This is a genomic window from Streptomyces sp. NBC_00212, from assembly GCF_045206365.1.
Classification (GTDB): Bacteria; Actinomycetota; Actinomycetes; order Streptomycetales; family Streptomycetaceae; genus Streptomyces.
On record NZ_CP108115.1, the window covers coordinates 2,961,544 to 3,015,090 of the forward strand.

Below are 53,547 nucleotides of genomic sequence, written 5' to 3' on the forward strand. Positions count from 1 at the left end.
CAGCTGGCGCGGCAGCAGGTGGTCCCGGGCGATGACGACCTTCTCGTCCTCGGTGTAGCCGTCGAGGCGGACCAGCTCCATGCGGTCGAGCAGCGCCTCGGGGATGGCTTCGAGGACGTTGGCGGTGGCGAGGAACACCACGTCGCTCAGGTCGAGCTCGACCTCCAGGTAGTGGTCGCGGAAGGTGTGGTTCTGCGCCGGGTCGAGGACTTCGAGCAGGGCGGCGGCCGGGTCGCCCCGGAAGTCGGAGCCCACCTTGTCGATCTCGTCGAGCAGCACGACCGGGTTCATGGACCCGGCCTCCTTGATGGCCCGTACGATCCGGCCGGGCAGGGCGCCGACGTAGGTGCGCCGGTGGCCGCGGATCTCGGCCTCGTCGCGTACGCCGCCGAGTGCGACGCGTACGAACTTGCGCCCCATGGCGTGGGCCACGGACTCGCCGAGCGAGGTCTTGCCGACGCCGGGCGGGCCGACGAGCGCCAGAACCGCGCCCCCGCGCCGCCCGCCGACCACGCCCAGGCCCCGGTCGGCGCGCCGCTTGCGCACGGCCAGGTATTCGGTGATGCGCTCCTTCACGTCCTTCAGGCCGGCGTGCTCGGCGTCGAGGATCGCGCGGGCGCCGCGGATGTCGTAGACGTCCTCGGTGGTCTCGTTCCAGGGCAGTTCGAGGACGGTGTCGAGCCAGGTGCGGATCCAGGAGCCCTCGGGCGACTGGTCGCTGGAACGCTCCAGCTTGTCGACTTCCTTGAGGGCGGCCTCGCGGACCTTCTCGGGCAGGTCGGCGGCCTCGACGCGGGCGCGGTAGTCGTCGCTCTCGTCCTCCTCGCCGCTCTCACCGTTGAGCTCGCGCAGCTCCTTGCGCACGGCATCGAGCTGGCGGCGCAGCAGGAACTCGCGCTGCTGCTTGTCCACGCCTTCCTGTACGTCCTTGGCGATGGACTCGGCGACGTCCTGCTCGGCGAGGTGCTCGCGGAGCTGCTCGGTGGCGAGCTTGAGGCGGGCGACCGGGTCGCTCGTCTCCAGGAGCTCGACCTTCTGGGCGGTGGTGAGGAACGGCGAGTAGCCGGAGTTGTCGGCGAGCGTGGAGACGCCCTCGATCTGCTGGACCCGGTCGACGACCTGCCAGGCCCCGCGCTTCTTCAGCCAGTCGGTGGCGAGCGCCTTGTACTCCTTGACCAGCTCGGTCACCTGGCCCGGCAGCGGTTCGGGCAGCGTCTCCTCGATCCGCGTGCCCTCCACCCACAGCGCGGCCCCGGGCCCGGTGGTGCCGGACCCGATCCGCACGCGGTGGCGGCCCCGGATGAGGGCGCCCGGGTCGCCGTCGGAAAGCCGGCCGACCTGCTCGACGGTCCCGAGCACACCGGTCCCGGCGTACGTTCCGTCGATCCGCGGCACGAGCAGCACCTGCGGCTTCCCCTGCTCGGGCCGCGCGGCGGCCTGCGCGGCCTCGACGGCGGCCCGCACCTCGGCATCGGACAGGTCCAGCGGAACCACCATGCCGGGCAGCACGACCTCGTCGTCGAGCGGCAGCACGGGCAGGTCGGTCGGTGTGTACGCCGTGGACTCGGTAGCCATGATCTCCCCTTCGGCAGTCAAGTTGAGCTATGCCGACTCAATGCAGCTGAGTCGAGGAATGTTCCCCGAGCGGTGTTCGCTCTGAGCGATCACCCGGTACAGGCCCTGCGACCAGGCCCGGAACGCTTCAGCCGCCCAGGGCGACGGCCGCCGCGATCGCCGGGCCGAAGGCGCCGCCGAGCTGGTAGCAGAGGTTGAACAGGCCGATCGCGGTGGAGCGCTGGGCGGCCGGCGCGGCCGTGGTCGCGTACACCGAGAGGGTCGCCTGGCCGGTACTGGTGGCGAGCAGCGCCAGCGTCGCGACCAGCAGGAGCAGCGGGGCCCAGGGGGTCAGCACGGCGGTGAGCGGGGCGAGCGCGCCGACGGCGAGCAGGATCGTCAGGACGCGCCGACGGCTCATGCGGGCCGAGGCCGCGGCGAGCGCCATGGAGAGCGCGGACCCGGCGAGCAGGGCGACCAGCTGGCCGGTCCCGATGGTGGCGGCCGACCAGTCGGTGCGGTCGCGCAGCAGCTGCGGGACGGTGAAGAGCAGCGCGAAGTACGAGGTCGCAAGCGTGCAGGCGAGCACGGCGGAGAGGACGAACGCGCGGGTGCGGAGCAGGGCCGCGGGCACGAAGCCGGTGGGGTGGGACCGGATGTGCAGGGCGAGCAGCACGGCCGTCGCCAGCGAGGCGGCCACCGCCGGGAGCGGGTAGCGCGGCACGAGCACGAGGGCCGTCACCGCCAGGACGAGGAGGGCGGCGCCCCGGCCGTCGAAGGGGGTGCTCCGCGGCGGCGCGGACAGGTCGGCGCGGCGCACGACCGCGGGCAGGGCGAGGAGGGCGACCGCGCCGACGGCCAGCGAAAGGCGCCAGGAGGCGGCGTCCGCGATCACGGACCCGAGCAGCGGGCCGACCGCGCCCAGCGCGCCGAAGCCCGCCGCGATCACGCCCATCCGCCGGACCGAGCCCGCCAGGCTCATGGCCGCGGCGATGAGGCCCGCGGCGCCCGCGGCCTGGGCGGCCCGGCCGGCCATGGCCAGGGGCAGCCAGGGCGCCGCCGCGAGGACCGCGGTGCCGGCCGCGATCAGGGCGGCGCTCACCTTGAGCATGGCGCCGAGGCCGCGGCGCCGCAGCAGGCCCGCCATCAGCGGGGTGCCCACCGCCATGGCCCAGGCGAAGACGGTCACGAGCCAGGTCGCACCGGCCGGCGAGACGCCCAGCGAGCGGGCCATGCCGGGCAGGATCAGGACGGGGCCGTTGGCGCTGGCGGCGGCCGGGGTGGCCATCAACGCCAGCCACAGGGCCGGGACTTGGCGCGGTACGGGCGCCGCGGAAGGAGCGGCGGAGGGTGTCGCCGGCGTGGCGCGGTGGGGGCGGGTCGGGGTGGGCACAGACATGGTGGACGGCTCCAGGACGTGGCGCGGCGGGGCGGGTTGGACCCCTGAGGGGCGGCCCGAGCGGTTCGGGCGGGGCGGTTCGAATGGCTCGGGCCGGGTCGGGGCCGTTCAAGCCGTGGTGACGACCTGGTCGTAGGCGAGCCGGGGTGAGCGCGGGTACCAGGCGTCCGGTCCCGGGCGGCCTATGTTCACGACCATCAGCGGGGTGTGGTCGTCGTCGAGGAACTCCTTCTGCACGCCGGGGAAGTCGAACCCGGCCATCGGCCCGGCGGCAAGCCCCGCGGCCCGCACGCCGAGGATGAAGTACGCCGCCTGGAGGGTCGCGTTGAGCGGCGCGGACTCCTCCCGGACCGTGCGGTCGGCGAAGAAGAGGTCCTTGGCCTGCGGGAAGTGCGGGAGCAGCGCCGGGAGTTCCTCGTGGAACTCGTTGTCGGCGGCGAGGATCGCGACCAGCGGGGCGGCCTCGGTCTTCGGCCGGTTGCCCTCGGCCATGAGGTCCACGAGCCGCCCGCGGGCTTCGGCGAACCGGACCAGGACCACCCGCAGCGGCGACTGGTTGTACGCGGTGGGGGCGTACTTGACCAGGTCGTACACCGCTTGGACCTGCTCTTCGCTCACCGGCTCGGGGGTGAACGTGTTGGCGGTGCGCGCCTCGCGGAAGAGGAGGTCCTGAGCGGCGGGGTGGAGGGTCAGCTCATTGGTCGGCCCGGACATCGGGTACTCCTGTCGTTCAGACTCGGCAATCTCGGTAGTGAGATAAAAGCATCTGACACTCCCAGAATCAAGTATCTCGAAACTAAGAGAACCAGAACTGATATGGTTTTGACCGAAAGAGTCGGAACCGAGAGGAGTGGTGGCCATGAGCGACGTCGTGGACAAGATCGTCGACCAGTGGAGCAAGGAGCGCCCCGAGGTCGTGGACGACCTCTGGTCGGTGCAGTTCGTCGGGCGCGTACAGCGGCTGGCCCTGGCGATCGACAAGTCGATCAAGGCGACGGCGGCCGAACACGGCCTGGACGTGGGCGAGTTCGACGTCCTCACCACGCTGAAGCGTTCCGGGCCGCCCTACGCCCTCACCGCCGGAACCTTCCTCAAGGCGTCGATGGTGTCCTCCGGCACGATCACCAACCGGGTCGACAAGATGGAGGCCAAGGGCCTGGTGGAGCGGGTGCGCGACGGGGAGGACCGGCGCACCGTCAAGATCCGCCTCACCGAGCGCGGGCACGAGGTCACCCGGGCCGCCTTCGACGACCACCTGTCGAGCCACGCGCGCCTGCTCGCCGACGTGGACCGCGAGCTGGTCGAGAAGGCCGCCGACAGCCTGCGTCAGGTACTGGAAGCCCTCGGCGACACCAGCATCAAGTAACGGAGTCCCGCCGAGGCGGGACAGGGACGATCAGAAACGGTAAGGTTCAGAAGGCAACTTCACCTATTACCAAACCCAGGGGGCGGCAATGACGTCGACGGCGGCGGCAGCACCGGATCGAGCCACCATCGGCACGCTGGTACGGGCCTGGATCGACGGCTGGATCGTTTCGCGCGGAACCTCCGACCCGATCGACCGCCCCTGGGGCTGGACGATCGACGCCGGACAGGCCAACCACGTGTCGCGCCATGTGCTGCCCGCGCCCGCCGAGGCGGACGTCCGCGCGCTGGCCGCCACGAGCGTGCCCGGAACGTGGCTGAAGCTGTTCGCCGATGACGACACCGTGCGGCCGTGGCTGACCGAGGGCTGGCAGTTCGACCAGCCCGGCTACCTGATGACGATCCCGCTGACCGTCGAACGCCCCGAAGTCCCGGCCGGCTACACCGTGACGACCTGGACCCGGGGCGGCGTGACCCGAGTCCTGGTCCGTACTACGGAGGGCCACTTCGCGGCCCGCGGCCAGATAGCCCCGACGGGCCGGACAGCGGTGGCCGACCAGATAGAAACCGCCCCCACGCACCAACGCCGAGGCCTGGCCAGCCTGGTGATGCGCACCCTGCAGAACACGGCGTACGAGGCAGGCGCGAGCACGGGAATCCTGGTCGGCACCCCGGCGGGCCGGTCCCTGTACTCGGCCTTGGGCTGGGAGACGCACTCGGCGATGGCGAGCCTGTATTTCAGGGCGACGGAGGGATAGACGGAGGGGTGAGGGCGCGACCGCCCCTCAGCCAGCCGTCGCGTTCCGCACCCGTCGTACCGCCGGCCAGCACGCCACCCCCACCAGGAGGGCCACCGGGTGGCCCCAGGCTGCCAGGGGTTCTGTCATGTCCAGCAGGTCTTCCACCAGGAGGGCGCCCACCACGGTCAGGGTCGTCCAGCGGAGCAGGGGGGTCAGCAGGCCCGTCAGGGCGCCCACCGTTGCCATCAGGCCGAAGCTGATGCCGTAGTCCAGGCGGTGCAGCGAGCTTTCGGGGAGGTGGCCGGCCAGCACCGAGAGGGCCACCGGGACCTCGGTGACCAGGGTCGCCACCACGTGGCCGAGGAGGAACACGCCCGCCGTGCGCCAGCCGCCGATCCGGCGTTCCAGCGCGGCCAGCACGAAGATGAAGACCACGGCATACGGCGAGGCGATGCCTCCCGCTATCCACAGCGCGCTCGCGAAGATCGCCAGGACCGGTGTCGTCGACAGGTGGGCCACATCCGTGCTGGACGCCTGGAGCAGGGTGTCCACCGTGTCCGGATCGCCGTAGTCGGTGTACAGCGAGGTCACCAGGAGCAGCACCGCGTAGCCGAAGGCGAACGGTGTCGTGGTCGGCGAGGGGAGCAGCCGGCCGGCCCGGGCGAGCCGGCCCCGTACGCCCGGGGCGCCGGGGGCCGGGGCGAGCGCGGGCTCCGGGTTCGGGCGCTGGGCCGGTATCGCGTCGAGCCGGGCGGGCATCGAGTCGAGCGGGGCCGTCGGCAAGGGGCCTTCCGCCGTGGCGGGACGGCGGGTTTCGAGCGGGTGCACCGGGTGAGGCCCCTCCCCCGGGACGCGGTGCTTGCGCGTCCCGAATCAAGCCACGCCCGTGATCTTCGGCCGTGTTCCGTGGTTCGTGTGCTGAGTACTGAGCGCCGAGTGCTGCGTCTTGTAACTCTGCGATCCGCGTTCCGTACTCGCTACGTCTTCCAACGGCTCACCTTCGGTGAACGACTCCTGCCCCGTCTATGGCGTGCGCCACACCGGACAACCTTTGACGCTTCCTGAGCGTCGGGGGCAACTCGCGTGCGCCGCGCCGCCGGACCCGGCATCCTCTGCGGCATGGACGACGGCATGGACGACATCACCACCCTCGACCGGCGCCAAGGGCCCCACGGGGAAGTCGTGCTGCGGCAGCGCGGGTCCCATTTCGAGATCATCGCCAACGGGTGCTTCCTCATGGACACGTCGGACGGCCGCTCGGAACGCCTTCTCATCGATGCGGCGTACGACACACTTCTGCCAGCCTCCAGCCGCCCCTCCGTTCTCATCGGCGGACTCGGCGTCGGCTTCTCGCTCGCACATGCGGCGCAGGACCCCCGCTGGGGCCAAATCGCCGTGGTGGAGAGGGAACAGGCCATCATCGACTGGCACCGGGCAGGTCCACTTGGCGCCATTTCCGGCCCGGCTCTGTCCGATTCGCGTACCCGGATCATCCCCGCCGATCTGGTCGATTACGTACGTACCGCACAGGACACCTTCGACGCGCTCTGCCTCGACATCGACAACGGGCCCGAGTGGACCGTCACCGAGGGCAACGGCGGACTGTACTCACCGGACGGACTCGCCCACTGCGCACGGCGGTTGAGCCCCGGCGGGGTGCTCGCCGTGTGGTCCGCGCGGCCGTCCGACACCTTTGAACAGGCTCTCCGTAATGCCGGATTCACTGGGGTAAATACCAAAGAGATCCGAGTTGCCCGGGGCGTCCCTGACGTGGTCCATCTCGGCGTTCGCCCTGCGTAGCCGAGACACGGAAAGTGCCTCTAGTCTCTGACCGACACAGGGGATCACCCCACGGATCCCCGGGCGAGCACAGTCAGGGCGGGGCAACCGATGGAGCAGACACACACCGGCCACAACGGCGTCGCGGCGACCCCCGGCGCCCAGCGCAGGGTGCTGGTCGTCGAGGACGACACGACGATCGTCGACGCCATCGCGGCCCGTCTGCGGGCCGAGGGCTTCCAGGTGCAAACGGCTGTCGACGGCCCCGCCGCCGTCGACACGGCCGAGGCCTGGCAGCCGGACCTGATGGTCCTCGACATCATGCTGCCGGGCTTCGACGGCCTGGAGGTCTGCCGCCGGGTCCAGGCCCGGCGGCCCGTGCCGGTCCTCATGCTGACGGCGCGCGACGACGAGACGGACATGCTCGTCGGGCTCGGCGTCGGCGCGGACGACTACATGACCAAGCCGTTCTCGATGCGCGAGCTCGCGGCCCGCGTACACGTCCTGCTGCGCCGGGTGGAGCGGGCCGCGCTGGCCGCCACCACGCCGCGCACGGGCATACTGCGCCTCGGCGAGCTGGAGATCGACCACGCGCAGCGCCGGGTACGGGTGCGCGGCGAGGACGTCCACCTGACGCCGACCGAGTTCGACCTGCTGAGCTGCCTGGCGAACACGCCGCGCGCCGTGCTGTCCCGCGAGCAGCTGCTCGCCGAGGTGTGGGACTGGGCCGACGCGTCCGGCACCCGCACCGTCGACAGCCACATCAAGGCGCTGCGCCGGAAGATCGGGGCCGAGCGCATCCGTACGGTCCACGGCGTCGGCTACGCGCTGGAGACCCCCGCGCCATGAGCCGGGCCGGAGACCGGGCCCGGCAGCTGCGCGGCAGCGGCGAGCGGCCCGGCTGGGACGAGCCGGCCAGGCGCGGCGGCTGGGCCAGGACCAGGCGCGTACTGCGCGGCCAGGTCGTGGCGGGGCTGCGGTCGGTCTCCATATCGATCAAGACCAAGCTCGGCACGCTGGTCGTGGTCTCCGTCTTCATCACGACCGGGCTGCTCATGGTGGCCCTGCAGACCCGCACCGAGCTCCGCTTCATCACGGTCTTCTCGGTGATAGCGACCCTGCTGATCACCCAGTTCGTCGCCCACGGGCTCACCGCCCCGCTGGACGAGATGAACACCGTCGCCCGCGCCATCTCGCACGGGGACTACACGCGCCGGGTGCGCGGCGCCGACCGCCGCGACGAGCTCGGCGACCTCGCGGGCACCATCAACCGCATGGCCGACGACCTGGAGGCCGTGGACCGGCACCGCAAGGAACTCGTGGCGAATGTCTCGCACGAGCTGCGCACGCCGATCGCGGCGCTGCGCGCGGTCCTGGAGAACGTCGTGGACGGCGTCTCCGCGGCCGACCCGGAGACGATGCGCACGGCCCTCAAGCAGACCGAGCGCCTGGGCCGCCTGGTCGAGACCCTGCTCGACCTGTCCCGCCTGGACAACGGCGTGGTGACGCTGCGGGCCCACCGCTTCGAGGTGTGGCCCTACCTGTCGGGCGTCCTCAAGGAAGCCAACCTGGCGGCCGCCCAGCGCAGGCTGTCCTCGGGCTCCGGCAACCACCAGCGCGCCGACGTCCACCTCCACCTGGACGTCTCGCCGCCCGAGCTGACCGCGCACGCGGACGCCGAGCGGCTGCACCAGGTCGTGGCGAATCTCATCGACAACGCGGTCAAGCACTCCCCGCCGCACGGCCGCGTGACCGTACGGGCCCGGCGCGGCCCGCAGCCCGAGTCGCTCGATCTTGAGGTCCTGGACGAGGGACCGGGCATCCCGCAGTCCGAGTGGCACCGGGTCTTCGAGCGGTTCAACCGCGGCACCGCGCCCTCCCCGCACGGCCCGGGAAGCGACGGCGGCACGGGACTCGGCCTCGCGATCGCGCGCTGGGCGGTGGATCTTCACGGTGGCCGGATCGGCGTGGCCGAATCCGCACGCGGCTGCCGGATCCAGGTCACCCTCCCGGGCGCCCCGCGCCAGCAAAGTTGACGTAAAGTTCGAACCGGAAGCAGCCGTTCTGCGTGGTCTTCGGCAGAAGCGGTCGATCAGGGGTGCGGGCCACGGGGCCGTAGCCGCACTGTCGCGTACCCGAAGCGGCTCGCGCAGCAGCGGAACCACGCTTGTTTCCCGCCATTTCAGAGCCCGAAACCCGGGTTCCGGTGTGACTTACACGACTGTGGCATGCCTGGCCTGCACGTCCAGGCCAGGGAGGCGTAGCCTTTATTTCCGCTGTCCATCACCTTGTGAAGCGGAAGAGGGCGGTTACCGCCGTGTCGTCTCAGTCCCCCAGTAATTCGAGCGTCTCGACCGACCAAGACGGGCAGGGCAAGAACCCTGCGGCCGGCTTTGGTGCCAATGAGTGGCTTGTCGACGAGATCTATCAGCAGTACCTCCAGGACCCCAATTCGGTCGACCGCGCCTGGTGGGACTTCTTCGCCGACTACAAGCCGGGTGCAACCGGCACGGCGGACAAGCCTGTTCAGGGTGCTCCCACCGCAGCCGCGCCCACCGCTGCCGCAGCCGCGCCTGCCGCAGCTGCTCCGGCCGCACCCGCGGCTCCGGCCCAGGCCGCCCCAGCCCCCGCGGCGCCGGCCACCCCGGCCGCCGCTCCGGCACCGGCACCGGCCAAGGCCGTCCCCGCGGCCGCTGCTCCGGCTCCGGCGAAGCCCGCGGCCGCCGCCGCGCCCGCCAAGCCTGCGGCCAAGGCGGCCGAGGCCACCGAGGCCCCGGCCGGTCCCGAGTACGTGACGCTGCGCGGCCCCGCCGCCGCGGTCGCCAAGAACATGAACGCCTCCATCGAGGTCCCCACGGCCACGTCCGTGCGCGCGGTCCCGGTGAAGCTGCTGTTCGACAACCGCATCGTCATCAACAACCACCTCAAGCGCGCCCGGGGCGGGAAGATCTCCTTCACGCACCTCATCGGGTACGCCATGGTGCAGGCCATCAAGGCCATGCCGTCGATGAACCACTCCTTCGTCGAGAAGGACGGCAAGCCGACCCTGGTCAAGCCGGAGCACATCAACTTCGGCCTGGCCATCGACCTGGTGAAGCCCAACGGCGACCGCCAGCTCGTCGTCGCCGGCATCAAGAAGGCCGAGACGCTCGACTTCTTCGAGTTCTGGCAGGCGTACGAGGACATCGTCCGCCGGGCCCGGAACAACAAGCTGACGATGGACGACTTCACGGGCGTCACCGTCTCGCTGACCAACCCCGGCGGCCTCGGCACCGTGCACTCCGTGCCGCGTCTGATGCCCGGTCAGTCGGTCATCATGGGCGTCGGCTCGATGGACTACCCGGCCGAGTTCCAGGGCACCTCCCAGGACACCCTGAACAAGCTGGGCATCTCGAAGGTGATGACCCTCACCTCGACGTACGACCACCGGGTCATCCAGGGCGCCGCGTCCGGCGAGTTCCTGCGCATCGTCGCCAACCTGCTGCTCGGCGACAACGGCTTCTTCGACGACATCTTCGAGGCGCTGCGCATCCCCTACGAGCCGGTCCGCTGGCTCAAGGACATCGACGCCTCGCACGACGACGACGTCACGAAGGCCGCCCGCGTCTTCGAGCTGATCCACTCCTACCGGGTCCGCGGCCACGTCATGGCCGACACCGACCCGCTGGAGTACCGCCAGCGCAAGCACCCCGACCTGGACATCACCGAGCACGGCCTCACCCTGTGGGACCTGGAGCGGGAGTTCGCGGTCGGCGGCTTCGCCGGCAAGTCCCTGATGAAGCTGCGCGACGTCCTCGGCGTCCTGCGCGACTCGTACTGCCGCACCACCGGCATCGAGTTCATGCACATCCAGGACCCCAAGCAGCGCAAGTGGATCCAGGACCGCGTCGAGCGCTCGCACTCCAAGCCGGAGCGCGAGGAGCAGCTGCGCATCCTGCGCCGCCTGAACGCGGCCGAGGCGTTCGAGACGTTCCTGCAGACCAAGTACGTCGGCCAGAAGCGCTTCTCGCTCGAAGGCGGCGAGTCGGTCATCCCGCTGCTCGACGCCGTCATCGACAGCGCCGCCGAGTCGCGCCTGGACGAGGTCGTCATCGGCATGGCCCACCGCGGCCGCCTGAACGTGCTCGCCAACATCGTCGGCAAGTCGTACGCGCAGATCTTCCGCGAGTTCGAGGGCAACCTCGACCCGAAGTCGATGCACGGCTCCGGCGACGTGAAGTACCACCTGGGCGCCTCGGGCACCTTCACCGGTCTGGACGGCGAGCAGATCAAGGTCTCGCTCGTCGCGAACCCCTCGCACCTGGAGGCGGTCGACCCGGTCCTGGAGGGTGTCGCCCGCGCCAAGCAGGACGTCATCAACAAGGGCGGCACGGACTTCACGGTCCTGCCGGTCGCCCTGCACGGTGACGCGGCCTTCGCCGGCCAGGGTGTCGTCGCCGAGACCCTGAACATGTCGCAGCTGCGCGGCTACCGCACCGGCGGCACGGTCCACATCGTCATCAACAACCAGGTCGGCTTCACCGCCGCCCCGGAGTCGTCGCGCTCGTCCATGTACGCCACCGACGTGGCCCGCATGATCGAGGCGCCGATCATCCACGTGAACGGTGACGACCCGGAGGCCGTGGTCCGCGTCGCGCGGCTCGCCTTCGAGTTCCGCCAGACGTTCAACAAGGACGTCGTGATCGACCTCATCTGCTACCGCCGCCGCGGTCACAACGAGGGCGACAACCCGCAGTTCACCAACCCGCAGATGTACAACCTGATCGACAAGAAGCGCTCGGTGCGCAAGCTCTACACCGAGTCGCTCATCGGTCGCGGCGACATCACCCTGGAAGAGGCCGAGCAGGCCCTGCAGGACTTCCAGGGCCAGCTGGAGAAGGTGTTCGCGGAGGTCCGCGAGGCCACCACCTCGGCGTCGGGCGAGGTCCACTCGACCGACCCGCAGGCCCAGTTCCCGGTCGCGGTCACCACGGCGGTCTCCCAGGAGATCGTCAAGCGCATCGCCGAGTCGCAGGTGAACATCCCGGAGCGGATCACCGTCCACCCGCGTCTGATGCCGCAGATGCAGCGCCGCGCCGCCTCGGTCGAGGACGGCACGATCGACTGGGGCACGGGCGAGACCCTGGCCATCGGCTCGCTCCTCATGGAGGGCGTCCCGGTCCGTCTTTCCGGCCAGGACACCCGCCGCGGCACCTTCGGCCAGCGCCACGCGGTCCTGGTCGACCAGGTCACGGGCGAGGACTACACGCCGCTGATGTACCTCTCCGAGGACCAGGCGCGCTACAACGTCTACGACTCGCTGCTCTCCGAGTACGCGGCGATGGGCTTCGAGTACGGCTACTCGCTGGCCCGTCCCGAGTCCCTGGTGATGTGGGAGGCGCAGTTCGGCGACTTCGTCAACGGCGCCCAGACGGTCGTGGACGAGTTCATCTCCTCGGCCGAGCAGAAGTGGGGCCAGACCTCCGGCGTCACGCTGCTGCTGCCGCACGGCTACGAGGGCCAGGGCCCGGACCACTCGTCCGCCCGCCCGGAGCGCTTCCTCCAGATGTGCGCGCAGAACAACATGACGGTCGCGATGCCGACGCTGCCGTCGAACTACTTCCACCTGCTGCGCTGGCAGGTCCACAACCCGCACCACAAGCCGCTGATCGTCTTCACCCCGAAGTCGATGCTGCGTCTGAAGGCTGCGGCGTCGAAGGCCGAGGAGTTCACCAACGGCGGCTTCCGCCCGGTGATCGGCGACGAGCACGTGGACGCGAGCGCGGTCCGCAAGGTCGTCTTCTGCGCGGGCAAGGTCTACTACGACCTGGCCGCCGAGCGCGAGAAGCGCGGCGCCACGGACGCTGCGGCTGCCAACACGGCGATTATCCGCATCGAGCGCCTGTACCCGCTGCCGGGTGCCGAGCTCCAGGCGGAGATCGCCAAGTTCCCGAACGCCGAGAAGTACCTGTGGGCCCAGGAGGAGCCGGCGAACCAGGGTGCCTGGCCGTTCATCGCGCTCAACCTGATCGACCACCTGGACCTGGCCGTCGGCGCGGACGTGCCGCACGGCGAGCGCCTGCGCCGCATCTCGCGGCCGCACGGCTCGTCCCCGGCGGTGGGCTCGAAGAAGCGCCACGAGCAGGAGCAGGAGCAGCTGGTGAACGAGGTCTTCGAGGCCTAGGCCTTCGAGGGGGCCGGGTCTTTCGAGGCCCGGCCCGCACCTCCTGTCGTACGCATGCGAAGGGCCCGGCATCCCGCGTTGGCGGGGCTGCCGGGCCCTTCGGCGTAACTGCCGTCAGCTCTCGTCGTCGTCCTCGTGGTCGGCACCCCCGGGCGGGGGCACGCGTATGACCACGCTGCCGCTGGCCAGGTCTATCGGACCGCGCCCGGGGTCGGAGTCGCCGACCTCGTCGAGCGTGATCTCCAGCCGCCGGCGCTCCTCTTCCGTGTGCCGTCGCCCGGGCGCGAACAGCTCGTCGAGCCCACCGAACATCCGAAGCCACCTCCGTCAGCCGTCCCGTACTCACATAACGCTGTGCGGCGCCTGTCAGATCCCGATCATGGCTGCCGGATCCGCCGGCGCGCCCCGCGGGACGCTCGGGAGCGGTGGCATCGCGGTACCCCGCCCCCGTCCAGCGAAGCACGGCACGGGGGCGCCGACACCTCCGGAGCGGCGCCGGCCTTCGGCGGTGGGGCGGCTCACATGGTCGGTACGGCGAGTCCGGACGCCAACTCGGGGTGCCGGCGGCGCAGTTCGCCGACGAGCCGCTGAAGCGGGGAATCGGCGCTCACGTTGGCGACGGTGGCCCGGATCGGCAGCATGACGTCGTCCCCGGACCGCAGGGTCAGCCGCACGCCCCGCATTTCCATCTCCTTCCGCGTTCCGAAGGTCCGCACGGTCGTCCGTTCCCTGACCACGGCCGCCGCGACCACGTCCCCCACAGCCACCGTTCCGGACGGCGGCAGCCCGTTCTTCACGCCGGCCCGCGGCGTCTTCCACGAGATGGCCCGGGCGTCGATCCGCACCCACACCTGGGAGGGCAGCGCGAGGAGCCGGACGATCATGATCAGCGCGGCGGCCCCGATCACCGTCTGGAGGACGACGGACGAAAGACTTATGGCGATGGCGAACAGGCCGCCACCCAGGAAAAGGGACGCTCCGACCGCTTGGCGCGTCGTGAATATCTGGACCTTCAAGACCAACCCCGGAACATCAGAAGAAAGCCGCCCGCGAGAATACGGACGGCGCAGCGGCTGGACCGCTGCTAGACGGCGGTGCTCAGTCCCTGCGCGAACTCCGGCCGCCGGCGGCGCAGTTCATCGAGGAGCTGCGAGAACGGCGACCCGGCGACGAGATGTGCGGCCAGTCCCCGGATCGGCAGCACGACGTGCGCGCCGCTCGTCAACTCCAGCCGGACCGCCCGCATTTCCACCTGGCGCCGGTTCCACAGCACCCGCGAGGTGGGGTGCTGCACGATCACGGCCGCGGATACGACATCGGTCAGGTCCACCGCCCCGGACGGCGAAACCTCCTGCGCGAGCAGCGACTTGTGGGCCCGCCATGACAGCGAGCCACCGTCGAAGCGCACCCACGCCTTCGAGGGCAGCAACAGACAGCGCTGCACCACGAAGACCGCGGCGACCCCGAGGATCGCGTACATCACGTAGGAGGCGACCAGTCCGGCCTCCTCGGCTTTCGCGGACTCGTGAGCGGCGGCCCAGCCGAGAAGTGCGACGGCACCGGTGCTGATCAGCACCATGTGCCGCATTTTGACAAGCTGGATCTTCACTGAATCCCCCGCCCTGGAACACAAAACGATCGGAAGCCACCACCAGCGTCCCGATGATCGGCTCATGGGGATTCAAAGCGGCCGCAAAGGGCGGGAGCAGGAGTGGCCCCCGACGGCTGCCGGATACGCTGAAGGGCGAACATCCGGTACGTCCCAGGAGCATGTTGTGTACTTCACCGACCGCGGCATCGAGGAGCTGGAGAAGCGGCGCGGCGAGGAGGAGGTCACCTTCGAGTGGCTCGCCGAGCAGTTGCGTACCTTCGTCGACCTGAACCCGGACTTCGAGGTTCCGGTCGAGCGGCTCGCCACGTGGCTGGCGCGGCTGGACGACGAGGACGAGGAAGAGTGAGCCGTCGAGGCCGAGTGGGCGGCCGAGGCCGGGTGAACTGAGGTCATCGGCGGCCGGAGTGCGGCGCGGGACGCGTAATACGCGTCAGTCGCCGGGCCGGGCGCGCATCCGGTCGTACGCGAGGCTCAGCACCCCGTGGGCGATCAGGATCGCGCCCGCCGTCGTCCAGCCGCCGCTGCGGCGCCGCAGGCCCCAGGCCGCGAGCGGGAGGCCCGCGGCGAGTTGGGCGGCGCCCAGGAGGCGGGCCCTGGGGCCGCGGACCCAGGGGCCGAGCGGGCTGTCCTCGACCGCGTCGAGTTCGGCGCGTACCGCGTCCCGCCAGCCGGACCACTCGATCGTCTCGGCGCCCTGCGCGGCGGCCACCGAACGCAGCCGGTCGGTCGGCTCGCCCGGGGTGAGTCCGGCGGGCAGGGCGACGCCCGTGCGGGCCAGGACCGCGATCAGGCCGAGGAGCCGGGCCCGGGCGTCGGCGGCCGAATCGGGCCGGGTCAGACCGTCGAGCGCCTCAACGTCGAATACGGGGTCGAGGCTCAGCCGGGCCGCGAACGTCCGCATCGCCTCGCCCTCGCCGACCGGGGTGCCGTCGGCGAGCCAGACGTAGCCGACCGTACGACGGAAGCCCGAGGCCAGGGTGTAGCCCGCCCTGGAGTCGTCCCACCACAGCGCGATCGCGGGCCAGCCCGCACCGACCGTGAGCGCCCCCGCCCAGCCCGCGAGCACCTGGTCGACGGGATCGGCGCCGGTCAGCCAGGGTTTGGCCGCGGGGACCAGCACGCTCCAGCCGTCACCCGCGGGAGCAAGGAGCATGCGCTCGCGCAACAGATGGGCGACCGGGCGGACCGCCGGGGGGTCGGCGCGGCAGAGGAGCAGCGCTCCGGGGGCGACGGGAGGGGCGACGGGCATGATCCATACGCTAGGGCATGCATCACCCGATTTCGCCCTATTGATATGCGCATGAGCCCGTATCGGATCGCCCGGACCGCCCCTTGACTTTCCCCAACCGCGATATATCGTGTCTAGCGAGAGACGCGATATGTTGCGTCTTGTAGTACGTACCGCTCGCGGTACGCACTCCTCGCAGCACCCACGCGCCGCATCACGCGCACCACGCACTCGCGGTACCCACCCGCGGAACGCACTCGCATCGCCCAGGAGGTCAGCACATGTCCGAGTCCACGTGGACCGTCCCAGACTCGCGGAAGCTCACCTTCGACGAGGTCGACGAGCCGGTCACGAAGCTGCATGTGCGCATCGTCAACGGAACGGTGAACGTCGTGGGCACCGAGGAAAGTTCCGCCCGCCTTGAGATCTCGTCGGTCGAAGGGCCACCCCTGATCGTGACGCGGAGCGGGTCCACGCTCACCGTCGCCTACGAGGACCTGCCCTGGCGCGGCTTCCTCAAGTGGCTCGACCCCAAGGGCTGGAACCGCAGCGCGGTGGTCTCGCTCGTGGTGCCGGCCGACGCGGACGTCGAGGTCGGCACGATCGGCGCCGGCGCCGTGGTCTCCGGGATACGGGGGCGCACGGAGGTGCGCGGCGTCAGCGGTGACACCACCCTGGTCAAGCTCGCGGGCCCGGTCCGGGCCGAGAGCGTCACCGGCAATCTGGAGGCCCAGGCGGTCACCGGCGAGCTGCGCTTCAAGTCGGTCTCCGGCGATCTGACGGTCGTCGAAGGCGCCGGGGGCCGGGTGGCGGCGGAGTCGGTGAGCGGCGACATGGTGCTCGACCTCGACCCGGGTGCGAAGGCCACCGACATCCGGCTGACCACGGTGTCCGGCGAGGTCGCCATCCGGCTGCCGCACCCGGCCGACGCCCACGTCGAGGCCAACACCGCGAGCGGGGTCGTCTCCAGCGCGTTCGAGGACCTGCGGGTCAGCGGGCAGTGGGGCACGAAGAAGCTCACCGGCACGCTGGGGGCGGGCAACGGCACGCTCAAGGCGACGACGGTCTCCGGCTCGATCGCGCTCCTGCGCAGGCCGGCGGACGAGGAACCGCCGTTCGAGGACGCGGGGCCCAGGGCCGCGGAACCTGCCGCCCCGGGGCCCGAGGACGCGTCCTCCCCTGTCGACGACCAGTCCGGCTCGGCCGGCTCGACCAAGAAGGTGCTCTGACATGCCCCCCGTCTTCGCCCACGGCCGCCTCCGCCTCTACCTCCTCAAGCTGCTCGACGAGGCGCCGCGCCACGGGTACGAGGTGATCCGGCTGCTTGAGGAGCGTTTCCAGGGGCTGTACGCGCCCAGCGCCGGCACCGTCTACCCGCGGCTCGCCAAGCTGGAGGCCGAGGGGCTCGTCACGCACACCACCGAGGGTGGCCGCAAGGTCTACTCGATCACCGACGCGGGCCGCGCGGAGTTGGCGGGCCGGGGCGGTGAACTGGCCGATCTGGAGCTGGAGATCCGCGAGTCCGTCTCCGAACTCGCCGCCGAGATCCGCGACGACGTACGCGGTGCGGCGGGCAGCCTCCGCGACGACATGCGCCGCGCGGCCCGCGAAGCACGTACGGGGCAGGCGCCGGCGGGCGGCGGCCGGGGCGCCCGGAAGGGGTTTCCCGAGGCCTCCGACTTCTTCGACAGCCCGTGGGGCGACAGCGAGGCCTGGCAGCAGGCGAAGGCGGAGTTCAAGCGCGCGAAGCAGGAGTGGAAGGAGCAGGCGCGCCGGGCGAAGGACGAGTCCCGGCGGGCCCGCGACGAGGCGCAGCAGGCCCGCCGCCAGGCCAAGGAGGCCCAGGACAACGCGCGCGAGGAGATGCAGCGGGTCGCCCGGGACGTCCAGCGCCAGGTGCAGGAGCACTTCGCGCGGGGCGACTGGCCGACGGGTGTGCGCGAGGGGCTCGCGGAGATCACCAAGGAGCTGGGCCGGTTCGGGCTCGGCCAGCCGCCGGCGTCGTCGCCGGAGGCGGACGTCACGGTCGAGCGGGTGGACCTCGGCAAGCCGGGCGCCGAGACCCGGCCCGGGCCGGATGCCGCGGATGAGCCGGAGTGGGCGCGGGAGGAGCCGTCCGACAACCCGGCGCGTGACCTCGACCGGCTCCTCGACCGCTTCCGGGACGACATCAGGGACGCGGCCCGGGACCACGGGGTGACACAGTCCCAACTGGCCGAGGCCCGCCGCCACTTGGCCTCGGCGGCGGCCCACATCGGAGCGGCCCTGCGCCCGCGCCAGCGCTAGCGGGGTGGGGCGCCCTCAGGCCGCCTGGGGCTCCGCCCCAGACCCCGTTCGCGCCTGAAGGGCGCTCGTCCTCAAACGCCGGACGGGCTGAAGATGCCCGACGCGGCCAGCATCGCCCCTGCCAGGGGCGCGGGGAACTGCGCGACCAGCCCCCACCGGCCCGCAGCGAAGTAACGGCCCGGGGGGCTGAGGCGCAGCCCCAGAAAACGGACCTCCCCCTCCCTCCTCACCCCCCGGCGGGTTTAGGGAAGGGGCGGGGAGGGGCCATCGGGGTCTGGGGCGGAGCCCCAGGAGGCCCGGGCCGTCCAACCCCGAGCAACGGGCGGGCGGGTGGGCAAACCCCGCCCCCCTAACCCCCCGCCCCGAACAACACCCTCTCCACACCCCCGTACGTCCCCCCAAACTCCGCGAGGACCTCCCCCGCCAACCCCGGCATCGCGGTGAGCGCCAGGAGCAGATGCTCGTCGCCGATGTATTTCTGCTTGCGGGCCAGCGCCATCCTGAGGGACTTCTCCAGCACCTTCTTGGAGCCCTTCGTGAAGGACGGCCGTCCCGAGGGCCATGCCCGGCCCGGCTCCGCGCCGGACAGCGCGCCCGGCCCGTGGGTCTCTTCCACCCGAGCCACGATCTCCTCGACGGAGATGCCCAGCCCAGCCAGCGCGTCCTCGTCCGCCTTGGACATGCCGCCCCGGCGCCGCGCGGCGGCCAGCGCCTCGGCGACTTCGGCGCGCCGGTCGGTGACGCCGAGGGAGGTGAGCGCGAAGGCCGCCTTGGTGCCCTCGCGGTCGAGGAGGGCGAGCAGCAGGTGTTCCTCGGTCACCACCGGGGACCCGGCACGCGAGGCGTGCTCGACCGCACCCGCCACCACCCCACGGGCGTTCGTCGTGAATCGCTCGAACATCAATTCCTCCCGTGCTTCTTGTGGACGGCCTGCCGGCTGACCCCCAGCTCGGCGGCGATCTCCTGCCATGACCAGCCCTGGTTGCGGGCGCTTCGTACCTGTACGGATTCGAGCTGTTCCAGGAGCCGGCGCAGCGCGGCGACGGCTCGCAGTCCGACCCTCGGGTCGCGGTCGCCGGCTCGTGCGGCGAGATCGGTGGCCTCGGTCATGCATGTCAACTTACATTGACACCCAGGACTCGTCAACCCTGGTTGACATCACGCCCATGCAGAAGCACGCCCACGCGAAAGGCCGCGGCCCCCGCGCACTCGTACGCGCGGAACCGCGGCCATCAGCCCCCACCGACACCCTCACCCACGCCTCACCCCACGGTGAGGACCACCTTCCCGAACAGGTCCCCCGACGCCACCTTCTCGAAGCCCTCGCGTGCCCGGTCCAGCGGGAGCACCTCGTCGATGACGGGGCGTACGCCCGTCGCCGAGCAGAACGCGAGCAGGTCCTCCAGCTCGTCCTTCGTGCCCATCGTGGAGCCGACGACCTTGAGCTCCAGGAAGAAGATGCGGGTCAGTTCGGCGTGTGCGGGGCGGTCGCCGCTGGTGGCGCCCGAGATGACCAGAGTTCCGCCGGGACGCAGGGACTTGACCGAGTGCGACCAGGTCGCGGCCCCCACCGTCTCGATCACCGCGTCGACCCGCTGCGGCAGCCGCGCACCGGGCTCGTACGCCTCGACCGCGCCCAGTTCCACGGCCCGCCTGCGCTTGGCCTCGTCGCGGCTGGTGGCGAAGACCCGCAGGCCGGCCGCCTTGCCGAGCACGATCGCGGCGGTGGCGACGCCGCCCCCCGCACCCTGCACCAGGACCGAATCCCCGGGCCGCACCCCGGCGTTGGTGAAGAGCATCCGGTACGCCGTCAGCCAGGCGGTCGGCATGCAGGCCGCCTCCGCGAAGCTCAGCTCCTTCGGCTTCGGCAGGACGTTCCAGGTGGGGACAACGACCTGCTCGGCGAAGGTGCCCTGGTACTTCTCGGTGAGGATCGAGCGGCCCTCGGCGGGGCCGACGCCGTGTCCTGTCTGGCCGATCACCGAGTGCAGGACGACCTCGTTGCCGTCCTGGTCGACCCCGGCCGCGTCGCAGCCGAGGATCATCGGCAGCTTGTCCTCGGTGAGTCCGACCCCGCGCAGCGACCAGATGTCGTGGTGGTTGAGGGAGGCGGCCCGTACGTCGACGAGCGTCCAGCCGGGGCGTAGCTCGGGGGCCGGCCGCTCCCCCAACTCAAGGCCGCTGAGCGGCTGGTCACGGTCGATGCGGGCGGCGTAGGCGGCGAACATGGCCCTGACCCTAGAGCGCGCGGCCCGGCCGCCGGAACCTCCCACGGCTGTGACACCCCGCACGCCGCGACCAGCCACGAAAAAGCTGTGCCGGGCTCCCCGAAGGAAAGCCCGGCACGGCTTGGTACGAACAGCTCCCGGAACGTACTACCGGCGCGCCACGCCCTCGGCGCGTGCGGCCGCCGCGACCGCCGCCGTGACGGCGGGGGCGACCCGCTCGTCGAACGGGGACGGGATGACGTAGTCCGCGGCGAGCTGGTCGCCCACGACGTCGGCCAGCGCGTTCGCCGCGGCGATCTTCATGCCCTCGGTGATCCGGGAGGCCCGGACCTGGAGGGCGCCCGCGAAGATGCCGGGGAAGGCGAGCACGTTGTTGATCTGGTTCGGGTAGTCCGAGCGGCCGGTGGCCACGACAGCGGCGTACTTGTGCGCGATGTCGGGGTGCACCTCGGGGTTCGGGTTGGCCATCGCGAAGACGAAGGCACCCGGCGCCATGGAGGCGACCGCGGGCTCGGGGACCGTACCGCCGGAGACGCCGATGAAGACGTCGGCGCCCGCGAGCGCGGTCTCCAGGGAGCCGGTCAGGCCCGCCTTGTTGGTGAGCTCGGCGAGCTCGCGCTTGACGTCCGTCAGGTCCGTCCGGTCCGTGCTGACGATGCCCTTGCGGTCCGCGACCGCCACATCGCCGAGGCCCGCTTCGAGCAGGAACTTGGCGATGGCGACACCGGCCGCACCGGCCCCGGAGATCACCGCGCGCAGGTCGCCGAGGGTGCGTCCGGTGAGCTTCGCGGCGTTGCGCAGGGCGGCCAGGGTGACCACGGCCGTGCCGTGCTGGTCGTCGTGGAAGACCGGGATGTCCAGGGCCTCCTGGAGCCGGCGCTCGATCTCGAAGCAGCGGGGGGCGGAGATGTCCTCCAGGTTCACCCCACCGAAGGACGGGGCGAGCCGGACCACGGTCTCGATGATCTCGTCCGTGTCGGTGGTCGCGAGCGCGATCGGAACCGCGTCGACGCCGCCGAACTGCTTGAAGAGGATCGCCTTGCCCTCCATCACGGGAAGGGACGCCTCCGGACCGATGTCACCGAGCCCGAGCACTGCCGTACCGTCCGTCACGACGGCGACCACCTGAGACTTCCAGGTGTAGTCGTGGACCAGCTCCGGGTTCTCCGCGATCGCGCTGCACACCTTGGCGACGCCCGGCGTGTACGCGAGGGACAGGTCGTCCTTGTCGCGGATCGGCACGGTGGACTGGACGGCCATCTTGCCGCCCCGGTGGAGCGCGAAGGCCGGGTCGAAGGGCTCGTCAGAACCCTCCGTGCTGCTGTCGCTGCGAGGATTGACGATCTCCGCTGCCATTGTGTTTTACCCCTTAAGTCTTCATCAGTTGAGGGTGGCCACTCCTTGTTGAGGAGGGGTGGGCGGACCCGCGTACGTTCCCCGCTGAGGGCGGTTGGCCCGCCCCGCGGGGTGGAGGTACGTACGCGCGGGCGCGCCGCACACGCGCCCTGAGCCCCGGATGAGGGGTGTAAGGATCCTTCTTACCGGACATTGACGTCCGCCGACGAGTCCATATTGGCCCAGCGCCGACGCCCGGTCACAAGCGGTCTCCGTACCGTGACACGACTCTTGGTGTGATGTCACGACAAGTCTCATACGCGGCATGGAACATGTCCACAACGCGAGATGAACCGGAGATTCTCCGGTCCCCGCGGACACTTCCCGCACATGGTCCGGCCCGGTGGGACTTGGTGTACCGGCTTGTTGGGGTTCGGGGGGTGACCCGTTATCCGATTTTGACATCTCTGCGACCCTGATTTCCGGGGTCCGAATGGCAAGATGCGACTTCACACGCGGTTCACACCGCGGTCGCGACACCCGAGGATGCGTGCACGACCACCGCCCAGGACCTGTGCGTCGTCGTTTCGTACGCACTCCATGGCCACTCCACTCAACATCTGCCGGAGGAACCCGACCATGACCGCAAGCACCACCCGCCGTACGACCGCCGCCAAGTCCCGGATTGCCGCGGTCGGCGCGATCGCGGTCGCGGGCGCCCTGCTGGTCACCGGCTGCGGTGACCAGACGAAGAAGGGCTCGGCCCCCGACTCCTCGGGCTCCAGCTCCGCCCCGCTCTTCTCCAAGCTGCCCGCGAACATCCAGAAGGCCGGCGTCATCAAGGTCGGTACGGACGCCACGTACGCGCCCATGGAGTTCAAGCAGGGCGAGACCATCGTCGGCATCGACCCCGACATCGCCGCCGCCCTCGGCAAGCAGCTCGGCGTGAAGTTCGAGTTCACCAGCGGCACCTTCGACACCCTCCTCGGAGCGCTGCCGACCGGCCGCTACGACGCGGTCATGTCCTCGGTGAGCGACACCAAGGCCCGCCAGCAGGGCCTCGACAAGGACGGCAAGAAGACCGGTACGGGCGTCGACTTCGTCGACTACTACACCGCGAGCACCGGCATCCTGGTCAAGAAGGGCAACCCGGAGGGCATCAAGTCCACCGAGGACCTCTGCGGCAAGAAGATCGCCGTGCAGCGCGGCACCACCTACGAGCAGGCCGCCAAGGACCTCGCCGCCAAGTGCAAGACGGACGGCAAGGGCGAGCTGGCCTTCGAGCCCTACGCCACCGACGCCGAGGCGCAGACCCGCGTCAAGGCCGGCGGCGCGGTGGCCGACCTGAACGACTCCCCCGTCGCCGCGTACATCGCGAAGACCGCGGGCGGCGGCGCCGACTTCGAGGCGGTCGCCAACAAGTCGGACGCGGGCCCCTTCGGCATCGCGGTGGACAAGAAGAACACCCAGCTGCGCGACGCCCTCTCGGCCGCGCTGGACGCGATCATCGCGGACGGCACGTACAAGACGGCGATCGACAAGTGGGGCGGCGCGCAGGGCGCCGTCACCAAAGCAGCCATCAACGGCGGCTCCTGACCCGCGCACCACTGAAGGGCAGTCGCTGTGACTGACAAGCTCGACAAGACCCCCTCCGGTCCGGCGGACGCCGCCCCGGAGCAGGTCCCGCCGGACATCATCCGTGCCATCCCGGTGCGCCACTACGGCCGCTGGATCAGCGCCGTACTCGTCGTCGCCGTGCTCGGCGCGCTCGGGTACGCGTTCGCCCAGGGCAATGTGCGCTGGGCCACCGTCACGGACAAGCTGTTCGACTCCAGCATCCTGACCGGCCTGTGGCACACCGTGCTCATCAGCGTCGTCTCCATGGCCGTGGGCCTCGCGCTCGGTGTGCTGTTCGCCGTGATGCGGCTCTCGAAGAACCCGGTGACCAGTTCGGTCGCCTGGCTGTACATCTGGTTCTTCCGCGGCACCCCGGTCTACGTACAGCTCCTGATCTGGTTCAACCTGGCGCTGATCTTCCCGATCCTGAACCTCGGGTTCTACAAGGACTACATGACCGCGGTCATGACTCCGTTCCTCGCCGCCCTGCTCGGCCTCGGCCTGAACGAGGGCGCGTACATGGCGGAGATCGTCCGGGCCGGCATCCAGTCGGTGGACGAGGGCCAGACCGAGGCCTCGCACGCGCTCGGCATGACCCAGATGCAGACCATGCGCCGCGTCGTGCTCCCCCAGTCGATGCGGGTGATCATCCCGCCGACGGGCAACGAGTTCATCAACATGCTCAAGACCTCGTCCCTGGTCGTCGCCGTCCAGTACCAGGACCTGCTGCGCAGTGCCCAGGACGTCGCCGCGACCTCGTTCGCGGTGATGGAGATGCTCTTCGTCGCCTCGATCTGGTACCTGGCTCTGACCAGTGTGTTCAGCGTCGGCCAGTACTACCTGGAGCGCCGTTTCGCACGCGGTTCGCTGCGCGCCCTGCCGCCCACGCCGCTGGAGCGCATCAAGTCGAACCTGCTCTCCCTCTCCAACTGGCGGCGGTGATCCCATGACTGCACAACCGATGGTCAAGGCGGAGGGCGTCCACAAGTCGTTCGGCCCCGCCCACATCCTCAAGGGCATCGACCTGGAGGTGGCCGAGGGCGAGGTGTTCTGCCTGATCGGCCCGTCCGGCTCCGGCAAGTCGACGTTCCTGCGGTGCATCAACCACCTGGAGCAGATCAACGCCGGGCGCCTGTACGTCGACGGCGACCTGGTCGGCTACCGGCAGAAGGGCGACAAGCTCTACGAGCTGAAGGACAGCGAAGTCGCCCTGAAGCGCCGGGACATCGGCATGGTCTTCCAGCGCTTCAACCTGTTCCCGCACATGACGGCCGTGGAGAACGTCATGGAGGCGCCGGTCCAGGTCAAGCGGGAGTCGAAGGCGGTGGCCCGCGAGCGGGCCCTGAAGCTGCTCGACCGGGTCGGCCTCGCCGACAAGGCGGGCAACTACCCCTCGCAGCTCTCCGGTGGCCAGCAGCAGCGCGTGGCGATCGCCCGGGCGCTCGCGATGCAGCCGAAGCTGATGCTCTTCGACGAGCCGACCTCGGCGCTCGACCCCGAGCTGGTGGGCGACGTCCTGGACGTCATGCGCGGCCTCGCCGAGGACGGCATGACCATGATCGTGGTCACCCACGAGATGGGCTTCGCCCGTGAGGTCGGCGACTCGCTGGTCTTCATGGACGACGGCGTGGTGGTCGAAGCGGGCAACCCGCGCGACGTCCTGACGAACCCTCAGCACGACCGGACGAAGTCGTTCCTGTCGAAGGTGCTGTAAGCAGCCACAAGGGAAGGGGGGTTACCGGCCGCGGCCGGTAACCCCCCTTCTTCATGCGCCACTTGGCTACTTGAGGGCGAGCAGCAGCGTGTCCGAGGGCGAGGCCCATACCGGGCGGGCCTCGGCGAAGCCGGCCGCGCGCAGGGTTTCGGCGTGCCAGGCGGCCGAGGGCATGTCGCCGTCGGCGTGCTCGCCGTAGATCTCGTACCGCTTCGCGGTCGGCTCCGCGAGTACGGGGTCTTCGGCGGCCAGCGCCCACCAGTCGGCCCAGTCGACGGCGCCGGCGGCCTTGGCGCGGTCCATCTGGGTGTGCCGGTGCGCGCGTTCGGCGGCGTTGATGCGCGGGGTGGCGGGGTCGATCATGTGGTCGGCGTTCATGAACACACCGCCGTGCCGGACGAGCCCGGCGACCTGCCCGTAGAGCGCGGCGAGCGGCTCACTGTGCAGCCAGTGCAGGGCGGTGGCCGTGAGGACAGCGTCGTAGGAGTCGTACGGAAGCGACCGAACCCACTCCGGGTCCTTGAGGTCGGCGGCCACGAAGGTGACGCGCGGGTCCCCGGCGAAGGTGCCCTCGGCGATGGCGAGGAGCGCGGGGTCGAGATCCACCCCCGTACTGACCGCGTCCGGGAACCTCTTGAGGAGCCGGTCCGTAATACTCCCCGTACCGCACGCGAGGTCGAGCACGCGCGGCGCGGGACCGACACAGGCCTCGACCATGTCGAGCATGACCCGGAAGCGCTCCTCGCGGTCCGGCATGTACCACTCCTGCTGCCTGTCCCAGCTGTCCTGCCAGCCTCGCCAGTCGGTGCCCGTACCGGCCCCAGTGAATGTCTCCGACACCGCGATCCCTCCTACGAAGTCACTCTGTAATACCCTCGAAGGGTACCCAGCCGTTACCTGTGAACACTCCAGACCATAGACCGCCGCCGTAAGGACTACAAGTGGAACTGGCCTATTACTCGGACTACGCCGTGCGCCTGGTCAACACCGAGGAGCCGGCCCGCAACAAGGACTCGCTGACCTCGGTCGACGCGGTGCGCGAACTGTTCGGCGGGAACAAGTCGGCGGCCCGCCGGGCGACGGACGCGGACGTGACGCGCTTCCGTTCGGTACGGGCCCGGCTGCGGGCGGTCTTCGAGGCGGCGGACGGGGGCGAGGAGGTCCAGGCGGTGGACCTGCTCAACTCGCTGCTCCTGGAGTTCCCCGTCAGCCCGCAGGTGTCGGGCCACGAGCACCGGGACGAGGACGACCGTCCCCTGTGGCACATGCACCTCGCCGACCACCCGTCGAACGCGACGGCGGGCTACGCGGCGATCGCCTCCATGGGCCTGGCCTTCCACCTCACGGAGTACGGGGTCGACCGGCTCGGCCTGTGCCAGGCGGCGCCGTGCCGCAACGCCTACCTGGACACCTCGACCAACCGCTCGCGCCGCTACTGCTCGGACCGCTGTGCGACCCGGGCGAACGTGGCCGCCTACCGGGCCCGCAAGCGCCTGGAGACCGAGCGGTCGGAGAGCACCGGCCTGACCGACGAGACGACCCAGGACGCCAAGTAGCCGACGGTGCGGCGGCGGCCGGCCGTCATGGGCCGGAACCGCCCGCGCACCCGGCCGAGCACGAGCTCCATGGGCACGGCGCCGAACGCCCGGCTGTCCACGACCTCGTCGTCCGCGTTGTCCCCGAGCACCCACCAGCCGCTCTCGCACAGCTCCATGAGCCGCTTGACGATGAGCAGATCCTGCTGCAGAGGGTGCCGCAGCACGGCCACGTCGCCGGCCCGCAACTCGGCCCCGTAGTGCACGAGCAGCTGATCCCCGTGCAGCAGCGTGGGAACCATCGAGGTCCCCAGGACCTCGGCGATCCCCAACGGCACCCTCGGCTCCCGCCCCTCATCCGTCATACGTCACCCACCTCCCGGCCACCGGCACCCCGCCACCACTCCCACGGTACGTTCCGCCACGAGTCCCATGGTGACCCTGGACTTTTGACCTAAGCCCACGGGGGCACCCGCGAAATCGCGTCTCTCACCGAGTAATGTCCCACCTGAGAAGACGATCACGAGGAAGGACAGCTCAATGCTTTCCCGCCTGTTTGCCCCCAAGGTGAAGGTCAGCGCGCACTGCGACCTGCCCTGCGGTGTGTACGACCCGGCCCAGGCCCGCATCGAGGCGGAGTCGGTCAAGGCCGTACAGGAGAAGTTCCAGGCCAACGAGGACGCGCACTTCCGTGCCCGTGCCGTGGTCATCAAGGAACAGCGCGCGGAGCTCGCCAAGCACCACGTTTCGGTGCTGTGGAGCGACTACTTCAAGCCGCCGCACTTCGAGAAGTACCCGGAGCTGCACCAGCTGGTCAACGACACCCTGAAGGCCCTCTCGGCCGCCAAGGCGTCGACCGACCCGGCGACCGGCCAGAAGGCGCTCGACCTCATCGCCGAGATCGACCGCATTTTCTGGGAGACGAAGAAGGCCTGACTCAGGCCGAGTTCGCGGCCCCGCGCGCGTTCGACGAACGCGCGGGAGGCAGTGAATTCAGAAGGGGCCCGACCGGTTCACCGGCCGGGCCTTTTCGCTGCCGTCGCACGGCCCACACGGTTCCCACACTCCTTCGGCGAACCTCCGGCCCAGGCTCACGAACCCGGCAGCGTTCGCAGCCAACCAGCGGCTGCGCGCGGGGCGGTGAAGCGCAGGGTGCGCAGTGGCGCGAACCGCGTGTCCCCGGCCCTCGCTCCGATTTCCGCCCTGCGGGGGCCGTGCTGGGTCCAGGAGGTGCGAGCCGGGTGGTCCCGGGTGAACCAGTCCGTCAGGGTTTCCCTGTTGCCGTTGAAGAGTCGTTCTCGCAGCACCGTTCTGCGCAGTGAGCGGCGCAGCACTCGGGGCATCACTACGCGCCTCGGGTAGTCCAGCCACACCACCGTGTCGGCCCGCTCCCACAGCAGGTCGCGGACCTTTGGATAGCCGAATGAGTCGAAGATCCAGGTTGGGGAGTCGGCTATTTCCCTTATCCGGGTGGTGAATTGGGGGTTCTCTCTCCAGTTCGGGCCCGCGAAGTACAGCTCGTCCATTTCGTGGTACGGGATCTCCAGGCGCGTACTCACCGCGCGCGCCAGGGTGGACTTGCCGGAGCCCGTCGCCCCGGCCACCAGGATTCGCTGCATCCGCGCAGGTTAGGCGGAATTCGGTTGGCCGGGGAAGGGGCGGCCGCTTACCTTGACGCCCGTGATGGATCAGACAGGCATGCCCCCGTGTCAGGTGATCGTGCTCAACGGCGGGTCCAGTTCCGGCAAGTCCGGGATCGCCCGGTGTCTGCAGGCCGTGCTGCCCGGGGCCTGGCTGACGTTCGGGGTCGACTCCGTGGACGCGGCCATGCCCGCCTCGCTCCGCGACGGCGAGGGCGGGCTCGGCGTCGGGGCCGATGGCACGGTGACGGTGGGGCCCGAGTACCGGCGGCTCTCGGACGCCTGGCGGCACGGGGTCGCCGCCATGGTGCGGGCCGGCGCCCGCATCATTCTCGACGAGGTGTTCCTCGACGGCGCCGACGGGCAGAAGCGCTGGCTCCACGCCCTCGACGGGCTCGACGTGCTCTGGGTCGCGGTGCGCTGCGACCCCGACACCGCGGCCGGGCGTGAGACGGCCCGCGGCGACCGCGCCCCCGGCATGGCCCGCGGCCAGGCCGACTCCGTACACCGAGGGGTGCGGTACGACGTCGAGGTCGACTCGGCGAGGGCCGAGTCCATGACGTGCGCTCTGCGGATCGCCGAGCAGCACGCCCTCCGGGGCTGAGCCGCTGACATCGCCTCGGGGATACTCGGCACCATGGGCAGCCTCGATCTCGCCGCCGCCGCGCGGCGATTCGTCACCACGTGGGAAGCCGGCTGGGCCGGGCACGACGTCGACGCCATCCTGGAGCTGTACGCCGACGACGTCGTCCACACCTCCATGCCGTTCCGGCCGCCGCACCGGGGACGCGACGAGCTCGCCGACTATCTGCGCTGGTCGTTCGAGGGGGAACGGGTCCAGGAGGTGCGGTTCGGTGAACCCGTGGTCGGCCAGGACGGGCTCGCGGTCGCCGAGTTCCGGGTCCTCGCCTACGAGGGCGAGGCGCCGGTCACCCTCGCGGGCTGCGTGTTCGTGCGCTTCGGGGCGGACGGGCTCGCGGTCGAGACGCGTGACTACTGGCACACCGCGGAAGGTCATCTTCCGGGTTAGGTTCGAGGGCATGGAACCCCTGGACCCTCCGTACCCCCGGCTTCTCGTCGAGCGTTACGAGCCCTCGTTCCGCTTCTACGATGCCGTGCTGCCCGGGCTCACCGGCTGCACCCTCGCCCGGGGCAACTCCGCGTCCGGCTATGCCAGTTGGGACGCCGCCGACGGCCGGACCGCGCTCGCCCTGTTCACCCGGTCCGCGATGGTCTCCGCGCTCGGCGAGGACCGGGTCCCGCGCGGGGGCGGGTCGCTGGCCATCCACCTGGCCTCGTCGGACGCCCTCGACTCCGCGGTCTCGCTCTGCGCGGAGGCGGGCGGCGTCATCGCGGCCCCGGCGCGCGACATGCCCGAGTGGGGGCCGGGGCTCAGGGCCGCGCACGTCCTTGATCCGGACGGGAACCTGGTGGAGCTCCAGACGTACTGAGGAGCCCCCGGCGCGCTCTCACGCCAACCCTCGCCTGACCAACCCCACGACCTCCTCCTCCGTAAGTCCCAACTCCCTTGCCTGGTCGACCAGTTCGCGCACCCTCAGCATCAGCGAGGCCCGGCCCCGCGCGGACGTGTCGTCCACGACCACCGCGCCCCGGCCCCGCCGGAGTTCGATCAGGCCCTCCTCCCGCAGGCGCTGGTAACCCCTCAGCACCGTATGGAGGTTGACGCCCAGGGAGTCCGCCAGGGAGCGGGCCGCCGGGAGGCGTTCGCCCGGGGTCACCTTGCCCTCGGCGATGGCCCGGCGCACCGATGCCGCGATCTGGTCGCCCAGCGGCTGCGGCGACGCGGGGTCCACCCGGAACAGCATCAGCGCCTCCCGGTCTCACGGTCGGCCGGATCGAACAGCATCAGCGCTTCGCCCCCTCGCGGTGGGCCAGCGTGTTGAGCAGGGCCGCGGCCGTCGCCGAGTCGTCCACCGTCACCGCGAACTCGCGGCCGCCCGCCCGCCGTACGACGAGCGCCTCGCCCGAGCGCAGCATCAGGCCCGTCTTGCCCGGCCGCATCCGGTAGCCCCAACCCCCGTACTCCGCCAGGATCTTGACCTCGCGGCTGATCGCCCGGTCGACGTCGGACAGCGGCACCCGGATCCGCGGCCAGGGCAGTACGGTCGGCCGCGCGGTCAGGCCGTGCCGGTCGACCGTGACGTACGGGCAGGAGAAGGCGAGGCAGAGCAGGGCGCCGCCAAGGGCGATGATCGCGTAGCGCGTTCCGCCCGCGTACAGCAGGGCGGTCGCCGTGACGATCAGCGCGACCCCCATCGCGAGCAGCACCCGCGAGGGCGCCCGGCGCATCCAGCCCGCCACTTCGCCCTCGGCGAGGTCGAGTCGCTCCGGCTCGCCGGGACCGGGGGACGGCATGGGGGCGGGCATCGGCACGGTCAGCAGGAGCAGCCAGCCGATCCCCGCCGCGAGCGCGCCGCAGCCCGCCCCGACGGCGAGCTGCCACGGCGGCATCCGTACCCGCGCCGGGTCGACCGCGTCGGCGTTGGCGACCAGGACGGCGACCATCAGATAGCCGACAAGCCCGGCGACCGCGTACCCGGCCCCGACCGTCCACCGCAGCCCGCGCACGGCCGCGTCCCCGGTCCGCGCGACGACGGTCCACAGGGCGGCGAACCCGATGTGCGTCACGAGGACGAAGACCAGGTACGAGGTGTGGCTCTGGGTGTCGTCGGAGCCGCCGCCCGCGGTGAAGTGGCTGGCCAGCTGGTCGGGCAGCCTGGCGCGAAGGAGCGCGAACGCCGCCAGGTCGACGGCAATGGCGAGCAGGAACGGCAGTACGGCCAGGGCCACCAAGCGGTACCGGACACGATTCATCGAAGCCTCCTTGTTCGCATAGTAGTAGAACAATGCGACCCAAGGAAGGGGGCAAGGAACCGGAGAGGCCCGGGGGAGGCCCGGGGGAAGCCCCTTCCGGAAGCCGCCCCGACGCAGAGCGGCCGCCCCGCACCACGGAGTCCCGAGGACTCCCCGATGCGCAGCGGCCGCGGGAGGAACAGCAGAGGAAGAGGATCAGATGGCGTCCAGGGCGGACGGTTGGAGGCTTGAGCCGGACGGGAGTTGGCGCCGGATGTCGTCGAGGACCGAGCCGAAGTCGAGCTCGGCCCGCCCGCTGGCGTACACCGCTCCCCCGAAGTGCAGGGCGACCCCGAGGTCGGGCTCCGGCGGTTTCAGGGAGAGCAGGCAGCTGAGGGTGGCCTGCTGGACCGCGCCGTCGTCCGACGCGACGGGCACGGGCATGTCCCATTCGAGTACGAAGTCACGGAGGTTCCCGTCGTCGAGCGCGAAAGTGCCGCTCTCCGCCGGTATCCCCGGTACCGGGCCGAGCGAGTCAAAGCTCGCTCCGGCGAAATCGACCCCCCTGATCCGGGTCCGCAGTTGCGTCCCGTCAGTGGTGATCGTCAGCGCTTCGGATCCTAGGCGGTCCCGGTACCAACCCGCCCATGACTGTGGTGTCATGGGCGGAGATTAGCGGCGTACCCTGCTGTTCGTCACAGGGGGTGACCGAAATGCGCGTTACCGCTTCCTTGCGTACTTCGAGACGACCGCACCATTGTCGAACGACCGGGACCCGGTCAACTCGAACTGGCGGGGGCCGAATTCACCCGACACGACCCGGATTCCGTCGCCCGCGAGCACCGGGTAGGTCTTGATGACCAACTCGTCGATCTCCTCGGCCAGCTGACCGGCGAGGTTGCCGCCGCCGCACAGCCAGATGCCGAGACCGTCGTACTTCTTGAGCTCGCGCACCTTGACCACCGGGTCGCCCGCCACCAACTCGACCGCGGGGTGCGGGGATTCGGCGAGGCCGCGCGAGAAGACGTACGTCTTGAGGTGGGCGTACGGATCGACCACGCCGTCCTTCAGGCCCAGGGCATACGAGGCCCGGCCCATCAGGACGGTGTCGTAGTGGGTGTTCTCGGCGTCGTCGCAGCCGAAGCGCCGCCGGCCGGCGGTCGCCAGCGTCTCCGGCCACTCGGTCTTCAGGTAGTCGAAGTACGCCGGGGACATCTGGTCCATCAGGAACTGGACCTCGCCATCGGGACCCGCGATGAAGCCGTCGAGGGACATGCCGATGAAATACGAGAGCTTGCGCAAACTGACCCCTTGGGGCTCGGGTTCGTGGCCCTTCCGCGTCGACCACGACAGCTATAGTGCTTCAGATGTAGTGGTTGAGCAACCCCCATTTCCTGGGACCCGCAAGATCGATGGAGGAGTTCCGGCATGGCCAGAAACCCCGAACGCAGAACCGCCCTCGTCGACGCGGCGATCGAAGTGCTCGCGCGCGAAGGAGCGCGCGGGCTGACCTTCCGCGCCGTGGACACGGAGGCGGGCGTGCCCGCGGGCACCGCGTCCAACTACTTCACCAGCAGGGACGACCTGTTCACCCAGGCCGGCCGGCACATCCACGTACGCATGGCGCCGGACCCGGACGAGGTCGCCGAGGCGATGCGGCCCGGGCCCTCCCGCGCACTGGTCGCCTCCCTGGCGCACTGGGTGGTGCGGCGGATGACCGCCGAGCGCACCGGGTACCTGGCCATGCTGGAGCTGCGCCTCGAAGCGACCCGGAGGCCCGCGCTGCGGACGGAGCTGACGCGGGCGCTCCGCGCGGATTTGGAGGCGAACGTCCGGTTCCACGTGGACTCCGGGCTGCCCGGGGACCCCGACACCGTCCGGCTGCTCCACCTCGCGATCAACGGACTGCTCGTCGAGGTCTTCACCCTGCCGGGAATGTTCGCCGACGAGGGCGAGGAATGGGATGAACAGGGCGGCCACGAGCGGGAGTTGGCCGACAAGGAGACCTCCCGGCTCGTCGACCTCATCGTCTCCCGCATCGTCCCGGGCTGAGCCCCGCCAGGAGTGCAAACGAGACTCTCAGCCCTTCGGCTCGCGCCACATCGGGTGGACCAGCGGGCCGTCCGGCAGCCGCACCGGCTCGCCGAGCGGGGCGAAGCCGAGGCGCCGGTACAGGTGGGGGCTGCGTTCGCTGCTCGCCTCCAGATAGGCGGGCAGCCCCTCCCGGTCGCACCGCTCCAGTACGGAAGTGATCAGCTCGGCGCCCAGGCCCTCGCCCTGCCGGTCCGGGGTCACCCCGATCATCCAGAGGTAGGCGTGGGCGCGGCCGTGCGGATGGATGCCTGCCATCAGGTGCGCGATCTGCTCGACCCGCTCGTTGTCGGGGTCGACGAAGGCTCGCAGCTGCGCCGGCCCTTCGTCGCCGTCCTCCGTCTCCCGCGGCTCGGCCGGGACGTCGATCCACAGCGCGACCGCCGAGCCGTCCTCGGTGATGTCCACATGGCCCTCGGCGAAGGAGAGCTGGAAGAACGCCTCCATCAGCCGGTGGTGCACCTCGCGCCGCCGCGCCTCGTCGGGCAGCACCCAGCTGCTCACCGGGTCGTACATGAACGCCGCGTCGAGGACGCGTACCACTGCCGCCGCGTCGCTCTGCCCGGCCCGCCTGATCCGTACGCCCATGTCCACCGCTCCCACCCCGTCCGACCGCCTCAACCAACCATCGCCATCCTAGAGTTGGACCGCTCCGCCCACCGGACCGCGGGCCCGAGCGCGAGGCCGGCGCCGAGAAACAGGGCGCCGAGCAGCAGCCAGCCGGGCACGCCCCCATCGACGACGAGCGCGGTGAGCAGCAACGGGCCGAGCATCCTGGCCAGCGGCACGCCCATGCCGAAGAAGCCCTGGTACTGGCCCTGCTGGTCGGCCGGTGCGAGATCGAAGCCGATCTGCCAGGCGCCCGCGGACTGCATCATCTCGCCCGCCACCTGGAGCCCGCCCGCGACAAGCAGCACGACCGCGGCCATCCAGGCGGACACCCCGGCGGCGCTGAGCGCGAACACCGCGCAGGAGGCGAGCATCAGCACCCCGCCGCGCGCCACGGTCCGCCGGGCGCCGGCCAGATCGCGGACGGCGGAGGCGGTACGGACCTGGAAGAGCATCACCGCGCCGGTGTTGAGCACGAGCAGCGCGGACACCAGCCACCCCGGGGCGTCGGTGCGGGTGACGGTCCACAGCGGGATGGCGAGGCTGATCAGCGGCATCCGCAGCAGGAGCAGGGTGTTGAGGAGGGTGACCACGGCGTAGGGGCGGTCGCGCAGCACGGCGAACCGCGGACCCGCGCCGGGCGCGACGGCCTTGGGCGGCACCTGGGGCAGCCGGAGCAGGGCGAGCGCGCAGAGCAGGAAGGCCGCCGCGTCCAGGGCGAACACCGCGAAGTAGGCGGTGCGGGTGCCGTAATGCAGGGCGACCCCGCCGAACGCGGCTCCGACGGCGAGCCCGGCATTCAGCGTGGACTGGAGGTGCGCGAGGACATGGGTGCGGTCCCGGCGGGCGACGAGTGCGGCGAGGAGCGCCTGGCGGGCGGCGGAGAGCCCGGTCTGCGCGGTGGCGTAGCAGCAGGCGGCCAGGACGAAGGGGAGGAAGCCGCGAACGAACAGGAAGGCCGCGACCGAGGCCCCCGTGGCGGCGGCGAGCAGGACGGCGACGCCGCGCGGGCCGCGCCGGTCGGCGAGCTGTCCGAGCGGCACCCCGGCGAGCGCGCCGACCGCCCAGGCGAGGGTCAGGCCGAGGCCTATGCGGGTGGCCGGGAGGCCGACCACGCGGCTGAAGTAGAGCGCCGAGGTGACCAGGAAGGCGCCGTCGCCAAGGGAGTTGACGAGCTGGGCGGCGGCGAGGCCGCGGGCGGGGCCGGCGGGCGGCAGGAGGCGGGTCGTCATGCGCTCATCAAATCAAGCTGAATGGCCCAGCGTTGGGGCCACTTGGCTCCTCATTTACTGGGCCACTCAGGGCAGCCGAACCGTCCGGTGATTCACCGGGTGCGGCGGGTCACGAATTCGGCCAGGGCGAGCAGTTCCCCCGCCGCGGTGAGGTCGGGGACGGCGCGCGAGAGGTGGTCGACCGCGCGGGCCATCCGGTCGGCGGCATGGATCTGGGCCCAGTCGCGGCCGCCGGCCAAGTCGACCGCCTCGGCGGCCCGGCGGACCGCGGACGGCTCCATCGGGGCCCGGTACAGCTCGGCGAGCTCGGCCGCCGCCGGGGTGCCCGAGCCGAGCGCGGCGACGACGGGCAGCGACTTCTTGTGCGCGGCGAGGTCGGCGCCGGCGGGTTTCCCGGTGCGTCCGGGGTCGCCCCAGATGCCGATCAGGTCGTCGATGAGCTGGAAGGCGAGCCCGGCCTCGCGGCCGAACGCGTCCATGGCGGCGACCTCCTCGTCGCCCGCGCCCGCGTACAGCGCGCCAAGTGCGCAGGCGCAGCCGAGCAGCGCCCCCGTCTTGGCCATCGCCATGGCGAGGCACTCGTCGAGCGAGACGTCCTGCGGGCCCCGGTGCTCGAAGGCGCAGTCGGCCTGCTGGCCCGCGCAGAGTTCGATGACGCAGGCGGCGAGCCGGGCGGAGGCGGCCGGGGACGCGGGGTGGCCGTCGTCGGCGATCTGGCGCAGGGCGAGGGCGAGCAGCGCGTCGCCGACGACGATGGCGTCCGGGGTGCCGAAGACGGTCCAGGCGGTGGGGCGGTGGCGCCGGGTCGCGTCCTCGTCGATGACGTCGTCGTGGAGCAGCGTGAAGTTGTGGACGAGTTCGACGGCGGCGGCCGCTCGTACCGCCGTCTCGGGGCGGCCGCCGAGCGCCGTGGCGGCGGCGAGGACGAGGGCGGGGCGGATCGCCTTGCCCGCCTGTCCGCCGCCCGGGGTGCCGTCGGCGTGCTCCCAGCCGAAGTGGTACATCGCGACCCGCCGCACGGATCCGGGCAACGACTCGACGGCTGAGCGCAGTTGGGGGTGGACGACGGTACGGGTCCGTTCAAGCAGCTCGACCGCCTCGCGGCCCTCCACGGCTTCCGGCATTGCCAACTAGGGTGACCTTTCTCGGAGTTGACGGCGGCGCCGGGCGCACCCGAAGGGGGCACGCCCGGACCGGAAGCTCACCGCCAGCGGCTGACCTCGATGTTCTCCAGGACGCCCAGCGCGTCGGGCACCAGGATCGCGGCCGAGTAGTACGCGGTGACCAGGTACGAGATGATCGCCTGCTCGTCGATGCCCATGAAGCGGACCGACAGGCTCGGCTCGATCTCGTCCGGGATGCCGGCCTGCTGGAGCCCGATGACGCCCTGCTCGGCCTCGCCGGTACGCATGCAGATGATCGAGGTCGTACGGGCCTCGCTCACCGGAATCTTGTTGCACGGGAAGATCGGCACGCCGCGCCAGGCGGGCACGTGGTGGCCGCCCACCTCGACGGACTCGGGCACCAGGCCACGCTTGTTGCACTCGCGCCCGAAGGCGGCGATCGCGCGCGGGTGGGCGAGGAACAGCTTGGAGCCGCGGCGCCGGGAGAGGAGCTCGTCCATGTCGTCGGGGCTGGGCACCCCGTCGTGCGGCTGGAGGCGCTGGTCGTAGTCGCAGTTGGTCAGGAGGCCGAACTCCCGGTTGTTGATGAGCTCGTGCTCCTGGCGCTCGCGCAGCGCCTCGACCGTGAGCCGCAACTGCTGCTCGGTCTGGTTCATCGGCTGGTTGTAGAGGTCGGCGACGCGGCTGTGGACCTTCAGCACGGTCTGCGCGACGGAGAGTTCGTACTCGCGCGGCGAGCCCTCGTAGTCGACGTAGGTGTGCGGAATGACCGCCTCACCGACGTGGCCCGCGGAGAGGTCGATCGCCGCTTCGCCGTAGTTGTTGGTGCGCTGGTCGGGCTGCGCCGAGGCCATCGCGAGGTGCGCGTGCAGCGACTCGGCGCGCTCCGCGAGGTTGAGCACGTCGGCCCGGGTCAGGATCAGGGCGGTGCACCCGGTGGTGGCGCGGTAGGTGCACTCCCAGACGGCCTCGCCGGAGACCAGCGCCTGCTCGCCGAAGTGCGCCCCGTCGGCGAGGAAGCCGAGCTCGGTCTCGTCGCCGTACGGGCCGGTGCCGATCTTCTCGACGCGGCCGTGCGCGAGCAGGAACACGCGGTCGGTGACGTCGCCGGCGGTGGCGATGACCTCGCCCGCCGCGAACTCGCGCTGCTCGCAGCGGTTGGCCAGCTCGGTGAGGGCCGCCTCGTCCTCGTAGTCCCGCAGCGCGGGCAGCTCGCCCAGCTCGGCGGGGATGACGGCGACTCGCTCGCCGGTCTGGACGAAGGTGATCCGCCCGTCCCCCACCGAGTAGCTGAGCCGTCGGTTCACCCGATACGTACCGCCCTGCACCTGGACCCACGGCAGCATCCGCAGCAGCCAACGGGAGGTGATCTCCTGCATCTGCGGGACGGACTTGGTGGTGGTCGCCAAGTTCCGCGCGGCGGCTGTGCCGAGACTCTGCTGGGCGCGGTTCTCGGGACCTGCCTCGACCGACATGTGACTCCTTCTGAGCTCTTACGATCTTGAAGCTGGACTGCCCTGAGAACACTTCCAGCACGGAGAGTCCCCGCGCCATTACTCAAATGAGTGGGATTAGAACAACAGCAGGCCGGGCAGCCGCCCCGAAGCGCTCGAACACGCCCCGCACGCCCCCCCGCTTCGCACACCCCGAATACACCGGCCGATAACCAGCCCATTGGGCAACCTTTAATTTGCACACAAGATGCAAGTTATCTACGGTGGGTCTCATGCGGCTGACGAGATTCACCGACCTGGCGCTGCGGGTGCTGATGCGGCTCGCGGTCGTCGAGAGCGCGGACGACCGGACCCCGCCCACCACGCGGGAGGTGTCGGACGCGATGCACATCCCGTACACGCACACCGCGAAGGTCGTCGCCCGCCTCCAGCACCTCGGGCTCGTCGAGGCGCGGCGCGGCAGGGGCGGCGGGCTCACGCTCACCGCGGCGGGCCGTCTCGCCTCCGTGGGCGGCCTGGTGCGCGAGCTCGAAGGGCCGGGTGACGTCGTGGAGTGCGAGGGGTCCACACCGTGCCCGCTCGCCGCGGCCTGCCGGCTGCGCCGGGCACTGCACCGCGCACAGGAGGCGTTCTACGGCTCCCTCGACGAGGTCACGGTGGACGACCTCGTGGCCTCACCGACCGGCCCGCTGCTGATCGGCCTGACCAGCCGCTGACGATCCGTCAGCCACCCTCACTGTCTTCCTCACACCCTTAAATGCGAATCCTAAATACCAATTTAAGGAGCCAGTAGATGCTGTCCGAGAAGTCGACCGCGACCGTACGCGCCACGCTCCCCGCCGTCGGCGCGGCCATCGGCACCATCACCGAGCGCTTCTACGAGCGGCTCTTCGCCGCCCACCCCGAGCTGCTGCGGGACCTGTTCAACCGCGGCAACCAGGCCGCCGGACTCCAGAGGCAGGCGCTCGCGGGCTCCATGGCCGCGTTCGCGACGCACCTCGTGAACCACCCCGAGGACCGCCCGGACGTGCTGCTGAGCCGCATCGCCCACAAGCACGCCTCGCTGGGCGTCACCGCCGACCAGTACGAGATCGTCCACCGGCACCTCTTCGCCGCGATCGCCGAGGTGCTCGGCGAGGCCGCGACGCCGGAGGTCGCCGAGGCCTGGGACGAGGTGTACTGGCTGATGGCGAACGCCCTGATCGCCATCGAGACCCGGCAGTACGAGGAGCAGGGCGTGCTCGCCGGGGACGTCTGGCGGGAGTGGACGGTGGCGGGCCGCACCGAGGAGACCGCCGACTGCGCCACCTTCCGGCTGCGCCCCGCCGACGGCGCGCCCGCCCCTGCCTTCCGGGCCGGCCAGTACGTCTCCGTCCAGGTCGAACTCCCCGACGGCGCCCGCCAGATACGCCAGTACAGCCTGACCTCGGCGCCGGGCGGCGAGCTCCGCTCGATCACCGTCAAACGCGTCCAGGGCGACCCGGACGGCGAGGTTTCCGGCCACCTGCACGCTCGCGTCCGCGAGGGCGACCGGCTGCGCGTCTCGGCCCCGTACGGCGATCTCGTCCTCGACGCGGGTCTCCGTGCGGGCGGGGCCCCGCTGCTGCTGGCTTCCGCGGGCATCGGCTGCACGCCAATGCTGTCGATGCTCGAACAGCTCGCGGCCACCGGGCACCGCGCCCCGGTGACCGTGGTGCACGCCGACCGCTCCCCCGCCGAGCACCCGCTGCGCGACGACCACGCGGCGCTCACCGCCAAGCTCCCGGACGCGGCCGCCCACTTCTGGTACGAGACCCCGGAGCCTGGCCACCCGGCCGACCGCACGGGCCGGGTCGACCTGACGGCGCTGCCGGTGCCGTCGGGCACCCGCGCCTACCTCTGCGGCCCGCTCCCGTTCATGCGCGCAGTCCGCACCCAGCTCCTTGCCAAGGGGGTGGCGGCGGCCGACATCCACTACGAGGTGTTCGGCCCGGATCTGTGGCTGGCCCAGAACTGACGGACTCGGCCCGGCGGGATGTCCGGATCAACTCGCTCAACAAACCGAACAGTTAACACCATGGCGTCCAAATAGCACCTTCCTGGGGCAAGTTGGGGTACAAGCGGTACGACACACATCCGTACCGCTCTGGAAGGAGGCGGCCATGGCGCCTCCCATGTCCGCAGACCAGTTCCTCGCCGCGCTGCGCGGCGAGGGCCTCGCCGTCGTCGAGGTCGACGGGTGGCGCACCCACAACCGGGCCGGCCACGGCGGCTGGGGCCCCATCAACGGCGTCGTGATCCACCACACCGCGACCAGCGGCGCCGACGCGACGGTCCGCATCTGTTACGACGGCTACGACGCCCTGCCGGGCCCGCTCTGCCACGGCGTGATCACCAAGGACGGCACCGTGCACCTCGTCGGCAACGGCCGCGCCAATCACGCGGGCGCGGGCGACGGCGACGTGCTGCGCGCCGTCATCGCCGAGAAACGGCTGCCGCCGCCGGTGAAGAACGACACCGACGGGAACACGCACTTCTACGGTTTCGAATGCGAGAACCTGGGCGACGGCGTGGATCCCTGGCCCGAGGCCCAGCTCGCCGCCATCGAGAAGGCGGCCGCGGCCGTGTGCCGCTTCTACGGCTGGACCGAGCGGTCCGTCATCGGCCACAAGGAGTGGCAGGTGGGCAAGGTGGACCCGCGCGGCTTCACGATGGACTGGCTGCGCGAGCGGGTGGGGGAGCGACTGAAGTGACACGTGGGGCGTCGCGCGTGAGGCGCTGCCCGCGGTGACCACGTGACAATGGGGGCATGACCCCCGAAGCGCTCGCCCCTCGCCTCCCCTCCCCCCTGGAGGAGGCGCCGGACGAGCGCTTCGCACGTCACGGCGTACGCCTGCTCCTGAAACGGGACGATCTGATCCACCCGGATCTGGTCGGCAACAAATGGCGCAAGCTGGTGCTGAACCTGCGGGCCGCCGCCGGCCGCCCCGTCCTCACCTTCGGCGGCGCCTACTCCAACCACCTCCGCGCGACGGCCGCCGCCGGGCGGCTGCTCGGCTTCCCCACGATCGGCGTCGTACGGGGCGACGAACTGGCCGGCCGGCCGCTCAACCCGTCGCTCGCGCAGTGCGCGGCGGACGGCATGCGGCTGCACTTCGTGGACCGCTCGACGTACCGCCGCAAGTCCTCGCCGGACGTCCTCGCGGGCCTGTTGGAGCTGCTCCGCTCCGACGCGTACGTCGTGCCGGAGGGCGGCAGCAACTCCCTCGCGGTGCGCGGCTGTACGGCGCTCGGCGAGGAGCTGCGCGGGGCGGCGGACGTGGTGGGCGTGGCCTGCGGCACGGGCGGCACCCTGGCGGGCCTGGCGGCGGGCCTCGCCCCCGGGCAGCGGGCGCTGGGCGTGCCGGTCCTGAAGGGCGGCTTCCTGACCGAGGAGATACGCGCCCTCCAGCGGGCGGCGTTCGGCGAGGTGCGGGGGGACTGGACCCTGGACGACCGCTTCCACTTCGGGGGCTACGCCCGCGTCCCCGCCGAACTGGACGCCTTCGCGCGGGACTTCGAGGGGCGGCACGGGGTGGGAGTGGAGCGGGTGTACGTGGCGAAGCTGCTGTACGCGCTGCTGAGGCTGACGGAGGAGGGGGCGTTTGCGCGGGGCGCGAGAGTGGCGGCGGTGATCACTGGCCGGCCTTGAATCCCCACCCCGCCCCTTCCCGAGACCCTCCGGGGGTTGGGAAGGGGGAAGCCGGGTTTCCTGGGGCTCCGCCCCAGACCCCGTTCGCGCCTTAAGGGCGCTCGTCCTCAAACGCCGGACGGGCTGAAGATGCCTGTACCCGGCGCTGTCAGGGGCGCGGGGAACTGCGCGACCAGCCACACACGGCCCGCAGCCCCAAAACCATCCGCACATCCAGCCCCTTCGGCGTTTGAGGAGCGGGGGGGGCCGGGGGCAGCGCCCCCGGGAATGGACCTCAGCCCACCCTCGTCCCCCGGCGGGTCTCGGGAAGGGGCGGGGTGGGGGTCTCCGGGGTCTGGGGTGGAGACCCAGCGCCCGCCCAGCCCTAACCCTCGCCCTCGCGGTACGCCGCCGCCTCCTCCAGATCCAGCCTCCGCAGCAGCGTCCGCATCATTTCGTCATCGATGCGCCGCTCGTCCCGCAGGGACACGAACACCTGCCGCTCCGCGTCGATCATCGCTCGGGACAGCCGCCGGTACGTGTCGTCCGCCGACTCCCCCGTCGCCTCGTTCACCGCCCCGAGCCGCTCCCACACCGCGTTCCGCCGCCGTTCGAGCACCGTCCGCAGCCGGTCGGCCAGCGGCGGCGGCAACGCGTTGCGCGAGTCGGTGAGGAGCTCGTCGAGGCGGGCCTCGGCGGCCCGGGACGCCTCGCTCTGGGCCTGCGCCTCGGCCAGCGTCTCGGCCTGCGCGTCCCGTCCCGGGAGCCCCAGCAGCCGGATCAGCGGCGGCAGCGTGAGCCCCTGCACCACCAGCGTGCCGATCACCGTCGTGAACGTGAGGAACAGGACCAGGTTGCGGGCCGGGAAGGCCGAACCGTCCTCCATCGTCAGCGGGATCGAGAACGCGATGGCCAGCGAGACCACGCCCCGCATCCCCGCCCACCCCACGATCACCGGCGCCGTCCAGTCGACCTCCGGCTCGCGGCGGCGGATCCTCTCGGACAGCGCGCGCGGCAGGAACGTGGCCGGGAAGACCCAGACGAAGCGGGCCGCCACCACCAGGACGAACACCCCCACCGCGTACCAGACCGCCTCGCCGACCCCGTACTCCCCAAGTCCCTTGAGCACCACCGGCATTTGGAGTCCGATCAGCGCGAACACCGCCGATTCGAGGACGAAGGCGACCATCTTCCAGACCGCCTCCTCCTGGAGCCGCGTCGCGAAGTCCACCTGCCAGGAGTGATGGCCGAGGTAGAGGGCCACGACCACGACCGCCAGTACGCCCGACGCGCCCACCTGCTCCGCCGCCGCGTACGCCACGAACGGGATGAGCAGCGACAACGTGTTCTGGAGCAGCGCCTCGTGGAGATGGCGGCGCAGCCAGTGGATCGGCAGCATCAGGACGAGCCCCACCCCGATCCCGCCGATCGACGCGAGCGCGAACTCCTTGAGTCCGCCGCCCCAGGTCGCCCCGGCCCCGACGGCCGCCGCGAGCGCCACCTTGTACGCGGTGATCGCGGTCGCGTCGTTCACCAGGGACTCGCCCTGGAGGATGGTGGTGATCCGGCTCGGCAGCCGCAGCCGGCGTGCGATGGCGGTGGCCGCGACCGCGTCCGGCGGCGCGATCACCGCGCCGAGCACGAGCCCTGCGGTCAGCGGGAGATCGGGCACGAGGAGATACGCGAGGTAGCCGACCACCACCGTCGCGAACAGCGTGTAACCGACCGAAAGCAGCGCCACCGGCCGGAGGTTGGCGCGCAGATCGAGGTACGAGCTCTCCAGCGCGGCCGTGTGCAGCAGCGGCGGCAGCACCAGCGGCAGCACGACGTGCGGGTCGAGGGTGTAGTCGGGGACGCCGGGCACGTACGCCCCGATCAGCCCCACCGCCACCAGGAGCAGCGGCGCCGGCACCGGCGTCCTGCGGGCGGCTCCCGCGACCGCCGCGCTCGCCGCGATCAGCGCCACCAGCGGCAATGCATCCATCAGAACCGTCCGTCCCCACTCACCCGCGCCGCGTTCTGCGTCGTAACCTGGCCATCATGAGCGAGTGCCCGCACGTTGCAGAACTGCCGCGCCCCGAGCCGGCCCCGCTGAGCGACACCTGCCCGGAGTGTCTGAAGGACGGCACGCACCCCGTGCAACTGCGCCTGTGTCTGGTCTGCGGGCACGTGGGGTGCTGCGACTCCTCGCCGCACCAGCACGCGACGGGACACTTCAAGGAGACCGGGCACGCGGTGATGCGGACCTTCGAGCCCGGCGAGAGCTGGCGCTGGTGTTTCGTGGACGGCCTGCTGGTGTGAGAGTGGCACCCCAAGCGCTTCGTCCAGAGCGTGAGGAAAGGTTCGAAGCCCTCGACGCCTGGGTACGTCAACCCGGGCTCGGTTCACAGCAATTGGGCACTGCAAACCTCTAGCCACTGTCCGTACTCATAGGCTTACCATGAGTGACAGCCGCCGGGAGAGCTTCCGGCGACAGGGCACCATGGATCGCGATAGCGTCGCCAGTCCAGGTACGGACCCCGTACCCACGGCCCCGGGACCTCCCCTCTCCCCGGGCCTCGATAGAGCTTGTGCCACCTTGGAGGTGAGGGTGTCCCAGATCGCAGGCGAGCCCGGGAATCAGGACTTCGTGGAAGTCCGGCTGCCGGCTGCGGGTGCCTACCTGTCGGTGCTGCGTACGGCCACGGCCGGACTCGCGGCACGTTTGGACTTCACCCTCGACGAGATCGAGGACCTGCGCATCGCGGTCGACGAGGCCTGCGCGATCCTGCTCCAGCAGGCCGTTCCAGGTTCCGTACTGAGCTGCGTGTTCCGCCTCGTCGACGACTCGCTGGAGGTCACCGTCTCGGCGCCGACCACCGACGGGCGGGCCCCGGAGCGCGACACCTTCGCGTGGACGGTGCTCTCCGCCCTGGCCGGCAAGGTCGACTCCTCGGTGGCCGAGGACCGTACGGTCTCCATCAGCCTGTACAAACAGCGCGGCGCGGGACCCGGACCGGCGTGAGCGGGGAGGGTCCGGTGCGGGACGACAAGCGCATCCCCGAAGCGGTGCGCTCCGCGGGCATCCCGGAGCAGCAGGCCCGGCCGCACCCGGTGGACAGCCCTGTGGATGGCCCAGATGGCGTTTTGTACGCGGCGGAGCAGGCAGAGCGGGCGACCCTTATGAGCGAGCACATCGAGCACAGGCAGCACGATCCACACGATCGCAGCGGGGCGCGGGCGATGTTCATCGAGCTGCGCAAGCTGCCCGACGGATCCCCGGAGAAGTCCGAGCTGCGCAATCAGCTGGTACGGATGCACCTGCCGCTGGTCGAGCACCTGGCGCGGCGCTTCCGCAACCGGGGCGAGCCCCTCGACGACCTGACCCAGGTCGCCACGATCGGTCTGATCAAGTCGGTGGACCGGTTCGACCCCGAGCGGGGCGTGGAGTTCTCGACGTACGCGACGCCCACCGTCGTCGGCGAGATCAAGCGGCACTTCCGCGACAAGGGCTGGGCGGTGCGGGTGCCGCGCCGGCTCCAGGAGCTGCGGCTCGCGCTCACCACGGCGACGGCGGAGCTGTCCCAGCAGCACGGCCGCTCGCCGACGGTGCACGAACTGGCCGAGCGGCTCGGCATTTCGGAGGAGGAGGTCCTGGAGGGCCTGGAGTCGGCCAACGCCTACTCCACGCTGTCCCTCGACGTGCCGGACACCGACGACGAGTCGCCGGCGGTGGCGGACACCCTGGGTGCGGAGGACGAGGCGCTCGAAGGCGTCGAGTACCGCGAGTCCCTCAAGCCGCTCCTTGAGGACCTGCCGCCGCGGGAGAAGCGGATCCTGCTGCTTCGGTTCTTCGGCAACATGACCCAGTCGCAGATCGCGCAGGAGGTCGGCATCTCGCAGATGCACGTCTCGCGCCTGCTGGCCCGCACGCTGGCCCAGCTCCGCGAGAAGCTGCTCGTCGAGGAGTAGGCCGGGGTCCGGGGGCGCTGCCTCCGGACCCTGCTCGTTACGCGTCGCGCATCGGCCCGCGGATTCCGAGCGCCTTGGTCGTGGCCGGGTTCACCAGGAGTACGAGGCCGGTGATGGCCACCGCGGCGAGGGCGATGCCCGCCGGGATCCACGGGGCGCCGTCGGAGTTCAGGAACATCCAGGCGACTGGCAGCGCCATGATCTGGGTGATCATCGCGGGGCCCCGGCTCCAGCTGCGGCGGCGCAGCAGGCCGCGGGCGGCGATCAGCGGGATCAGGCCGAGGACGACCAGGGTCAGGCCGCCCGTCTCGGCCTGGGTGGGCCGGTCGGGCTTGCCGGTCAGGCCCATCACGAGCATGTAGAGGCCACCGGCGACCAGGGCGAGGCCTTCCAGCGCGGACAGCGCCGCCGCGGCGGTCAGCCGGCCGGGGCGCGGTTCGGCGGGGGCTTCGGGGGTCTGCTCAGTACTCACCCGGCCAGGGTAGCCCGCGTTCGGGGCCCGGCCCGGGCCCGGCGGTCCGGGCCAAGTACACCCCGATACCACCCGGTAGGTAGTCTGGCGCCCATGCGTGCACTTCTCGTGGTCAATCCGGCGGCTACCACCACCAGTGCGCGCACGCGTGACGTCCTCATTCATGCCCTCGCCAGCGAGATGAAGCTGGAGGCCGTGACCACGGAGTACCGCGGCCATGCCAAGGACCTCGGGCGGCGGGCGGCCGAGAGCAACGACATCGATCTCGTGGTGGCGCTCGGCGGCGACGGCACGGTCAACGAGGTCGTGAACGGTCTGCTGCACAACGGGCCGAGCCCCGAGCTCCCTGAATTCGCGGTGGTTCCCGGCGGTTCGACGAATGTGTTCGCGCGGGCGCTCGGCCTGCCCAATGACGCTGTGGAGTCGACCGGTGTCATTCTCGACGCGCTGCGCGAGAACCGGCACCGCACCGTGAGCCTGGGTCTCGCCTCCGGGGTCCCGGGCAGCGTGGACGAAGGCGTTCCTGAACGCTGGTTCACTTTCTGTGCCGGGTTCGGATTCGACGCGGGTGTGGTCGGCCGGGTCGAACAGCAGCGGGAGCGCGGAAAGCGCTCGACGCATGCGCTCTATTTGCGCCAGGTGGCGCGCCAGTTCTTCGGCGAGCCCCATCGCAGACACGGCCAGATCACGCTGGAGCAGCCCGGCGCCGAGCCCGTCGAGGACCTCGTCCTGTCCATAGTCTGCAACACCTCCCCCTACACCTACCTGGGCAATCGTCCGCTGTACTCGTCCCCCGAGGCCTCCTTCGAGGCGGGCCTGGACGTGCTCGCGCTCACCAAGATGACCGCGCCCTCGGCGACCCGTTACGCGACCCAGCTGCTCACTTCGACCCCTGACCGGGGTCCGCACGGCAAGCACGCCGTATCACTGCACGACCTGACGGACTTCACCTTGCATTCCAAGGCCCCGCTCCCCTTCCAGATGGACGGCGACCACCTGGGCCTGCGTACCAGCGTCGCGTTCACAGGCGTACGCCGTGCACTGCGTGTGATTGTGTGAGCGGAAGGGCCCAAAGTCCTTTCACTCGAACGTTTAGGCTGGCATCCACCCCATGGAAGTACGACTGTGACCCAGTCGACACCGAGGAATCCAAAAAAACTTTCCTGAAGGGGTTGTATCCGCCGCCGAGGTTTGCGAATCTCTACATGGCGATCGGGACGGCCCGCAACACCGGCCTCCACTGAAAGCCAGAACCCCTCCTCAAACCAGGACCACCACCAGTCCAACTGGAAGATGGCCCTTCCCTTGTTGAGGGATTCGTGAAAGCGTTCACATTCACAAGCACCCCCCTGCACGTAACACCAAGAGAGGTAGCAGCCATGGACTGGCGTCACAACGCCGTTTGTCGTGAGGAAGACCCCGAGCTGTTCTTCCCCATCGGCAACACCGGTCCTGCGCTGCTGCAGATCGAGGAAGCCAAGGCCGTCTGCCGCCGCTGCCCCGTCATGGAGCAGTGCCTGCAGTGGGCGCTCGAGTCCGGCCAGGACTCCGGCGTCTGGGGTGGCCTCAGCGAGGACGAGCGCCGCGCGATGAAGCGCCGTGCCGCTCGCAACCGGGCGCGCAACGCGACCGCCTGAGCCCCCACCTTCTGCCTTAGCACCGCGCGGCGCGTACAGAGCGTACGCACTCACCGCCCCCCGAGCCGCAGCGCGCAGCAGTAACCCACAGCATTCGAGCCCCGAACCGTCACTCACGGTTCGGGGCTCGCTGCTGTTGTGTGTGCGCCGCCGGGCGCGGGGCACCCGCTACTTCTCGGGGCCCACCGGGATGTCGAGCACGACCTTCGTACCGCGCTCGGGCGCCGGCACCATGTCGAAGCTGCCGCCCAACTCGCCCTCCACCAGGGTCCGTACGATCTGCAGGCCCAGGTTTCCGGTGCGCTGCGGGTCGAAGCCCTCGGGCAGGCCCCGGCCGTCGTCCCGCACCGTGATCAGCAGCCGGGAGTCCTCGCGGGTGCCGCCGCGCAGCGCCGCGACCTCCACCGAACCCTGCTCCCCCGGCGCGAACGCATGCTCAAGCGCGTTCTGCAGCACCTCGGTCAGGACCATGGACAGCGGGGTGGCGACCTCGGCGTCGAGGATCCCGAAGCGGCCGGTGCGGCGGCAGTTGACCTTGCCGGGCGAGATCTCGGCGACCATCGCGAGCACCCGGTCGGCGATCTCGTCGAACTCGACGCGCTCGTCCAGGTTCTGGGACAGGGTCTCGTGCACGATCGCGATCGAACCGACGCGCCTGACCGCCTCGTTGAGCGCCTCGCGGCCCTGGTCGGAGTCCATCCGGCGAGCCTGGAGCCTGAGCAGCGCCGCGACCGTCTGGAGATTGTTCTTCACCCGGTGGTGGATCTCCCGGATGGTGGCGTCCTTGGTGATCAACTCCCGCTCGCGGCGGCGCAGTTCGGTCACGTCGCGCAGAAGCACCAGCGAGCCGATGCGCGTGCCCTTCGGCTTGAGCGGGATGGCGCGGAGCTGGATCACCCCGTCGTTGCCCTCGACTTCGGCCTCCCTCGGCGCGTACCCGCTGGCGAGCTTGGCGAGGGACTCGTCCACCGGGCCGCGCGGCGGCGCGAGGTCGGCGGTCAGCTGGCCCAGGTGCTGGCCGACGAGGTCGGAGGCGAGCCCGAGCCGGTGGTAGGCGGAGAGTGCGTTGGGCGAGGCGTACTGGACGATGCCGTCCGCGTCGAGCCTGATCAGGCCGTCACCCGCGCGCGGCGAGGCGTCCATGTCGACCTGCTGGCCGGGGAAGGGGAAGGACCCGGCGGCGATCATCTGGGCGAGGTCGGACGCGGACTGAAGGTAGGTGAGTTCGAGCCGCGAGGGTGTACGCACAGTGAGCAGGTTCGTGTTCCGGGCGATCACCCCCAGGACGCGCCCTTCGCGGCGTACGGGAATGGACTCGACGCGGACCGGGACCTCCTCGCGCCACTCCGGGTCGCCCTCGCGCACGATGCGGCCCTCGTCAAGGGCGGCGTCGAGCAGCGGGCGCCGGCCGCGCGGCACCAGGTGGCCGACCATGTCGTCCTGGTAGGAGGTGGGGCCGGTGTTGGGCCGCATCTGCGCGACCGACACGTAGCGCGTGCCGTCCAGGGTGGGGACCCAGAGCACCAGGTCGGCGAAGGACAGGTCGGAGAGCAGCTGCCACTCCGAGACCAGCAGATGGAGCCACTCGAGGTCGGACTCACTCAGAGCGGTGTGCTGGCGTACGAGGTCGTTCATGGAGGGCACGCTGTTGAGCGTACCCGCGGGCACCGACAGAGAATGACTGCGGGCCGCGGCGCCTGGACGGGACCCTCAGCCCGCCCGGGCACCGCAGCCCGGTTGCCGGCCGACGGGTGTGCGGTCCCCCTCGGCCTTCAATGGAGGTCACGGCGCGGTCAGGGCAGAAAGCGCCGGGGCCTCGGTTCCGCCCGCCTGTGCGGGGTGGGCGGAAGTCTCGGTGTGTTCATTGTGGACTAGACCATTCTGCCATGTCCATCCATCTGCACGGCACAATCTTCCTCGTCCGCAAGGCGACCGCAACCCTCAGCGGCCGTCCGGGGGCCAGGCCAGCATGGCCGCCTCGGCGACGGCTTCGAGCTCGGCGCGGGTGGCGCCGTCGCGGGCCTGCTGGGACATGCCCTGGAAGACGGCGCCGCTGAGGCGGGCGAGCGTGCCGGCATCGGCGCTCTTGGGGAGGTGACCGGCCGCGATGTCCGCGGCGATCCGGCTCTCGATGGCGGCCAGACTGGCGTTGCGCCGATCGCGCAGCGTGGTGCTGACGCACTCGCTGGTGCAGTTGGCCGCGGCGCTGATCACCAGGCAGCCGTAGGGGTGCGCGGGATCGGTGAACTCGGACGCGGCCTCGCGCAGCAGCCGGGCGACCGCCGCCCGCGCGGTCGGCTCCTCGGCGAGCGCCCGCGTCGCGAAGGCGCCATGGGTCGCCCCGTACGTGCGCAGGACCTCCTCGAAGAGGGCCCGCTTGTCGCCGAAGGCGGCGTAGAGGCTGGGCGCGCCGATGCCCATGACCCGGGTCAGATCGGCGACGGAGGTGACCTCGTAGCCGTGGCGCCAGAACTCCATCGTGGCCTGCTCAAGTGCCTTGTCCCGGTCGAAGGAGCGGGGGCGGCCGCGCTGTTTCGTCGCCATGGCGTCGAGTCTACAGGGGTTTCTGTAGCGGCCATTAGAGAATGTGTTACGTTCTTTCCGTAGCGACCGCTACAGAAATTCTCGGGGTGGAAGGGGCGCGGCCATGGGCACGCTCGACGGGAAGACGGCGCTGGTCACGGGCGGCAGTAGGGGCATCGGGCGGGGCATCGCCGAGCGGCTCGGCCGGGACGGGGCGCGGGTCGCCGTGCATTACGGCGCGAACGAGACGGCGGCCAAGGAGACGGTCGCGGCCATCGAGGCGGCGGGCGGCTCGGCGTTCGCCGTCGGCCAGGAACTGGGGGTTCCGGGGGATGCGGCCGCCCTCTGGGAGGCCTTCGACCAGCAGGCCGACGGGCTCGACATCCTGGTGAACAACGCGGGGATCGGCCACCCCATACCGTTCGGCGAGGTCTCCGAGGAGGCGTACGACCGGTTCTTCGCCGTCAACGCCAAGGCGCCGTTCTTCGTGACCCAGCTCGGTCTGACCCGGCTGCGCGACGGCGGGCGCGTCGTCAACATCTCCAGCGGGCTCGCGCGTGCGGCCGTGATGCCGGAGACGCTCACGTACGCCATGACCAAGGGCGCGCTCGACGTGTTCACGCGGAACCTGTCCAAGGTGCTCGGGCCGCGCGGGATCACGGTCAACTCGGTGGCGCCCGGGATCATCGACACGGACATCAACGCGAGCTGGCTGCGCGCCAGCGACGAGGTCTGGGCCGCGACGGCGGCGCGCTCGCCGCTCGGCCGGGTCGGCGAGCCCTCCGACATCGCGGACGTGGTGGCGTTCCTGGCGTCCGACGACGGCCGCTGGATCACGGGCCAGTGGCTGGACGCGACGGGCGGCTCACTCCAGTAGGGCCCGGCGCGTCTCGGTCACCTCGGCCAGGACCCTCGGAGCATCGGGTCCTGGCCGCGGGCGATCGTGACACCGCTCGCTCGAAGGGAAATGCGGCCGCGTCATGTTCCATGCCGCCGAATGGCCGTCTCCGTATGCGTTCCGGCAACCCGTCCGGTCGACGATGGGAGCAGGCGCGACCGCCGGCCGACGGGCCATCGCTCTGCTAGATTGGTCTATACCACGCCCGTTGTAGTTTCACGTCTCCAGATCGGCAGGCCCACGTGGAAGTTGTCATCGTCCCGGACGCCAAGGCAGGCGGCGAGCTCATCGCGGAGTCGATCGCCGCCCTGTGGCGCCGCAAGCCCGACGCCCTGCTCGGCGTGGCCACCGGCTCGACCCCGATCCCGATCTACGACGCGCTGACCGCGAAGGTCGCCGCCGGTGACGTGGACGTCTCGCAGGCCCGCGTGTGCCAGCTCGACGAGTACGTCGGCCTGCCCGCCGGGCACCCCGAGTCCTACCGCGCCACCGTCATCCGCCAGGTCGTCGAGCCGCTCGGGCTCGGCCCGGACTCCTTCATCGGCCCGGACGGTTCCGCCGAGGACGTGCAGGCCGCGTGCGAGGCCTACGACCTGGCGCTGGCCTCGGCCGGCGGCGTGGACCTGCAGATCCTGGGCATCGGCACCGACGGGCACATCGGCTTCAACGAGCCCTGCTCCTCGCTCGCCTCGCGCACCCGGATCAAGACGCTCACCGAGCAGACCCGGGTCGACAACGCGCGCTTCTTCGACAACGACATCGACCAGGTGCCGCACCACGTGATCACCCAGGGCATCGGCACCATCCTGGAGGCCCGCCACCTGGTGCTGCTCGCCACCGGTGAGGGCAAGGCCGAGGCGGTCGCGCAGACCGTCGAGGGTCCGGTCGCCGCGGTCGTGCCGGCCTCGGCGCTCCAGCTCCACCAGCACGCGACGGTCGTCGTGGACGAGGCGGCCGCGTCCAAGCTGAAGCTGGCGCCGTACTTCCGGCACACCTTCACCAACAAGCCGGTGTGGCAGGGGCTCTAGCTCCGCGAAGGGGCGGGTCCTCTCAAGCGCGGGCCGGCGGGGGCTGCTGTTTGCGCAGTTCCCCGCGCCCCTGAACCCTCCTTCGGCCGCGGACCGTGCGTGGTCGCTCGCGCAGTTCCCCGCGCCCCTAAAAGCAAGCGCTGCGCGCACGTGCCAGCCTTCGGCCGCGGGTCGCAGGTGGCTGGTCGCGCAGTTCCCCGCGCCCCTTCAGGGCGCTCAACAGCCCAGCACTGGCCGCCCCAAACCCTCTAGGGGCGCGGGGAACTGCGCGACCAGCCCGCGACGGCCCGCGGCCGGGCAGCAAAGCCGCGGGAGCGCTTTACGGGTACGCAAGTGCCGGGCACTCCTCCAACAGGCGTGCCCGGCACTTTCGTATGCGCAAGCCCTACGCGTCCGCCAGGACCGGGAAGCGGATCCGGGTGCTGCACGCGGAGACGACCAGCGCCGAGACGGCCACCGCACCCATCCCCCACACCAAGCTCGTGCCGTTCGCGATGAAGCCGATCACCGCGGGCCCGGCCAGCAGGCCCGTCGTGCCCATGGCGGCGACCAGCGCCAGCGCGTCCGAACCCTGGCGGGCGGCCGCCACGTACACGCACGGGGTCACCGCCGCGATGCCGAGTCCGACGCAGGCGAACCCGAGCAGCGCCGGGACCACGCCTCCGGCAAGGAGGGCGACGGCCAGGCCCACGCCCGCCAGCGCGCTGCCGACCCGGACGACGCGTTCGTCGCCCCACTTGGTGCGCCAGCCGTCGGCGAAGAGGCGGGCAAGCACCATCATCACCGAGACGACGGCGATGCCCAGCGGGGCGAGTTCGGCCGCCGCGCCCGCGCTGTCCTTCAGGTAGAGCGCCGACCAGTCGTTCATGGCGCCCTCGGTCACGGTGCCGAACGCCATCGCGAGGCCCATCCAGATCGTCACGCGGGTGGGGAGGGTCAGCCCACGGGCCTTCTTTCCGGTGGGCTCCACCGGCTCCGCCACCTTCTGATCCTCCGTCAGCAATCCCGCGCGCGCCGCGAGGACCAGCACCACCAGCAGCACCGTCGCCGTGCCGAAGTGGGCCGGGAGGGCCGAGGACAGCGAGGTGACGCCGGACGCGAGCAGCGCCGCGAACAGCGAACCCGCGCTGAACGTCGCGTGCATCCTGGCCATCGTGGTCCGCTGGTACTTGACCTCAAGGGCGGCCGCCTGCGCGTTCATCGCGACGTTCAGACAGCCGACCGCGACCCCGTCGAAGAACACGATGAGCAGCGTGACCGGATAGTCCGGCGTGACCGACAGGGCAAGCAGGACCACGCCCAGGCCCAGCGCCGAGAGGACGGCGAGGCGCCGCGAGCCGAGCCTCTTCGTCAGGATCGCCACGAGCGGGAAGGAGACCGCCGCGCCCGCCCCGCAGACCATCAGGAGCAGGCCGAGTTCCGCCTCGGACAGGTCGAGCCTCGTCTTCAGCGCGGGAATCCGCGAGACCCAGGTGGCGTACTGGAAGCCGAGGCAGCAGAACAGCGCCGCGATCGCCACTTGTGATCGACGGTATTCATCGGAGGCGCGAAACATGCGCAATTCAGCCTACTTCCATGGACATGTACACCGCGTTCGTGCCGTAGCTCGCCGGCAGTTCGACCTCCGGGTGGGCTCGGTAGCCCAGCTGGGCCCAGAGGACGTGGGCGCCCCGGACCGCCACCATGGAGATCCGCTCGTACCCCAACTCCCGTGCGGTGGCCAGGAGATGGGTGAGGAGTCGGGGGCCAAGGCCCCGGCCGCGCAGGTGCTCGGCTATGACGAGGTCGTGCGCGTGCAGGTTGCGGGAGGGGTGGTCCGCGTCCTCCGCGCGGCTGAGGTCGGGACTGGCGAAGGGCGGGTAGGGCAGGG

58 protein-coding genes (2 of these 58 cut by a window edge) are annotated in these 53,547 nt (G+C 70.9%); 29 read left to right on the top strand and 29 right to left on the bottom strand.

The genetic code is table 11. The features are described from left to right. The 3 genes from lon to OHA17_RS13275 form a co-directional block, all read right to left on the bottom strand. Positions 1-1,575 carry the 5' portion of an endopeptidase La gene (lon, locus tag OHA17_RS13265; protein ID WP_053730084.1) on the bottom strand. It extends 840 nt beyond the left edge of the window, so 1,575 of the gene's 2,415 nt are visible here — the first part of the coding sequence; the start codon lies at positions 1,573-1,575; the stop codon falls past the left edge of the window. A gap of 127 nt (positions 1,576-1,702) precedes the next feature. After that, positions 1,703-2,953, bottom strand: a complete 1,251-nt coding sequence (locus tag OHA17_RS13270; RefSeq protein WP_406506815.1) for an MFS transporter — start codon at positions 2,951-2,953, stop codon at positions 1,703-1,705. Between the two features lie 108 nt (positions 2,954-3,061). Next, positions 3,062-3,667 (bottom strand): malonic semialdehyde reductase, encoded by a 606-nt coding sequence (locus OHA17_RS13275; protein WP_406506817.1) that lies wholly within the window; start codon positions 3,665-3,667, stop codon positions 3,062-3,064. A 145-nt stretch (positions 3,668-3,812) separates the two neighbouring features. Here OHA17_RS13275 and OHA17_RS13280 point away from each other — a divergent pair, with 145 nt between their 5' ends. Together OHA17_RS13280 and OHA17_RS13285 are read left to right on the top strand one after the other, a co-directional pair. Continuing rightward, positions 3,813-4,319: a MarR family winged helix-turn-helix transcriptional regulator gene (locus OHA17_RS13280; protein ID WP_053730677.1), complete on the top strand. Its 507-nt coding sequence runs from the start codon at positions 3,813-3,815 to the stop codon at positions 4,317-4,319. Positions 4,320-4,407: 88 nt separating this feature from the next. Continuing rightward, on the top strand, positions 4,408-5,076 hold the full coding sequence (locus OHA17_RS13285; protein WP_406506820.1) for a GNAT family N-acetyltransferase: 669 nt from the start codon (positions 4,408-4,410) through the stop codon (positions 5,074-5,076). Positions 5,077-5,103: 27 nt separating this feature from the next. Here the strand turns inward: OHA17_RS13285 and OHA17_RS13290 are convergent, their stop codons facing one another. Next, positions 5,104-5,886, bottom strand: a complete 783-nt coding sequence (locus OHA17_RS13290; protein WP_406506822.1) for a rhomboid-like protein — start codon at positions 5,884-5,886, stop codon at positions 5,104-5,106. Positions 5,887-6,177: 291 nt separating this feature from the next. Between OHA17_RS13290 and OHA17_RS13295 the strand changes: the two genes are divergently transcribed. From OHA17_RS13295 to OHA17_RS13310, 4 genes are all read left to right on the top strand, one after another. Continuing rightward, complete coding sequence (locus OHA17_RS13295; RefSeq protein WP_406506824.1) at positions 6,178-6,858, top strand: spermidine synthase; 681 nt, start codon at positions 6,178-6,180, stop codon at positions 6,856-6,858. A 90-nt stretch (positions 6,859-6,948) separates the two neighbouring features. Continuing rightward, positions 6,949-7,686, top strand: a complete 738-nt coding sequence (locus OHA17_RS13300; RefSeq protein WP_053730675.1) for a response regulator transcription factor — start codon at positions 6,949-6,951, stop codon at positions 7,684-7,686. Then, positions 7,683-8,873 carry a HAMP domain-containing sensor histidine kinase gene (locus OHA17_RS13305; RefSeq protein ID WP_234392399.1) on the top strand — a complete coding sequence of 397 codons (1,191 nt, stop codon included), beginning with the start codon at positions 7,683-7,685 and terminating at the stop codon, positions 8,871-8,873. The genes OHA17_RS13300 and OHA17_RS13305 overlap by 4 nt, the downstream gene beginning before the upstream one ends. Before the next feature lie 281 nt (positions 8,874-9,154). Further along, entirely contained in the window at positions 9,155-13,000 is a 3,846-nt protein-coding gene (locus OHA17_RS13310; RefSeq protein ID WP_406506826.1) for a multifunctional oxoglutarate decarboxylase/oxoglutarate dehydrogenase thiamine pyrophosphate-binding subunit/dihydrolipoyllysine-residue succinyltransferase subunit, read from the top strand. 114 nt (positions 13,001-13,114) lie between these two features. On the opposite strand, the gene OHA17_RS13315 is transcribed toward OHA17_RS13310, so the two are convergent. The 3 genes from OHA17_RS13315 to OHA17_RS13325 all read right to left on the bottom strand — a co-directional run bounded on the left by OHA17_RS13315 (position 13,115) and on the right by OHA17_RS13325 (position 14,579). Further along, positions 13,115-13,312 carry a DUF6191 domain-containing protein gene (locus tag OHA17_RS13315; protein WP_406506828.1) on the bottom strand — a complete coding sequence of 66 codons (198 nt, stop codon included), beginning with the start codon at positions 13,310-13,312 and terminating at the stop codon, positions 13,115-13,117. Between the two features lie 206 nt (positions 13,313-13,518). Next, entirely contained in the window at positions 13,519-14,016 is a 498-nt protein-coding gene (locus tag OHA17_RS13320) for a hypothetical protein (RefSeq protein WP_406506830.1), read from the bottom strand. Between the two features lie 68 nt (positions 14,017-14,084). After that, complete coding sequence (locus OHA17_RS13325; protein ID WP_406506832.1) at positions 14,085-14,579, bottom strand: hypothetical protein; 495 nt, start codon at positions 14,577-14,579, stop codon at positions 14,085-14,087. 196 nt (positions 14,580-14,775) lie between these two features. Between OHA17_RS13325 and OHA17_RS13330 the strand changes: the two genes are divergently transcribed. After that, entirely contained in the window at positions 14,776-14,958 is a 183-nt protein-coding gene (locus OHA17_RS13330; protein WP_053730670.1) for a DUF6104 family protein, read from the top strand. 84 nt (positions 14,959-15,042) lie between these two features. Here the strand turns inward: OHA17_RS13330 and OHA17_RS13335 are convergent, their stop codons facing one another. Further along, entirely contained in the window at positions 15,043-15,861 is an 819-nt protein-coding gene (locus OHA17_RS13335; RefSeq protein ID WP_406506834.1) for a hypothetical protein, read from the bottom strand. A gap of 260 nt (positions 15,862-16,121) precedes the next feature. On the opposite strand from OHA17_RS13335, the gene OHA17_RS13340 reads away from it, so the two are divergent. Together OHA17_RS13340 and OHA17_RS13345 are read left to right on the top strand one after the other, a co-directional pair. Continuing rightward, the gene (locus OHA17_RS13340) at positions 16,122-17,069 is read left to right on the top strand and encodes a DUF4097 family beta strand repeat-containing protein (RefSeq protein ID WP_406506836.1); all 948 of its coding nucleotides are present in this window, start codon (positions 16,122-16,124) and stop codon (positions 17,067-17,069) included. A 1-nt stretch (position 17,070) separates the two neighbouring features. After that, entirely contained in the window at positions 17,071-18,126 is a 1,056-nt protein-coding gene (locus OHA17_RS13345; protein ID WP_406506838.1) for a helix-turn-helix transcriptional regulator, read from the top strand. Between the two features lie 349 nt (positions 18,127-18,475). On the opposite strand, the gene OHA17_RS13350 is transcribed toward OHA17_RS13345, so the two are convergent. The 4 genes from OHA17_RS13350 to OHA17_RS13365 form a co-directional block, all read right to left on the bottom strand. After that, positions 18,476-19,027 carry a Clp protease N-terminal domain-containing protein gene (locus OHA17_RS13350; RefSeq protein ID WP_406506840.1) on the bottom strand — a complete coding sequence of 184 codons (552 nt, stop codon included), beginning with the start codon at positions 19,025-19,027 and terminating at the stop codon, positions 18,476-18,478. Beyond that, positions 19,027-19,236 (bottom strand): helix-turn-helix domain-containing protein, encoded by a 210-nt coding sequence (locus OHA17_RS13355; RefSeq protein WP_053730665.1) that lies wholly within the window; start codon positions 19,234-19,236, stop codon positions 19,027-19,029. Before OHA17_RS13355 ends, OHA17_RS13350 begins: the two co-directional genes overlap by 1 nt. Positions 19,237-19,388: 152 nt before the next feature. Beyond that, on the bottom strand, positions 19,389-20,354 hold the full coding sequence (locus OHA17_RS13360; RefSeq protein WP_406506842.1) for a zinc-binding dehydrogenase: 966 nt from the start codon (positions 20,352-20,354) through the stop codon (positions 19,389-19,391). A 147-nt stretch (positions 20,355-20,501) separates the two neighbouring features. Then, positions 20,502-21,710 carry an NADP-dependent malic enzyme gene (locus tag OHA17_RS13365; protein WP_406506844.1) on the bottom strand — a complete coding sequence of 403 codons (1,209 nt, stop codon included), beginning with the start codon at positions 21,708-21,710 and terminating at the stop codon, positions 20,502-20,504. 618 nt (positions 21,711-22,328) lie between these two features. Here OHA17_RS13365 and OHA17_RS13370 point away from each other — a divergent pair. From OHA17_RS13370 to OHA17_RS13380, 3 genes are read left to right on the top strand one after another with little or no spacing between them, the layout of a single operon-like run. Next, on the top strand, positions 22,329-23,285 hold the full coding sequence (locus OHA17_RS13370; RefSeq protein ID WP_398876205.1) for an ABC transporter substrate-binding protein: 957 nt from the start codon (positions 22,329-22,331) through the stop codon (positions 23,283-23,285). Between the two features lie 27 nt (positions 23,286-23,312). Beyond that, positions 23,313-24,248: an amino acid ABC transporter permease gene (locus OHA17_RS13375; protein WP_053730661.1), complete on the top strand. Its 936-nt coding sequence runs from the start codon at positions 23,313-23,315 to the stop codon at positions 24,246-24,248. A 4-nt stretch (positions 24,249-24,252) separates the two neighbouring features. Continuing rightward, positions 24,253-25,020 (top strand): amino acid ABC transporter ATP-binding protein, encoded by a 768-nt coding sequence (locus OHA17_RS13380; protein WP_053730660.1) that lies wholly within the window; start codon positions 24,253-24,255, stop codon positions 25,018-25,020. Between the two features lie 66 nt (positions 25,021-25,086). Here the strand turns inward: OHA17_RS13380 and OHA17_RS13385 are convergent, their stop codons facing one another. Then, positions 25,087-25,776, bottom strand: coding sequence for a class I SAM-dependent methyltransferase (locus tag OHA17_RS13385; protein ID WP_406510706.1), 690 nt, complete (start codon positions 25,774-25,776; stop codon positions 25,087-25,089). A gap of 185 nt (positions 25,777-25,961) precedes the next feature. Here OHA17_RS13385 and OHA17_RS13390 point away from each other — a divergent pair, with 185 nt between their 5' ends. Then, positions 25,962-26,576, top strand: coding sequence for an ABATE domain-containing protein (locus OHA17_RS13390; RefSeq protein ID WP_053730658.1), 615 nt, complete (start codon positions 25,962-25,964; stop codon positions 26,574-26,576). On the opposite strand, the gene sodX is transcribed toward OHA17_RS13390, so the two are convergent. After that, positions 26,495-26,920: a nickel-type superoxide dismutase maturation protease gene (sodX, locus tag OHA17_RS13395; RefSeq protein ID WP_406506848.1), complete on the bottom strand. Its 426-nt coding sequence runs from the start codon at positions 26,918-26,920 to the stop codon at positions 26,495-26,497. The genes OHA17_RS13390 and sodX overlap by 82 nt on opposite strands. 175 nt (positions 26,921-27,095) lie before the next feature. Here sodX and sodN point away from each other — a divergent pair, with 175 nt between their 5' ends. Beyond that, positions 27,096-27,491, top strand: coding sequence for a superoxide dismutase, Ni (gene sodN / locus OHA17_RS13400; protein ID WP_053730656.1), 396 nt, complete (start codon positions 27,096-27,098; stop codon positions 27,489-27,491). Between the two features lie 155 nt (positions 27,492-27,646). On the opposite strand, the gene OHA17_RS13405 is transcribed toward sodN, so the two are convergent. Further along, entirely contained in the window at positions 27,647-28,174 is a 528-nt protein-coding gene (locus tag OHA17_RS13405; RefSeq protein WP_406506850.1) for an adenylate kinase, read from the bottom strand. A 64-nt stretch (positions 28,175-28,238) separates the two neighbouring features. On the opposite strand from OHA17_RS13405, the gene cpt reads away from it, so the two are divergent. Genes cpt through OHA17_RS13420 form a run of 3 tightly spaced genes read left to right on the top strand, consistent with a single transcriptional unit; the run spans position 28,239 to position 29,646 of the window. Then, positions 28,239-28,799: a chloramphenicol phosphotransferase CPT gene (cpt, locus tag OHA17_RS13410; protein ID WP_406510707.1), complete on the top strand. Its 561-nt coding sequence runs from the start codon at positions 28,239-28,241 to the stop codon at positions 28,797-28,799. Between the two features lie 33 nt (positions 28,800-28,832). After that, positions 28,833-29,225, top strand: coding sequence for a nuclear transport factor 2 family protein (locus tag OHA17_RS13415; RefSeq protein ID WP_406506852.1), 393 nt, complete (start codon positions 28,833-28,835; stop codon positions 29,223-29,225). 10 nt (positions 29,226-29,235) lie between these two features. After that, a complete protein-coding gene (locus OHA17_RS13420) occupies positions 29,236-29,646 on the top strand; it encodes a VOC family protein (protein WP_406506854.1) in 411 nt (136 codons plus the stop codon). Between the two features lie 18 nt (positions 29,647-29,664). Here the strand turns inward: OHA17_RS13420 and OHA17_RS13425 are convergent, their stop codons facing one another. From OHA17_RS13425 to OHA17_RS13440, 4 genes are all read right to left on the bottom strand, one after another. After that, a complete protein-coding gene (locus OHA17_RS13425; protein ID WP_406506856.1) occupies positions 29,665-30,021 on the bottom strand; it encodes a GntR family transcriptional regulator in 357 nt (118 codons plus the stop codon). 40 nt (positions 30,022-30,061) lie between these two features. Further along, on the bottom strand, positions 30,062-31,030 hold the full coding sequence (locus tag OHA17_RS13430) for a DUF1648 domain-containing protein (RefSeq protein ID WP_406506858.1): 969 nt from the start codon (positions 31,028-31,030) through the stop codon (positions 30,062-30,064). A 195-nt stretch (positions 31,031-31,225) separates the two neighbouring features. Continuing rightward, a complete protein-coding gene (locus tag OHA17_RS13435) occupies positions 31,226-31,672 on the bottom strand; it encodes a DUF6304 family protein (RefSeq protein ID WP_398876212.1) in 447 nt (148 codons plus the stop codon). A gap of 57 nt (positions 31,673-31,729) precedes the next feature. Continuing rightward, entirely contained in the window at positions 31,730-32,311 is a 582-nt protein-coding gene (locus OHA17_RS13440; RefSeq protein ID WP_406506860.1) for a dihydrofolate reductase family protein, read from the bottom strand. 126 nt (positions 32,312-32,437) lie between these two features. On the opposite strand from OHA17_RS13440, the gene OHA17_RS13445 reads away from it, so the two are divergent. Beyond that, positions 32,438-33,061 (top strand): TetR/AcrR family transcriptional regulator, encoded by a 624-nt coding sequence (locus tag OHA17_RS13445; RefSeq protein ID WP_406506862.1) that lies wholly within the window; start codon positions 32,438-32,440, stop codon positions 33,059-33,061. Between the two features lie 27 nt (positions 33,062-33,088). Here the strand turns inward: OHA17_RS13445 and OHA17_RS13450 are convergent, their stop codons facing one another. The 4 genes from OHA17_RS13450 to OHA17_RS13465 all read right to left on the bottom strand — a co-directional run bounded on the left by OHA17_RS13450 (position 33,089) and on the right by OHA17_RS13465 (position 37,540). Continuing rightward, positions 33,089-33,688 carry a GNAT family N-acetyltransferase gene (locus OHA17_RS13450; RefSeq protein ID WP_406506864.1) on the bottom strand — a complete coding sequence of 200 codons (600 nt, stop codon included), beginning with the start codon at positions 33,686-33,688 and terminating at the stop codon, positions 33,089-33,091. Between the two features lie 29 nt (positions 33,689-33,717). Next, complete coding sequence (locus tag OHA17_RS13455; RefSeq protein ID WP_406506866.1) at positions 33,718-34,941, bottom strand: MFS transporter; 1,224 nt, start codon at positions 34,939-34,941, stop codon at positions 33,718-33,720. 92 nt (positions 34,942-35,033) lie between these two features. Continuing rightward, on the bottom strand, positions 35,034-36,065 hold the full coding sequence (locus OHA17_RS13460) for a family 2 encapsulin nanocompartment cargo protein polyprenyl transferase (protein WP_406506868.1): 1,032 nt from the start codon (positions 36,063-36,065) through the stop codon (positions 35,034-35,036). 77 nt (positions 36,066-36,142) lie between these two features. Then, positions 36,143-37,540, bottom strand: coding sequence for a family 2B encapsulin nanocompartment shell protein (locus OHA17_RS13465; protein ID WP_406506870.1), 1,398 nt, complete (start codon positions 37,538-37,540; stop codon positions 36,143-36,145). Between the two features lie 251 nt (positions 37,541-37,791). On the opposite strand from OHA17_RS13465, the gene OHA17_RS13470 reads away from it, so the two are divergent. From OHA17_RS13470 to OHA17_RS13485, 4 genes are all read left to right on the top strand, one after another. Further along, complete coding sequence (locus OHA17_RS13470) at positions 37,792-38,235, top strand: RrF2 family transcriptional regulator (RefSeq protein WP_406506872.1); 444 nt, start codon at positions 37,792-37,794, stop codon at positions 38,233-38,235. A 77-nt stretch (positions 38,236-38,312) separates the two neighbouring features. Continuing rightward, positions 38,313-39,515, top strand: coding sequence for a globin domain-containing protein (locus tag OHA17_RS13475; protein ID WP_406506874.1), 1,203 nt, complete (start codon positions 38,313-38,315; stop codon positions 39,513-39,515). A 145-nt stretch (positions 39,516-39,660) separates the two neighbouring features. Continuing rightward, positions 39,661-40,251, top strand: coding sequence for an N-acetylmuramoyl-L-alanine amidase (locus tag OHA17_RS13480; RefSeq protein ID WP_406506876.1), 591 nt, complete (start codon positions 39,661-39,663; stop codon positions 40,249-40,251). Between the two features lie 56 nt (positions 40,252-40,307). Further along, complete coding sequence (locus tag OHA17_RS13485; protein ID WP_406506878.1) at positions 40,308-41,189, top strand: 1-aminocyclopropane-1-carboxylate deaminase/D-cysteine desulfhydrase; 882 nt, start codon at positions 40,308-40,310, stop codon at positions 41,187-41,189. Positions 41,190-41,553: 364 nt separating this feature from the next. Here the strand turns inward: OHA17_RS13485 and OHA17_RS13490 are convergent, their stop codons facing one another. Then, positions 41,554-43,152 carry a Na+/H+ antiporter gene (locus OHA17_RS13490; RefSeq protein WP_406506880.1) on the bottom strand — a complete coding sequence of 533 codons (1,599 nt, stop codon included), beginning with the start codon at positions 43,150-43,152 and terminating at the stop codon, positions 41,554-41,556. Between the two features lie 56 nt (positions 43,153-43,208). On the opposite strand from OHA17_RS13490, the gene OHA17_RS13495 reads away from it, so the two are divergent. From OHA17_RS13495 to OHA17_RS13505, 3 genes are all read left to right on the top strand, one after another. Further along, positions 43,209-43,469, top strand: a complete 261-nt coding sequence (locus tag OHA17_RS13495; protein ID WP_053729846.1) for a UBP-type zinc finger domain-containing protein — start codon at positions 43,209-43,211, stop codon at positions 43,467-43,469. A 289-nt stretch (positions 43,470-43,758) separates the two neighbouring features. Then, a complete protein-coding gene (locus OHA17_RS13500; RefSeq protein ID WP_053729847.1) occupies positions 43,759-44,172 on the top strand; it encodes an anti-sigma regulatory factor in 414 nt (137 codons plus the stop codon). 14 nt (positions 44,173-44,186) lie between these two features. Continuing rightward, positions 44,187-45,119: an RNA polymerase sigma factor SigF gene (locus OHA17_RS13505; protein ID WP_053729848.1), complete on the top strand. Its 933-nt coding sequence runs from the start codon at positions 44,187-44,189 to the stop codon at positions 45,117-45,119. 37 nt (positions 45,120-45,156) lie between these two features. Here the strand turns inward: OHA17_RS13505 and OHA17_RS13510 are convergent, their stop codons facing one another. Then, complete coding sequence (locus OHA17_RS13510; protein WP_406506883.1) at positions 45,157-45,591, bottom strand: hypothetical protein; 435 nt, start codon at positions 45,589-45,591, stop codon at positions 45,157-45,159. A 93-nt stretch (positions 45,592-45,684) separates the two neighbouring features. On the opposite strand from OHA17_RS13510, the gene OHA17_RS13515 reads away from it, so the two are divergent. Beyond that, the gene (locus tag OHA17_RS13515; protein WP_053729850.1) at positions 45,685-46,650 is read left to right on the top strand and encodes a diacylglycerol kinase family protein; all 966 of its coding nucleotides are present in this window, start codon (positions 45,685-45,687) and stop codon (positions 46,648-46,650) included. Between the two features lie 320 nt (positions 46,651-46,970). Then, a complete protein-coding gene (locus OHA17_RS13520; protein ID WP_004937597.1) occupies positions 46,971-47,228 on the top strand; it encodes a WhiB family transcriptional regulator in 258 nt (85 codons plus the stop codon). A 168-nt stretch (positions 47,229-47,396) separates the two neighbouring features. On the opposite strand, the gene OHA17_RS13525 is transcribed toward OHA17_RS13520, so the two are convergent. After that, positions 47,397-48,863 (bottom strand): sensor histidine kinase, encoded by a 1,467-nt coding sequence (locus OHA17_RS13525; RefSeq protein WP_398876562.1) that lies wholly within the window; start codon positions 48,861-48,863, stop codon positions 47,397-47,399. Between the two features lie 306 nt (positions 48,864-49,169). Then, positions 49,170-49,772 (bottom strand): TetR/AcrR family transcriptional regulator, encoded by a 603-nt coding sequence (locus tag OHA17_RS13530; protein WP_053729852.1) that lies wholly within the window; start codon positions 49,770-49,772, stop codon positions 49,170-49,172. Positions 49,773-49,875: 103 nt separating this feature from the next. On the opposite strand from OHA17_RS13530, the gene OHA17_RS13535 reads away from it, so the two are divergent. Together OHA17_RS13535 and nagB are read left to right on the top strand one after the other, a co-directional pair. After that, complete coding sequence (locus tag OHA17_RS13535; protein WP_406506886.1) at positions 49,876-50,628, top strand: SDR family oxidoreductase; 753 nt, start codon at positions 49,876-49,878, stop codon at positions 50,626-50,628. A 263-nt stretch (positions 50,629-50,891) separates the two neighbouring features. Beyond that, on the top strand, positions 50,892-51,677 hold the full coding sequence (gene nagB / locus OHA17_RS13540) for a glucosamine-6-phosphate deaminase (protein ID WP_398876230.1): 786 nt from the start codon (positions 50,892-50,894) through the stop codon (positions 51,675-51,677). 385 nt (positions 51,678-52,062) lie between these two features. Here the strand turns inward: nagB and OHA17_RS13545 are convergent, their stop codons facing one another. Together OHA17_RS13545 and OHA17_RS13550 are read right to left on the bottom strand one after the other, a co-directional pair. Continuing rightward, positions 52,063-53,232, bottom strand: a complete 1,170-nt coding sequence (locus OHA17_RS13545) for an MFS transporter (protein ID WP_406506888.1) — start codon at positions 53,230-53,232, stop codon at positions 52,063-52,065. A gap of 7 nt (positions 53,233-53,239) precedes the next feature. Next, a protein-coding gene (locus OHA17_RS13550) for a GNAT family N-acetyltransferase (RefSeq protein WP_406506890.1) crosses the window boundary here: on the bottom strand, positions 53,240-53,547 show its 3' portion. 211 nt of this gene lie beyond the right edge of the window; only the last 308 of its 519 coding nucleotides appear in the window; its start codon lies beyond the right edge, outside the window; its stop codon occupies positions 53,240-53,242.

What these genes read in the sequence shown, in the direction of transcription:
- OHA17_RS13270 (WP_406506815.1), bottom strand. Translation starts at nt 2,953, where the DNA reads ATGTCTGTGCCCACCCCGACCCGCCCCCACCGCGCCACGCCGGCGACA.
- OHA17_RS13275 (WP_406506817.1), bottom strand. Translation starts at nt 3,667, where the DNA reads ATGTCCGGGCCGACCAATGAGCTGACCCTCCACCCCGCCGCTCAGGAC.
- OHA17_RS13280 (WP_053730677.1), top strand. Translation starts at nt 3,813, where the DNA reads ATGAGCGACGTCGTGGACAAGATCGTCGACCAGTGGAGCAAGGAGCGC.
- OHA17_RS13285 (WP_406506820.1), top strand. Translation starts at nt 4,408, where the DNA reads ATGACGTCGACGGCGGCGGCAGCACCGGATCGAGCCACCATCGGCACG.
- OHA17_RS13295 (WP_406506824.1), top strand. Translation starts at nt 6,178, where the DNA reads ATGGACGACGGCATGGACGACATCACCACCCTCGACCGGCGCCAAGGG.
- OHA17_RS13300 (WP_053730675.1), top strand. Translation starts at nt 6,949, where the DNA reads ATGGAGCAGACACACACCGGCCACAACGGCGTCGCGGCGACCCCCGGC.
- OHA17_RS13305 (WP_234392399.1), top strand. Translation starts at nt 7,683, where the DNA reads ATGAGCCGGGCCGGAGACCGGGCCCGGCAGCTGCGCGGCAGCGGCGAG.
- OHA17_RS13315 (WP_406506828.1), bottom strand. Translation starts at nt 13,312, where the DNA reads ATGTTCGGTGGGCTCGACGAGCTGTTCGCGCCCGGGCGACGGCACACG.
- OHA17_RS13325 (WP_406506832.1), bottom strand. Translation starts at nt 14,579, where the DNA reads ATGGTGCTGATCAGCACCGGTGCCGTCGCACTTCTCGGCTGGGCCGCC.
- OHA17_RS13335 (WP_406506834.1), bottom strand. Translation starts at nt 15,861, where the DNA reads ATGCCCGTCGCCCCTCCCGTCGCCCCCGGAGCGCTGCTCCTCTGCCGC.
- OHA17_RS13340 (WP_406506836.1), top strand. Translation starts at nt 16,122, where the DNA reads ATGTCCGAGTCCACGTGGACCGTCCCAGACTCGCGGAAGCTCACCTTC.
- OHA17_RS13345 (WP_406506838.1), top strand. Translation starts at nt 17,071, where the DNA reads ATGCCCCCCGTCTTCGCCCACGGCCGCCTCCGCCTCTACCTCCTCAAG.
- OHA17_RS13350 (WP_406506840.1), bottom strand. Translation starts at nt 19,027, where the DNA reads ATGTTCGAGCGATTCACGACGAACGCCCGTGGGGTGGTGGCGGGTGCG.
- OHA17_RS13355 (WP_053730665.1), bottom strand. Translation starts at nt 19,236, where the DNA reads ATGACCGAGGCCACCGATCTCGCCGCACGAGCCGGCGACCGCGACCCG.
- OHA17_RS13360 (WP_406506842.1), bottom strand. Translation starts at nt 20,354, where the DNA reads ATGTTCGCCGCCTACGCCGCCCGCATCGACCGTGACCAGCCGCTCAGC.
- OHA17_RS13365 (WP_406506844.1), bottom strand. Translation starts at nt 21,710, where the DNA reads ATGGCAGCGGAGATCGTCAATCCTCGCAGCGACAGCAGCACGGAGGGT.
- OHA17_RS13370 (WP_398876205.1), top strand. Translation starts at nt 22,329, where the DNA reads ATGACCGCAAGCACCACCCGCCGTACGACCGCCGCCAAGTCCCGGATT.
- OHA17_RS13380 (WP_053730660.1), top strand. Translation starts at nt 24,253, where the DNA reads ATGACTGCACAACCGATGGTCAAGGCGGAGGGCGTCCACAAGTCGTTC.
- OHA17_RS13385 (WP_406510706.1), bottom strand. Translation starts at nt 25,776, where the DNA reads ATGCCGGACCGCGAGGAGCGCTTCCGGGTCATGCTCGACATGGTCGAG.
- sodX (WP_406506848.1), bottom strand. Translation starts at nt 26,920, where the DNA reads ATGACGGATGAGGGGCGGGAGCCGAGGGTGCCGTTGGGGATCGCCGAG.
- sodN (WP_053730656.1), top strand. Translation starts at nt 27,096, where the DNA reads ATGCTTTCCCGCCTGTTTGCCCCCAAGGTGAAGGTCAGCGCGCACTGC.
- OHA17_RS13405 (WP_406506850.1), bottom strand. Translation starts at nt 28,174, where the DNA reads ATGCAGCGAATCCTGGTGGCCGGGGCGACGGGCTCCGGCAAGTCCACC.
- cpt (WP_406510707.1), top strand. Translation starts at nt 28,239, where the DNA reads ATGGATCAGACAGGCATGCCCCCGTGTCAGGTGATCGTGCTCAACGGC.
- OHA17_RS13415 (WP_406506852.1), top strand. Translation starts at nt 28,833, where the DNA reads ATGGGCAGCCTCGATCTCGCCGCCGCCGCGCGGCGATTCGTCACCACG.
- OHA17_RS13420 (WP_406506854.1), top strand. Translation starts at nt 29,236, where the DNA reads ATGGAACCCCTGGACCCTCCGTACCCCCGGCTTCTCGTCGAGCGTTAC.
- OHA17_RS13425 (WP_406506856.1), bottom strand. Translation starts at nt 30,021, where the DNA reads ATGCTGTTCCGGGTGGACCCCGCGTCGCCGCAGCCGCTGGGCGACCAG.
- OHA17_RS13430 (WP_406506858.1), bottom strand. Translation starts at nt 31,030, where the DNA reads ATGAATCGTGTCCGGTACCGCTTGGTGGCCCTGGCCGTACTGCCGTTC.
- OHA17_RS13435 (WP_398876212.1), bottom strand. Translation starts at nt 31,672, where the DNA reads ATGACACCACAGTCATGGGCGGGTTGGTACCGGGACCGCCTAGGATCC.
- OHA17_RS13445 (WP_406506862.1), top strand. Translation starts at nt 32,438, where the DNA reads ATGGCCAGAAACCCCGAACGCAGAACCGCCCTCGTCGACGCGGCGATC.
- OHA17_RS13450 (WP_406506864.1), bottom strand. Translation starts at nt 33,688, where the DNA reads ATGGGCGTACGGATCAGGCGGGCCGGGCAGAGCGACGCGGCGGCAGTG.
- OHA17_RS13455 (WP_406506866.1), bottom strand. Translation starts at nt 34,941, where the DNA reads ATGACGACCCGCCTCCTGCCGCCCGCCGGCCCCGCCCGCGGCCTCGCC.
- OHA17_RS13460 (WP_406506868.1), bottom strand. Translation starts at nt 36,065, where the DNA reads ATGCCGGAAGCCGTGGAGGGCCGCGAGGCGGTCGAGCTGCTTGAACGG.
- OHA17_RS13465 (WP_406506870.1), bottom strand. Translation starts at nt 37,540, where the DNA reads ATGTCGGTCGAGGCAGGTCCCGAGAACCGCGCCCAGCAGAGTCTCGGC.
- OHA17_RS13470 (WP_406506872.1), top strand. Translation starts at nt 37,792, where the DNA reads ATGCGGCTGACGAGATTCACCGACCTGGCGCTGCGGGTGCTGATGCGG.
- OHA17_RS13475 (WP_406506874.1), top strand. Translation starts at nt 38,313, where the DNA reads ATGCTGTCCGAGAAGTCGACCGCGACCGTACGCGCCACGCTCCCCGCC.
- OHA17_RS13480 (WP_406506876.1), top strand. Translation starts at nt 39,661, where the DNA reads ATGGCGCCTCCCATGTCCGCAGACCAGTTCCTCGCCGCGCTGCGCGGC.
- OHA17_RS13485 (WP_406506878.1), top strand. Translation starts at nt 40,308, where the DNA reads ATGACCCCCGAAGCGCTCGCCCCTCGCCTCCCCTCCCCCCTGGAGGAG.
- OHA17_RS13490 (WP_406506880.1), bottom strand. Translation starts at nt 43,152, where the DNA reads ATGGATGCATTGCCGCTGGTGGCGCTGATCGCGGCGAGCGCGGCGGTC.
- OHA17_RS13495 (WP_053729846.1), top strand. Translation starts at nt 43,209, where the DNA reads ATGAGCGAGTGCCCGCACGTTGCAGAACTGCCGCGCCCCGAGCCGGCC.
- OHA17_RS13515 (WP_053729850.1), top strand. Translation starts at nt 45,685, where the DNA reads ATGCGTGCACTTCTCGTGGTCAATCCGGCGGCTACCACCACCAGTGCG.
- OHA17_RS13520 (WP_004937597.1), top strand. Translation starts at nt 46,971, where the DNA reads ATGGACTGGCGTCACAACGCCGTTTGTCGTGAGGAAGACCCCGAGCTG.
- OHA17_RS13525 (WP_398876562.1), bottom strand. Translation starts at nt 48,863, where the DNA reads ATGAACGACCTCGTACGCCAGCACACCGCTCTGAGTGAGTCCGACCTC.
- OHA17_RS13530 (WP_053729852.1), bottom strand. Translation starts at nt 49,772, where the DNA reads ATGGCGACGAAACAGCGCGGCCGCCCCCGCTCCTTCGACCGGGACAAG.
- OHA17_RS13535 (WP_406506886.1), top strand. Translation starts at nt 49,876, where the DNA reads ATGGGCACGCTCGACGGGAAGACGGCGCTGGTCACGGGCGGCAGTAGG.
- OHA17_RS13545 (WP_406506888.1), bottom strand. Translation starts at nt 53,232, where the DNA reads ATGTTTCGCGCCTCCGATGAATACCGTCGATCACAAGTGGCGATCGCG.